At 67.4% G+C, this 54,652-nt stretch carries 59 protein-coding genes (1 of these 59 cut by a window edge); 32 read left to right on the plus strand and 27 right to left on the minus strand.

The features are described 5' to 3' along the window. Window positions 1–137 precede the first annotated feature (137 nt). The 6 genes from GBZ48_RS25330 to GBZ48_RS25355 all read left to right on the plus strand — a co-directional run bounded on the left by GBZ48_RS25330 (window position 138) and on the right by GBZ48_RS25355 (window position 6,670). Complete coding sequence (locus GBZ48_RS25330) at window positions 138–1,412, plus strand: pentapeptide repeat-containing protein (protein WP_174473552.1); 1,275 nt, start codon at window positions 138–140, stop codon at window positions 1,410–1,412. Window positions 1,413–1,680: 268 nt separating this feature from the next. Further along, window positions 1,681–1,962, plus strand: a complete 282-nt coding sequence (gene ihfB / locus GBZ48_RS25335) for an integration host factor subunit beta (protein ID WP_085090428.1) — start codon at window positions 1,681–1,683, stop codon at window positions 1,960–1,962. Between the two features lie 63 nt (window positions 1,963–2,025). Continuing rightward, on the plus strand, window positions 2,026–2,427 hold the full coding sequence (locus tag GBZ48_RS25340; RefSeq protein WP_174473553.1) for a lipopolysaccharide assembly protein LapA domain-containing protein: 402 nt from the start codon (window positions 2,026–2,028) through the stop codon (window positions 2,425–2,427). A 105-nt stretch (window positions 2,428–2,532) separates the two neighbouring features. Then, complete coding sequence (gene lhpI, locus GBZ48_RS25345; protein WP_174473554.1) at window positions 2,533–3,492, plus strand: bifunctional Delta(1)-pyrroline-2-carboxylate/Delta(1)-piperideine-2-carboxylate reductase; 960 nt, start codon at window positions 2,533–2,535, stop codon at window positions 3,490–3,492. 196 nt (window positions 3,493–3,688) lie between these two features. Then, complete coding sequence (locus GBZ48_RS25350) at window positions 3,689–5,482, plus strand: sensor histidine kinase (protein ID WP_174473555.1); 1,794 nt, start codon at window positions 3,689–3,691, stop codon at window positions 5,480–5,482. A gap of 246 nt (window positions 5,483–5,728) precedes the next feature. Next, on the plus strand, window positions 5,729–6,670 hold the full coding sequence (locus tag GBZ48_RS25355) for a DMT family transporter (protein WP_343049663.1): 942 nt from the start codon (window positions 5,729–5,731) through the stop codon (window positions 6,668–6,670). On the opposite strand, the gene GBZ48_RS25360 is transcribed toward GBZ48_RS25355, so the two are convergent. Then, entirely contained in the window at window positions 6,667–7,080 is a 414-nt protein-coding gene (locus GBZ48_RS25360) for a YkvA family protein (RefSeq protein ID WP_174473556.1), read from the minus strand. The genes GBZ48_RS25355 and GBZ48_RS25360 overlap by 4 nt on opposite strands. A gap of 190 nt (window positions 7,081–7,270) precedes the next feature. Here GBZ48_RS25360 and GBZ48_RS25365 point away from each other — a divergent pair, with 190 nt between their 5' ends. Next, entirely contained in the window at window positions 7,271–8,032 is a 762-nt protein-coding gene (locus GBZ48_RS25365; protein WP_174473557.1) for an SDR family NAD(P)-dependent oxidoreductase, read from the plus strand. A 92-nt stretch (window positions 8,033–8,124) separates the two neighbouring features. Here the strand turns inward: GBZ48_RS25365 and GBZ48_RS25370 are convergent, their stop codons facing one another. Next, entirely contained in the window at window positions 8,125–8,322 is a 198-nt protein-coding gene (locus tag GBZ48_RS25370) for a hypothetical protein (protein WP_174473558.1), read from the minus strand. Window positions 8,323–8,665: 343 nt separating this feature from the next. On the opposite strand from GBZ48_RS25370, the gene GBZ48_RS25375 reads away from it, so the two are divergent. Further along, a complete protein-coding gene (locus tag GBZ48_RS25375) occupies window positions 8,666–9,214 on the plus strand; it encodes an NADPH-dependent FMN reductase (RefSeq protein ID WP_174473559.1) in 549 nt (182 codons plus the stop codon). A 69-nt stretch (window positions 9,215–9,283) separates the two neighbouring features. Here GBZ48_RS25375 and GBZ48_RS25380 read toward each other — a convergent pair whose 3' ends face one another. After that, complete coding sequence (locus GBZ48_RS25380) at window positions 9,284–10,489, minus strand: aspartate transaminase (RefSeq protein ID WP_174473560.1); 1,206 nt, start codon at window positions 10,487–10,489, stop codon at window positions 9,284–9,286. Between the two features lie 383 nt (window positions 10,490–10,872). Between GBZ48_RS25380 and GBZ48_RS25385 the strand changes: the two genes are divergently transcribed. Further along, window positions 10,873–11,310 carry a c-type cytochrome gene (locus tag GBZ48_RS25385; protein ID WP_174473561.1) on the plus strand — a complete coding sequence of 146 codons (438 nt, stop codon included), beginning with the start codon at window positions 10,873–10,875 and terminating at the stop codon, window positions 11,308–11,310. A gap of 83 nt (window positions 11,311–11,393) precedes the next feature. Here GBZ48_RS25385 and GBZ48_RS25390 read toward each other — a convergent pair whose 3' ends face one another. Both GBZ48_RS25390 and GBZ48_RS25395 read right to left on the minus strand, forming a co-directional pair. Beyond that, a complete protein-coding gene (locus GBZ48_RS25390; RefSeq protein WP_174473562.1) occupies window positions 11,394–12,497 on the minus strand; it encodes a cytochrome-c peroxidase in 1,104 nt (367 codons plus the stop codon). A gap of 231 nt (window positions 12,498–12,728) precedes the next feature. Beyond that, window positions 12,729–13,427 carry a cytochrome b/b6 domain-containing protein gene (locus GBZ48_RS25395; protein ID WP_174473563.1) on the minus strand — a complete coding sequence of 233 codons (699 nt, stop codon included), beginning with the start codon at window positions 13,425–13,427 and terminating at the stop codon, window positions 12,729–12,731. Window positions 13,428–13,665: 238 nt separating this feature from the next. Between GBZ48_RS25395 and GBZ48_RS25400 the strand changes: the two genes are divergently transcribed. Continuing rightward, window positions 13,666–13,902 carry a DUF4170 domain-containing protein gene (locus GBZ48_RS25400; protein WP_098738845.1) on the plus strand — a complete coding sequence of 79 codons (237 nt, stop codon included), beginning with the start codon at window positions 13,666–13,668 and terminating at the stop codon, window positions 13,900–13,902. Window positions 13,903–13,979: 77 nt separating this feature from the next. After that, window positions 13,980–14,510, plus strand: a complete 531-nt coding sequence (locus GBZ48_RS25405; protein ID WP_174473564.1) for a metallophosphoesterase family protein — start codon at window positions 13,980–13,982, stop codon at window positions 14,508–14,510. Here the strand turns inward: GBZ48_RS25405 and GBZ48_RS25410 are convergent. From GBZ48_RS25410 to GBZ48_RS25435, 6 genes are all read right to left on the minus strand, one after another. Continuing rightward, a complete protein-coding gene (locus tag GBZ48_RS25410) occupies window positions 14,496–16,880 on the minus strand; it encodes a putative bifunctional diguanylate cyclase/phosphodiesterase (RefSeq protein WP_174473565.1) in 2,385 nt (794 codons plus the stop codon). The two genes, GBZ48_RS25405 and GBZ48_RS25410, sit on opposite strands and share 15 nt — an antisense overlap. A gap of 242 nt (window positions 16,881–17,122) precedes the next feature. Then, window positions 17,123–17,938 (minus strand): capsid assembly protein, encoded by an 816-nt coding sequence (locus GBZ48_RS25415; RefSeq protein WP_211105891.1) that lies wholly within the window; start codon window positions 17,936–17,938, stop codon window positions 17,123–17,125. Window positions 17,939–17,982: 44 nt separating this feature from the next. Then, a complete protein-coding gene (locus tag GBZ48_RS25420; protein WP_174473566.1) occupies window positions 17,983–18,267 on the minus strand; it encodes a Bbp19 family protein in 285 nt (94 codons plus the stop codon). Continuing rightward, on the minus strand, window positions 18,260–19,801 hold the full coding sequence (locus GBZ48_RS25425; RefSeq protein WP_174473567.1) for a portal protein: 1,542 nt from the start codon (window positions 19,799–19,801) through the stop codon (window positions 18,260–18,262). The genes GBZ48_RS25420 and GBZ48_RS25425 overlap by 8 nt, the downstream gene beginning before the upstream one ends. Next, window positions 19,780–20,178, minus strand: a complete 399-nt coding sequence (locus GBZ48_RS25430) for a hypothetical protein (RefSeq protein WP_174473568.1) — start codon at window positions 20,176–20,178, stop codon at window positions 19,780–19,782. The genes GBZ48_RS25425 and GBZ48_RS25430 overlap by 22 nt, the downstream gene beginning before the upstream one ends. Next, complete coding sequence (locus tag GBZ48_RS25435) at window positions 20,175–20,579, minus strand: hypothetical protein (protein ID WP_174473569.1); 405 nt, start codon at window positions 20,577–20,579, stop codon at window positions 20,175–20,177. The genes GBZ48_RS25430 and GBZ48_RS25435 overlap by 4 nt, the downstream gene beginning before the upstream one ends. A gap of 162 nt (window positions 20,580–20,741) precedes the next feature. Here GBZ48_RS25435 and GBZ48_RS25440 point away from each other — a divergent pair, with 162 nt between their 5' ends. Beyond that, window positions 20,742–21,374 carry a S24 family peptidase gene (locus GBZ48_RS25440; protein WP_174473570.1) on the plus strand — a complete coding sequence of 211 codons (633 nt, stop codon included), beginning with the start codon at window positions 20,742–20,744 and terminating at the stop codon, window positions 21,372–21,374. A gap of 87 nt (window positions 21,375–21,461) precedes the next feature. Then, the gene (locus GBZ48_RS25445; protein WP_174473571.1) at window positions 21,462–21,755 is read left to right on the plus strand and encodes a hypothetical protein; all 294 of its coding nucleotides are present in this window, start codon (window positions 21,462–21,464) and stop codon (window positions 21,753–21,755) included. A gap of 88 nt (window positions 21,756–21,843) precedes the next feature. Here the strand turns inward: GBZ48_RS25445 and GBZ48_RS25450 are convergent, their stop codons facing one another. Continuing rightward, window positions 21,844–22,692, minus strand: coding sequence for a branched-chain amino acid aminotransferase (locus tag GBZ48_RS25450; protein ID WP_246307448.1), 849 nt, complete (start codon window positions 22,690–22,692; stop codon window positions 21,844–21,846). Window positions 22,693–22,924: 232 nt separating this feature from the next. Between GBZ48_RS25450 and GBZ48_RS25455 the strand changes: the two genes are divergently transcribed. Next, window positions 22,925–23,122 (plus strand): hypothetical protein, encoded by a 198-nt coding sequence (locus GBZ48_RS25455; RefSeq protein WP_174473572.1) that lies wholly within the window; start codon window positions 22,925–22,927, stop codon window positions 23,120–23,122. A 66-nt stretch (window positions 23,123–23,188) separates the two neighbouring features. Here the strand turns inward: GBZ48_RS25455 and GBZ48_RS25460 are convergent, their stop codons facing one another. From GBZ48_RS25460 to GBZ48_RS25480, 5 genes are all read right to left on the minus strand, one after another. Beyond that, window positions 23,189–23,965, minus strand: coding sequence for a succinate dehydrogenase iron-sulfur subunit (locus GBZ48_RS25460; protein WP_109443469.1), 777 nt, complete (start codon window positions 23,963–23,965; stop codon window positions 23,189–23,191). 26 nt (window positions 23,966–23,991) lie between these two features. Then, window positions 23,992–25,776 carry a succinate dehydrogenase flavoprotein subunit gene (gene sdhA, locus GBZ48_RS25465; protein WP_109051846.1) on the minus strand — a complete coding sequence of 595 codons (1,785 nt, stop codon included), beginning with the start codon at window positions 25,774–25,776 and terminating at the stop codon, window positions 23,992–23,994. A 5-nt stretch (window positions 25,777–25,781) separates the two neighbouring features. Beyond that, window positions 25,782–26,177 carry a succinate dehydrogenase, hydrophobic membrane anchor protein gene (sdhD, locus tag GBZ48_RS25470; RefSeq protein WP_174473573.1) on the minus strand — a complete coding sequence of 132 codons (396 nt, stop codon included), beginning with the start codon at window positions 26,175–26,177 and terminating at the stop codon, window positions 25,782–25,784. A 12-nt stretch (window positions 26,178–26,189) separates the two neighbouring features. After that, window positions 26,190–26,579 carry a succinate dehydrogenase, cytochrome b556 subunit gene (gene sdhC / locus GBZ48_RS25475; RefSeq protein ID WP_174473574.1) on the minus strand — a complete coding sequence of 130 codons (390 nt, stop codon included), beginning with the start codon at window positions 26,577–26,579 and terminating at the stop codon, window positions 26,190–26,192. 276 nt (window positions 26,580–26,855) lie between these two features. Next, window positions 26,856–27,119, minus strand: coding sequence for a hypothetical protein (locus GBZ48_RS25480; RefSeq protein ID WP_014248979.1), 264 nt, complete (start codon window positions 27,117–27,119; stop codon window positions 26,856–26,858). Window positions 27,120–27,451: 332 nt separating this feature from the next. On the opposite strand from GBZ48_RS25480, the gene GBZ48_RS25485 reads away from it, so the two are divergent. Then, complete coding sequence (locus tag GBZ48_RS25485) at window positions 27,452–29,152, plus strand: hypothetical protein (protein ID WP_174473575.1); 1,701 nt, start codon at window positions 27,452–27,454, stop codon at window positions 29,150–29,152. Window positions 29,153–29,196: 44 nt separating this feature from the next. Here GBZ48_RS25485 and rlmN read toward each other — a convergent pair whose 3' ends face one another. Beyond that, window positions 29,197–30,366, minus strand: coding sequence for a dual-specificity RNA methyltransferase RlmN (gene rlmN / locus GBZ48_RS25490; RefSeq protein ID WP_174473576.1), 1,170 nt, complete (start codon window positions 30,364–30,366; stop codon window positions 29,197–29,199). Window positions 30,367–30,444: 78 nt separating this feature from the next. Then, window positions 30,445–31,011: an invasion associated locus B family protein gene (locus GBZ48_RS25495; RefSeq protein WP_098738831.1), complete on the minus strand. Its 567-nt coding sequence runs from the start codon at window positions 31,009–31,011 to the stop codon at window positions 30,445–30,447. Between the two features lie 232 nt (window positions 31,012–31,243). Between GBZ48_RS25495 and GBZ48_RS25500 the strand changes: the two genes are divergently transcribed. From GBZ48_RS25500 to GBZ48_RS25525, 6 genes are all read left to right on the plus strand, one after another. Next, window positions 31,244–31,618 (plus strand): response regulator, encoded by a 375-nt coding sequence (locus tag GBZ48_RS25500; RefSeq protein WP_174473577.1) that lies wholly within the window; start codon window positions 31,244–31,246, stop codon window positions 31,616–31,618. A 65-nt stretch (window positions 31,619–31,683) separates the two neighbouring features. Continuing rightward, complete coding sequence (locus GBZ48_RS25505; RefSeq protein ID WP_174473578.1) at window positions 31,684–33,345, plus strand: response regulator; 1,662 nt, start codon at window positions 31,684–31,686, stop codon at window positions 33,343–33,345. Window positions 33,346–33,480: 135 nt separating this feature from the next. Further along, complete coding sequence (locus tag GBZ48_RS25510) at window positions 33,481–33,729, plus strand: DUF1272 domain-containing protein (RefSeq protein WP_174473579.1); 249 nt, start codon at window positions 33,481–33,483, stop codon at window positions 33,727–33,729. A gap of 123 nt (window positions 33,730–33,852) precedes the next feature. Next, window positions 33,853–34,488 (plus strand): glutathione S-transferase family protein, encoded by a 636-nt coding sequence (locus GBZ48_RS25515; protein ID WP_098738827.1) that lies wholly within the window; start codon window positions 33,853–33,855, stop codon window positions 34,486–34,488. Window positions 34,489–34,569: 81 nt separating this feature from the next. Continuing rightward, on the plus strand, window positions 34,570–35,751 hold the full coding sequence (locus GBZ48_RS25520) for a M20 aminoacylase family protein (RefSeq protein WP_174473580.1): 1,182 nt from the start codon (window positions 34,570–34,572) through the stop codon (window positions 35,749–35,751). Between the two features lie 7 nt (window positions 35,752–35,758). Then, window positions 35,759–36,250: a protease complex subunit PrcB family protein gene (locus GBZ48_RS25525; protein ID WP_174473581.1), complete on the plus strand. Its 492-nt coding sequence runs from the start codon at window positions 35,759–35,761 to the stop codon at window positions 36,248–36,250. A 30-nt stretch (window positions 36,251–36,280) separates the two neighbouring features. On the opposite strand, the gene GBZ48_RS25530 is transcribed toward GBZ48_RS25525, so the two are convergent. Further along, window positions 36,281–38,026 carry a putative bifunctional diguanylate cyclase/phosphodiesterase gene (locus GBZ48_RS25530; protein WP_174473582.1) on the minus strand — a complete coding sequence of 582 codons (1,746 nt, stop codon included), beginning with the start codon at window positions 38,024–38,026 and terminating at the stop codon, window positions 36,281–36,283. Between the two features lie 522 nt (window positions 38,027–38,548). Here GBZ48_RS25530 and GBZ48_RS25535 point away from each other — a divergent pair. The 3 genes from GBZ48_RS25535 (at window position 38,549) to GBZ48_RS25545 (ending at window position 41,603) form a co-directional block, all read left to right on the plus strand. Beyond that, on the plus strand, window positions 38,549–39,388 hold the full coding sequence (locus tag GBZ48_RS25535; RefSeq protein WP_174473583.1) for a universal stress protein: 840 nt from the start codon (window positions 38,549–38,551) through the stop codon (window positions 39,386–39,388). Window positions 39,389–39,748: 360 nt separating this feature from the next. Next, complete coding sequence (locus GBZ48_RS25540) at window positions 39,749–40,669, plus strand: replication protein RepA (protein WP_174473584.1); 921 nt, start codon at window positions 39,749–39,751, stop codon at window positions 40,667–40,669. 163 nt (window positions 40,670–40,832) lie between these two features. After that, on the plus strand, window positions 40,833–41,603 hold the full coding sequence (locus GBZ48_RS25545) for a sulfite exporter TauE/SafE family protein (protein WP_174473585.1): 771 nt from the start codon (window positions 40,833–40,835) through the stop codon (window positions 41,601–41,603). A gap of 19 nt (window positions 41,604–41,622) precedes the next feature. On the opposite strand, the gene GBZ48_RS25550 is transcribed toward GBZ48_RS25545, so the two are convergent. After that, the gene (locus GBZ48_RS25550) at window positions 41,623–42,534 is read right to left on the minus strand and encodes a methyltransferase domain-containing protein (RefSeq protein ID WP_174473586.1); all 912 of its coding nucleotides are present in this window, start codon (window positions 42,532–42,534) and stop codon (window positions 41,623–41,625) included. A 111-nt stretch (window positions 42,535–42,645) separates the two neighbouring features. Between GBZ48_RS25550 and GBZ48_RS25555 the strand changes: the two genes are divergently transcribed. The 4 genes from GBZ48_RS25555 to GBZ48_RS25570 all read left to right on the plus strand — a co-directional run bounded on the left by GBZ48_RS25555 (window position 42,646) and on the right by GBZ48_RS25570 (window position 44,924). Then, a complete protein-coding gene (locus tag GBZ48_RS25555) occupies window positions 42,646–42,912 on the plus strand; it encodes a flagellar biosynthetic protein FliQ (protein WP_174473587.1) in 267 nt (88 codons plus the stop codon). Window positions 42,913–42,924: 12 nt separating this feature from the next. Beyond that, window positions 42,925–43,692 carry a ComF family protein gene (locus GBZ48_RS25560; protein ID WP_174473588.1) on the plus strand — a complete coding sequence of 256 codons (768 nt, stop codon included), beginning with the start codon at window positions 42,925–42,927 and terminating at the stop codon, window positions 43,690–43,692. A gap of 117 nt (window positions 43,693–43,809) precedes the next feature. Then, on the plus strand, window positions 43,810–44,073 hold the full coding sequence (gene grxC, locus GBZ48_RS25565; protein WP_014248998.1) for a glutaredoxin 3: 264 nt from the start codon (window positions 43,810–43,812) through the stop codon (window positions 44,071–44,073). Further along, window positions 44,070–44,924, plus strand: a complete 855-nt coding sequence (locus GBZ48_RS25570; protein WP_174473589.1) for a nitrilase-related carbon-nitrogen hydrolase — start codon at window positions 44,070–44,072, stop codon at window positions 44,922–44,924. Before grxC ends, GBZ48_RS25570 begins: the two co-directional genes overlap by 4 nt. A 15-nt stretch (window positions 44,925–44,939) precedes the next feature. Here the strand turns inward: GBZ48_RS25570 and GBZ48_RS25575 are convergent, their stop codons facing one another. From GBZ48_RS25575 to GBZ48_RS25595, 5 genes are all read right to left on the minus strand, one after another. Further along, the gene (locus GBZ48_RS25575; protein WP_174473590.1) at window positions 44,940–45,419 is read right to left on the minus strand and encodes a 3'-5' exonuclease family protein; all 480 of its coding nucleotides are present in this window, start codon (window positions 45,417–45,419) and stop codon (window positions 44,940–44,942) included. A 10-nt stretch (window positions 45,420–45,429) separates the two neighbouring features. Beyond that, complete coding sequence (locus GBZ48_RS25580) at window positions 45,430–47,298, minus strand: DUF294 nucleotidyltransferase-like domain-containing protein (RefSeq protein ID WP_343049664.1); 1,869 nt, start codon at window positions 47,296–47,298, stop codon at window positions 45,430–45,432. Between the two features lie 256 nt (window positions 47,299–47,554). Beyond that, a complete protein-coding gene (locus GBZ48_RS25585; RefSeq protein ID WP_174473591.1) occupies window positions 47,555–49,282 on the minus strand; it encodes a cation acetate symporter in 1,728 nt (575 codons plus the stop codon). Next, window positions 49,282–49,584: a DUF485 domain-containing protein gene (locus tag GBZ48_RS25590; protein WP_174473592.1), complete on the minus strand. Its 303-nt coding sequence runs from the start codon at window positions 49,582–49,584 to the stop codon at window positions 49,282–49,284. The genes GBZ48_RS25585 and GBZ48_RS25590 overlap by 1 nt, the downstream gene beginning before the upstream one ends. Before the next feature lie 366 nt (window positions 49,585–49,950). Next, window positions 49,951–50,538, minus strand: coding sequence for a DUF1178 family protein (locus GBZ48_RS25595; RefSeq protein WP_174473593.1), 588 nt, complete (start codon window positions 50,536–50,538; stop codon window positions 49,951–49,953). Between the two features lie 199 nt (window positions 50,539–50,737). Between GBZ48_RS25595 and GBZ48_RS25600 the strand changes: the two genes are divergently transcribed. Further along, window positions 50,738–51,298 carry a class I SAM-dependent methyltransferase gene (locus GBZ48_RS25600; RefSeq protein WP_174473594.1) on the plus strand — a complete coding sequence of 187 codons (561 nt, stop codon included), beginning with the start codon at window positions 50,738–50,740 and terminating at the stop codon, window positions 51,296–51,298. A gap of 23 nt (window positions 51,299–51,321) precedes the next feature. Here the strand turns inward: GBZ48_RS25600 and GBZ48_RS25605 are convergent, their stop codons facing one another. Continuing rightward, window positions 51,322–51,906, minus strand: a complete 585-nt coding sequence (locus GBZ48_RS25605) for an RNA methyltransferase (protein WP_174473595.1) — start codon at window positions 51,904–51,906, stop codon at window positions 51,322–51,324. 79 nt (window positions 51,907–51,985) lie between these two features. Between GBZ48_RS25605 and GBZ48_RS25610 the strand changes: the two genes are divergently transcribed. The 3 genes from GBZ48_RS25610 to GBZ48_RS25620 form a co-directional block, all read left to right on the plus strand. Next, window positions 51,986–53,122 (plus strand): asparaginase, encoded by a 1,137-nt coding sequence (locus GBZ48_RS25610; protein ID WP_174473596.1) that lies wholly within the window; start codon window positions 51,986–51,988, stop codon window positions 53,120–53,122. A gap of 61 nt (window positions 53,123–53,183) precedes the next feature. After that, window positions 53,184–54,101, plus strand: a complete 918-nt coding sequence (locus GBZ48_RS25615; protein ID WP_174473597.1) for an AraC family transcriptional regulator — start codon at window positions 53,184–53,186, stop codon at window positions 54,099–54,101. Window positions 54,102–54,205: 104 nt separating this feature from the next. Continuing rightward, window positions 54,206–54,652, plus strand: partial view of a class I SAM-dependent methyltransferase gene (locus tag GBZ48_RS25620; protein WP_174473598.1) — the beginning only. The gene runs 792 nt beyond the window's last position; the window shows 447 of its 1,239 coding nt (coding positions 1–447); its start codon is at window positions 54,206–54,208; its stop codon lies off the right edge, out of view.

Raw genomic sequence — 54,652 nt, forward strand, 5'->3', positions numbered from 1 at the left:
GGGACGGCCAGAGGGCGTGACGAGACAGACCCCCCCCCCCGGACGCGGAGCCGGCCCCGCCGCCCGGACCGGCAGGCGGCGACGGCGGCGGCCAGATCTCGCAGGCCGACATCGACGCCCTGTTCGCGTGACCGGCCATGGCGCAAGACGGCAAATCCCGCATCCGCCTGACCCAGGACCAGCTCGACCGGGTGTGCGAGCGTCATGTCCGATTCGCCGAAGGGCGTCCGAACGGCGCCCGCGCCAATCTACCCTTCTTCGACCTGTCCGGCCTGTCGCTGGCCGGCCGCAACCTGACGGGCGCCCATCTGGCCGGCGCCATCCTGCGCGACGCGGACCTGCGCGGCACCGTGCTGGACCATGCCGACCTGTATGGCGCCGACCTGCGCGGGGCCGACCTGTCGGAGGCGCGGCTGTTCCGCACCGACATGCGCGGCGCCAACGTGCGCGGCGCCAAGCTCGACGGCGCCACCATGGTGGAGGTCGACCTGCGCGACGGCAGCATGGTCAACCGCAACAGCGCCGGCGAACTGAAGGTGGTGGGCTTCGACCCCGGCCCCGCCGACATGGCGTCGGCCCGCCTGACCAACGCCGACATGGCGCGGGCCAAGCTGTCGGGCAGTTTCGCCCAGGCGGCGGACTTCACCAACACCCGGCTGTCCGGCGCCCGGCTGGACCGCACCGACCTGCGCGGGGCCAACTTCTCCGGTGCCGATCTGCGCGGGGCCGACCTCAACGGCTCCGACCTGCGCGGCGCCATCCTGGAGGGGGCGAGCCTGGACGCCGGCGGTCTGGAACAGGCGATCCGCACCGACGAGCAGGCCGTCGCTGCCCGGCAGGCGCCGCTCCAGGCCGCGGCGGCGGAGCCCGAACCGGAGAAAACCGTCGCCGCCGAACTGCCCGCCCTGCCGGTGGACCAGCTGGACAGCATGCTGCGCCAGCACATGATCTGGCTGGGCACCAGCGGCAAGCAGGGCTGTCAGCTCGACCTGACCGGGCTGAACCTGGAAGGGGCGGACCTGACGGGCAAGATCCTGACGCTGGCCAAGGGCAGCGGCGCCCGGCTGCGCCACGCCCGGCTGAACGGCGCCCAACTCCAGGCCGCCCAATTCGACGGCGCCGATCTGCGGTCCGCCGATCTCAGCCGCGCCGACCTGCGCGGGGTGAAGCTGGACCGCGCCATCCTGATCGACAGCCGGCTGGACGGCGCCAACCTGGGCTTGCTGCTGGTCAGCGCCGGGGCCAAGGTGATGCGCGCATCGCTGGTGCGGGCGCGGCTGGCCGGCGCCTCGCTGGCCCAGACCAACCTGAAGGGCAGCGACCTGACCCTGGCCGACCTGACCGGCTGCGACCGCTCGTCGGCGGTGCTGGAGGGCGCCATCCTGGAAGGAACGCGGCTGAGCGGAGCCTGAGCCGGTCTCGGGTTTTCTTTCGCGAAGCCGTTGATTGCTTTCAAATTTCCGTCACGATCCATGCCGGAGATTGCCGCCGGGTGCCCTGGAAGGAACAGGTTCTTTGGTGGCAAAACACCTTCCACCGTTCGGAAAAACGATTGTGTCGTAACGGCTTAGCACCGCGGGTGGGGCTTGACGCCTTATTCGCCCGGTGGCACGCTGCTGTCCAAGCGCGGCGCAACCCGACCATAATGTGCCCGCATCGAATGGGGGAACGTCAACGGTCATGACCAAGTCGGAACTGATCCAACGGCTGGCGGAGCGGAACCCGCACCTGTACCAGCGCGACATCGAAAAGATCGTCGGCACCATCTTCGACGAGATCACCGAGGCGCTGGCGCGGGGCGACCGGGTGGAGCTGCGCGGCTTCGGCGCCTTCTCCATCAAGAAGCGGGACGCGCGCACGGGTCGCAACCCCCGGACCGGGGAATCGGTTGACGTCGGCGAGAAATGCATTCCTTTCTTCAAGACCGGCAAGCAGCTTCGCGAGCGTCTGAACACGGAGTGAGCGCCGGCCCGGCCATGTCCCAGCGCCGTATTCCGGCCGTATCACTCTCAAGGAACCTTAGCCTTGCGCCATCTTTCCTGGATCGTCACCATTCCCGTGGCCCTCGTCGCGATCCTGTTCGCGATCTCCAACCGCGGTATCGTGACCCTGTCGCTGTGGCCGCTGCCCTTCACGCTCGAAACGCCAGTGTATCTGGCCACGCTGATCGCCCTGGTGGTGGGCTTCCTGGCCGGCGGCTTCATTGTCTGGAACAGCCAGCGCCGCCATCGCCGCCGCGCCCGCCGCGAGGGCAACCGCGTGCTGTATCTGGAGCGTGAACTGAAGGAGGCACAGGCCCGCGCCGCCGCAGCCGAGAAGCGTCTGGCCGAAAGCACCCGTCCGGTTTCCGGCCCGGTTTCCGGAACGTTGCCCGGTTCCACCCTGCCGGTCGCGGCCGCCCAGGGCAGCGCGCCGACCGTTCACTGAGCGTCATTGGGGCCAAGGCCATAGGTTAGCATTAGCAGTTCCGGTGTTCCGCTCTCTTCCATCGGGGCGGAACGCCATGCCGGCCGGCCGGCGGGAGGGGGTTCCATGCGCACCGTCAGCGGCGCCGAGCTTCGATCCGTTCTGCATCACCGTATGCTGGTCGAACGCCTGCGGCAGACCTTCCGCGCCGGCGTGGAATCCCCGCCGGCCCACCGCCATCGGGTCGAGACCTATGGCGCCAGCGACGCCGCACTGCTGCTCGCCCCCGCCTGGCAGGTCAATCAGGCGATCGGGCTGCGCATCGATACCGTCTTTCCAGACAATGCCGGCAGCGACCTGCCGCGGACACAGGGCGTCTACCTGCTGGTCGATGGCAAGACCGGCGTGCCCCAGGTTCTGATGGACTCCTCCGCCACGCTCGGCCGGCGCAGCGGTGCCGCATCCTCCGCGCTCGCCGCCTCCTATCTGGCACGGCCGGACGCCGACAGGATGCTGATGGTCGGCACCGGTCCGCTGGCCCTGGAACTGGTGGAGGCACACACGGCCGTGAGGCCGCTCCGCCATGTGCTGGTCTGGGGACGCGATCCCCAGAAGGCCCGCAAGCTTGCCACCCGTTTCCACCGGCCGAAATTCCGCATCGAGGCGACCGCCGACCTCGAAGGGGCGGTGCGTGGCGCCGACATCGTTGTCTGCGCCACCGCATCGCGCAGCCCGCTGATCCGCGGCGACTGGCTGCAACCGGGCCAGCATCTGGACCTGCTGGGCGGCGTGACCCCAGAGATGCGGGAGGTCGATGACGAGTGCATCCGCCGCGCGCGCGTCTTCGTCGATTGCCGCGACCGCACGCCGACCGAGGCTGGCGACATTGCGCAGCCGGTGGCCTCCGGCGTGCTGACCGCCGACGACATCGCCGGCGACCTGTTCGAACTTGGCCGCGGCGAACGTGCCGGCCGGCGTTTCTACGACCAGATCACCCTATTCAAGTCGGTGGGCACCGCCCTGGCCGACCTGTGCGCCGCCCGGCTGGCGACGGAGATGGTGCTGCACAATGATTCGATCCGTTGAAGCCGTTCGATCTTTGAATCGCTTCGGCTTTTGAATCGCTTCGGCCACCGGACCGGTCTTGTCGGAACCAAGCGTAACCTTGAGTCTACGAAAGATAAGGTTACTGGCAGATAACCCTGCGCTACTATTCCACGATTCTGCCCACCCGCCCGACAACCTATATGGCGATCCACATCGAAGGGAAAGGAACGGCCGATTGAATGGCCCCGCCCTCCCCCCGCTTTCCGACGAGTCCACCGGTTCCGAACGCATTGCTGCGGACGGCACGCTGCCTTTCCGCAAGCCGAGGCTGGAGGCCGCCATCGGCTGGCTGGCCGCCTGCGGCTTCCTGTTCCTCGCCGTGGTCACCGTGGTCGTCGGGGTGCAGTCGCGCGAGCGGGCTATCGATGGGGCGCAGGAACGCGCACGGGCGGCCGTCCGTGTCCTGGCTGAACATGCCGCCCGCCTGTTCGATGCCGCCGACCTGCTGGTGGAATACGCCGCCCAGGAAAGCGCCGGCCGGCCCTGGACCGAGGTCGCGGGGTCGCGCGTCCTGTGGGACAAGCTGAACGCCCAGCGCGCCCGGCTGCCCTTCCTGGACGCCATCTGGCTGAACGATGCGACGGGACTGCTGCGGCTGACGACGGCAGCCTTCCCGGCTCCCTATTCCGATGCGTCCGACCGCGAGATCTTCCTGTTCCATCAGCGCAACGCGCAGCAGGGCCGCCTGGTCGACCAGCCCCATGTCGGCCCCCGCATCATCGGCCGGGTGACCAACAAGGCCACCTTCCTGCTCAGCCGCCGGTTGTCCGAACCGGATGGCGGCTTCCGCGGCATCGCCTCGGTCACCATCGATCCGTCCTACCTGTCCGGTTTCTACAAGGAGTTGGACCTCCCGCACGAGCCGGTGACCATCCTGGTGCGGGCCGGCAGCCTCGATGTGCTGGTGCGCGAGCCCGACAGCTCCGCCGAGCCCGCCCCGCTGTCAGACACCGCCCGCCGGGCAATCGAGGCCGAGCCGGACGGCGGCATCGCCCGCGACTCCGCCACCATCGTCGCCCACCGCCGGGTCGACAGTTGGCCCGTCCATGTGGTCGTCCGACTGGATCTGGCACCGATTCTGGCGTCCTGGCAGCGGTTGATCGCCCCCTATGCCGGGTTGGCGGCGGCGGCGGCCATGGCGCTGGCCGCCCTGTCCGTCTTCGGCTTCCGGCAGGCCGGTGCCGCCCGGCAGGTTCGGCGCGAGCTGGAGCGGCGGGTGCGCGACCGCACCGCCTCGCTGGAGCGGACCATCGGTGAGCGCGACGCGGTGCTGGCGCAGAAGGATTTGCTGATGCGCGAGGCCAACCACCGCATCAAGAACAGCCTGCAGGTGGTATCCAGCCTGCTGAGCCTTCAGGGGCAGGCGGTCGGCGATGCGCAGTTGAGCGAGCATCTGCTGGAAGCCGGACGCCGCGTCCAGGCCATCGCCGACATCCACCGCCTGCTCTACCGCGTGGACGACGTCCATTTCATCCCCTTCCACGATTATCTGACCGAGCTGTGCCGGGAACTGGAGCGCTCCGCCCGCTCCGAAGGCGGCAACTGGCGGCTGGAACTGGTGGTGGAGCCGGTGGAGGTGCCGACCGACCATGCGGTGCAGCTGGGCCTGCTTGCCAACGAACTGGTGATGAACGCCATCAAGCATGCCTACCGGCCGCTTGCCTCCACCATGGTCGGCGTGGCAGCGGGATCGCAGGCCGGCACTCCTGACCGAGCCCCGGAAGACACGAACGTCATCGTCGTCGGGCTGCGGCGGGACGGTGAGACCTTGCAGATGATCGTCGGCGACCGCGGTGTCGGCCTCCCGCCCGATTTCGACTGGCGCCGCAGCCGCAGCCTGGGCATGCGGCTGATCCACACCCTGTCCAAACAGCTGGACGCCATCCTGTCGATTGAGAACACCGATCCCGGCGTGCGCTTCACGATCAGCCTGCCTCACCGCTTCACCGTTGGTGGCAGCCCGGACTAGGATGTCCCACCGGGGAAGAGTCCGAACTTCGCAACTTCCGAACAACCACCCGTCATACGGGAGTATGATAACGTCTCATTCTCGTATTTTGCTTGCGCTGGCGAGGTTTCCTTCGGAGGATCGTTGTCGCGGCGCTGGCCGCAGGTGGTCCTACCGCAGATGGTCCTGACGGATCCATGTTTGCGCTAACGGCCTCCTGCGAGCCGGACCGGACACTCCGCCAACGGCTTGCCAGGGACGATGACCGTGACCGTCTCCGCCTCTTCCATGGACGCCGCCCCCCGCCTGCGGGCGCCGTCCAACCGGCTTCTGCTCGGCGCCGGCTTCATGCTGCTGTCGGCACTGCTGTTCGGAATCGGCAACACGGCGGTGCGGTGGGCCTCGACGGTGATGGATCCGCTTGAGGTCGTGTTCTTCCGCAACCTGTTCAGCCTGCTGTGGATGCTGCCCTGGGCGTTGACGGCCGGCGCGCCGGCTTGCCGGGCGGTTCTGGCGGAGCGGCGGCTCGGACCTTATGTGACGCGGGCGCTGACCACGCTCTGCGCCATGAGCGCCTGGTTCTACGCCATCTCCCAAATCCCGCTGCCCACCGCGACGGCGGTCAGCTTCGCCATCCCGCTGTTCGTGGCGGCGGGAGCGGCAGTGCTCCTGGGCGAACGGGTGCGGCCACGGCGCTGGGCTGCGGTCTGCGCCGGTCTGATCGGCGTGATCATCGTGCTGAGGCCGGGAGCGGCGCCGATCGATCTGGCCTTTCTGGCCCTGTTCATCCATTGCGTCGCCGCGGCCGGCACCGTCCTGCAGATGCGGCTGCTCAGCCGGAAGGACAGCTCTCCGGTGATCGTCACCTTCCTCGGCCTGCTGGTTACCCCTATGGCCTTGGTGCCGGCGCTGTTCGTCTGGACTTGGCCGAGCTTGAGCACGCTGGGCTGGCTGGCGTTGCTGGGCGGCATCCTGACACTGGGGCAGTTGGCGATGACGAAGGCGCTGTCGCTGGCCGAATCCTCGGCGATGATGCCCTACGACTATGCCCGGCTGCCCTTCACCGCCATCGTCGCCTGGATCGTCTTCGGTCAGACCATGGACCTGTGGGGCTGGGTGGGTGCCCTGGTGATCGCCGGCTCCGCCCTTTACACCATGCACCGCGACGCGGCGGACGGCCGCAAGATGGCGCAGTCGAAGCCCGACTAACCGGCGCTTTCCGTTTCTCCGCTCTTTTCGGCGCGCAGGGCCTCCTTCGCCCGCAGCCAATGGCCCGGGGTCAGGTTGGTGCGCACGGTCTGCACGGCGGCTGCCAGCACCGCTGCGTCATCGGTGAAGCCGGCGATCAGCAGCCAGTCCGGCACCGCATCCACCGGCAGCACGAAATAGGCCAGCGCCGCCAGCAGGATCGCCTTGGCCCGGTAGGGGGTCGCCGGATCGGTCGCGCAGAAATAGGCGGCCAGCAGTTCCTCCAGAAAGGGAACGCGATGCAGGTTGGCCCGCAGCTTCTGCCAGAAGCGGCGGCGGACCAGCCGTTCGTCACGCTCGACCCGGTCAGGAGCGGAAACCGTCAGTGCGGTGCCGGTGCCAAGGGAAGAAGAGACGGACGATGCGGTCATGGACGCAAGAATCCCTTTTGGAATTGGCCCTTTTCGAGATGGCGGAGGGCATCGTCGTCGGCATGATGCCTCAGACCATACGGTGTGGTATGGTTCGGCGGCCATCTGGTAAACAACAAGTGCGATCGCATCCTGTTGGACACAAGGCCGGCGCCATGCGCGGACCGGTCGCAATTAAGGAGGAGATGCCATGAACATCCAGGGACTGTCCGCAATCGTCACCGGCGGCGCCTCGGGCATGGGAGCGGCGACGGCACGCCATCTGGCCGGGCTCGGCGCCAGGGTGACCGTTCTGGACGTCAACGAGGACGCGGTGCTGAAGACCGCGCATGAGATCGGCGGGCTGGGTCTGGTCTGCGACGTGACCGACGGCGCTTCGGCCGAGCGGGCGCTTGATCAGGCGCGCTCGGCCCATGGGCCGGCCCGCATCGCAGTGAACTGCGCCGGCATCGCGCCCGCCCAGCGCATCGTCGGCCGCGATGGTCCGATGCCGCTGGAGAATTTCCGGTCGGTGATCGAGGTCAACCTGATCGGCAGCTTCAACATCCTTCGGCTGGCCGCAGCCGACATGGCCAAGCTGGACCCGTTGGACAGCGGCGAGCGCGGCGTGATCGTCAACACCGCCTCGGTCGCCGCCTATGAGGGGCAGATCGGGCAGGCCGCCTATGCCGCGTCGAAGGGCGGCATCGTCGCCCTGACCATCTGCGCCGCCCGCGATCTCGCCCGCCACGGCATCCGCGTGATGACGGTGGCCCCCGGCCTGATCGGCACGCCGATGCTGCTGAACATGCCGCAGGAGGTTCAGGACAGCCTCACCGCCACCGTCCCCTTCCCCAAGCGCTTCGGCAAGCCAGAGGAGTATGCCCGCCTCGTGCAGCATATCCTGGAGAACGAGATGCTGAACGGCGACGTCATCCGCCTGGACGGCGCCATCCGCATGGCGCCGCAGTAAGAACATCGCATCGGTCAGGGACGGCTCCCCCCGCCGGGGTCGGGGCCGCTCCTGCAACCGTCGATATGGTGCCTTCGGATGAGGCGATGCCTTCAGACTTCCGCCATGGCGGCTTCGTCGGCGCGTTCCGCCTCGCCCAGCAGGTCGATCAGCAGGGTGGTGCATTGCTGAAGCCGCTGGTCGGCGGTGGCGGTCGCCATGTCGCGGCCGGTCATCTCCTGCCATTCCTGCAGCATCAGCGCCAGATGTTTCCGGACGTGGTCATCCCGATCCAGTCGCCGCGTCGCCATGTCGCCTCCCCTTTTTTCCAATCCGTCAGAACCGAAGCCCGAATTCGATGGCCGCGCCCGGTGGCGCGTCCTACCCTTTGTGTGGCCTCTAATTGGGTAGTCATCCAGCCAATCAACAGTCGCAGCCCAAGATGGTCACAGCCGGCATGCATTGCCCTTCCGGGCTTGCCCCGATGGCAACGAGGGAATGTCCTGTTGGAAAAAGCTGGCCCTGTTGGAAAGCTTGGCCTGCACCGACCATTTCACGGCCATTGGGTCCGTCCTGCGGCTCCATCGACTGGACCCGGACTGGCAATTGCCCGTAAGAAAGCAGTTCGACGACCACAGGAAAGGCAACCGCTTCATGACCGATGCAACGGTGCGTGCCAAACTGCTGGGCCTGCCCGGCAGCCTGCGCAGCAATTCCAACTCGCTGGCCATCCTGCGCGGACTGCAGGACGCCCTGCCGGCCGGCGTCAGCATGGACATCCGCGACCTGCGCCTGCCGCTCTACGATCAGGACATCGACACGCCCGACGCCCCGGCGGAGGTGCATTCCTTTCGTCAGGCCATTGCCGACGCCGACGGCGTCGTCATCGTCACGCCGGAATACAATTACGGCATGCCGGGCGTGCTGAAGAACGCGTTGGACTGGGCCTCGCGCCCCTACGGCAAGTCGGCATTGATCGGCAAGCCGGTGCTGGTGATTTCCAACTCTCCCGCCTTCACCGGCGGCGTGCGGGCGCACCAGCAGGTGAACGACACGCTGCTGGCGCTTCCGGCCAAGCTGCTGGCCGGTCCGCAGGTCGTCGTCGGCAGCGTCGGCGAGAAGATCAAGGACGGCAAGCTGGCCGACGAGGCGGTGCTGAAATTCGCACTGAGCGCCATCGACAGGCTGAGCGCGGCGAAGTAGCGCCCAAATGAAAAGGGCCGGCCCCTTGCGGAGCCGGCCCTTTTCATTGTTCAGGTCCTGCGGACGCTATCAGTCGCGCAGGTTGCCGCAGGCGCGCTGGATGCGCTTGCACGCCTCTTCCAGCGCTTCCGTCGAGGTCGCGTAGGAGATGCGGAAGTGCGGGGCGAGGCCGAAGGCCGAACCCTGGACGACGGCAACGCCTTCGGACTCCAGCAGGTAAGTGACGAAATCCTCGTCGGTCTCGATCACCTTGCCGTCCGGGGTCGTCTTGCCGATGGTGCCGGCGCAGGACGGATAGACGTAGAAGGCGCCTTCCGGCTTCGGGCAGCTCAGGCCGGTGGCCTGGTTCAGCATCGACACCACCAGGTCGCGGCGCTCGCGGAACACCTCCGCACGCTCCTTGATGAAGTCCTGCGGACCGTTCAGCGCCTCGACGGCGGCGGCCTGGGCGATGGAGGTCGGGTTAGAGGTCGACTGGCTCTGGATCACGCCGATGGCCTTGATCAGTTCCTTCGGGCCGCCGGCATAGCCGATGCGCCAGCCGGTCATCGCGTAGGACTTCGACACGCCGTTGACGGTCAGGGTGCGGTCGTACAGCGACGGCTCGACCTGGGCCGGAGTGACGAACTCCAGGCCGTCATACAGCAGATGCTCGTACATGTCGTCGGTCATCACCCAGACATGCGGGTGCTTGACCAGCACGTCGGTCAGCGCCTTCATCTCGGCGCGGGTGTAGGCCGCACCCGACGGGTTCGACGGAGAGTTCAGGATCAGCCACTTGGTCTTCGGCGTGATCGCCTTCTCCAGTTCGGCGGGCTGCAGCTTGAAGCCCTGCTCGGCCGGGCAGGAGACGAAGACCGGCGTGCCTTCCGCCAGTTCGACCATGTCCGGATAGCTGACCCAGTAAGGCGCCGGGATGATGACCTCGTCGCCCTGGTTCAGCGTCGCCATCAGGGCGTTGTACAGCACCTGCTTGCCGCCGACGCCGACGGTGATCTGCTCGGGCGTGTACTTCAGGCCGTTCTCGCGCTCGAACTTGGCGCAGATCGCCTTCTTCAGAGCGGGCGTGCCGTCCACCGCGGTGTATTTGGTGTCACCGGACTCGATCGCCTTGATGGCGGCGGCCTTGATGTTGTCGGGGGTATCGAAATCCGGCTCGCCGGCACCCAGGCCGATGACGTCGCGACCGGCCGCTTTCAGTTCGCGGGCTTTGTTGGTCACGGCGATGGTCGGCGACGGCTTGATGCGGGACAGGCGGGACGCGATGATCGACATGGCGATGGGCCCCCTCAGGGCTATGGAGACGGTGTGGCGGAGACGTCGTTGGGACGCCTGCCCCTCCGGGTGGAAGGCGCGAGGCCGGACCTTACTTCCGCTCTACCCCGGTTGCAAGGCCGGTCGGCCGGTGAAAGCCGTGCGGTTCGGCGGTTTTTCCGCCCTGTGGCTGTGCTGTACCGGATCGCGTCCGCGCGTATTCCCGCCCCTCCACGGGACGAACCCGCAGCAGTGGCAAATTCCACCCTCTATCCTTCGCAGCATTATTTCTTACAGCACAAATGAACGCCATGACGGCACTGGACCGTCATGCCCGCTTCACTTGACAGCTTCGGCGTTGCGGTGTGTAAGGTCTGGTGTTGGGGACAAAATTCAACGAAGGGATGAGAACCGTGTTTTCCCGTATCGTGCTTGCGGCGTCGGCCGCGCTGATGCTGACCGGCGGCGTTGCTCTGGCCCAGGACGTGATCCAGACCCGCAAGGCCGGGTTCGAGGACTACAAGAAGGCGATGGGCGAGATCAAGGATGCGGTGGGCAAGGGCGACCTCGCGGCCATCGGTCCGGTCACCGATCGCATCGACGCCTTCGCCGCCAGGATCCCCAGCCTGTTCCCGCCCGGCTCCGACAAGGGCAAGACGGCGGCCAAGGAAGTGATCTGGGCCAACTTCCCCGATTTCACCGCCAAGGCGCAGGGCCTCCAGGCCTCCGCCCAAGCCCTGAAGGTTGCCACCGCTTCCGGCGACAAGGCCGCGACGGCCAAGGCGTTCGGCGCGATGGCCGACAGCTGCAAGGCCTGCCACCAGCGCTACCGTTCCGAATAAGCGGCGCTCCCGACGGAAAAGCCCTTCCCCACCGCCGTGGGGGAGGGCTTTTTCTTTGTCTGAGGCTTCCTTCGGGATAGGCCTTACTTGAAGACGGGTTGCGGCGTGGCCGGCGTGCTGGCCGGCATCAGCGGGTAGTCGACGCGCGGCTGCTGGCCGGTCAAGGCGGTCAGGAAGGCGGTGATCTTGTCGATCTCCTGGTCGGACAGGGTGGCGCCGAGCTGACTCGACCCCATCACCGCGACCGCCTGGCGCAGGTCCCACACCTTGCCGGAATGGAAATAGGGGGCGGTCAGCGCGACGTTGCGCAGGGTGGGCGCGCGGAAGACATACTCGTCGTCGGCGGTCTTTGTGACGGCGAAGCGGCCCTTGTCGCCCGGCGGCAGGATCTCCGCCCCCGGCTTGGTCACGACACCGAAGGGGAAATAGTCGTGGCCGCCGACATTGACGCCGTTGTGGCAGCCGGAACAGCCCTTGTCGATGAACAGCTCAAGTCCGGCCTTCTGCGTGTCGGTCAGCGCGTCGGCCTTGCCCTCCAGATACTGGTCGAACGGAGCGGCGGGGGTGGTCAGCGTCGCTTCGAACGCCTCGATGGCCATGGCGACATTGTCGAAGCTGACCGGATTCTTCTCGTTCGGAAAGGCGTCGGCGAATTTGGCCTGATAGGCGGGAATGCTGTTCAGCACCGCCATCACGCGGTCGGGCGTGCTGTTCATCTCCACACCGGCCTGGATCGGCCCCTTGGCCTGGGCCTTCAGGTCTTCGGCACGGCCGTCCCAGAACTGGGCGACGTTCAGCACGGCATTCAGCACCGTCGGCGCATTGCGCGGCCCCTTCTGCCAGCCATGACCGACCGAGGTTTCCAGCCCGTCGACGCCGCCGAGCCCCAGATTGTGGCAGCTGTTGCAGGAGAAGATGCCGCTGGCCGACAGGCGCGGATCGAAGAAAAGCATCTTGCCCAGCTCGATCTTCTCACGGGTGACCGCGTTGTTGCGGACCACGGGCAGTGTGGCGGGCAGCGGCTTGAACAGCTCGCGCGCGCGGCCCATCAGGGCGTCGCCGCCCGCAGCCGGCGGATCGGCGGCCGGCGCGCTACCGGCGCTGACGGCAAGGATGCCCAAGGCGGTGGCGGCGACCAGAAGGCCTTTCAGTCCGGTGGTCGGTCGGTGTCCGGTGTGTGCGTGCATGACTGGCGGTCCCCCGGCCGGCCGACATCCCCACCGCAACCTGAAGCTTCATCCAGGCAAAGGTTGATCGATCCGGGAAATCGGGCCGGCATCATTGGTTTCGTGGCGTTTTGTGCGGATCAATCTGGAGTCATTCTAGACTGGAAGGCATCGAACCCCAGACGGCGCATTGTCGCACACAACCAACGGCATATATCGCAGCGTCCAGCCCGGTAGGACCGGTCGGCGGCTTCAGCCGGCGGCGCGCAGCATCAGGAAAACCAGTCCGGCGGACGCCGCCAGGACCGCCAGCGCCAGCGCCGCCGGGGCACGGCGTGGCTCCGTCGCCGCCAGCCGCGTCGGCAGGAGCTTGCGGCCGGTGAGCATGGGACGGATCAGATTGTCCTTCCTGACCAGCAGATAGAAGAACACCGCGGCCACATGCAGCCCGATCAGCACAAAGATCCCGTTGGCGAGCAGCCGGTGCAGCGAACTGAGAAGCGCCACCGTGGCGCCGGACACCAGCGGCACCAGCGGACCGTCGACCAGGATGTCGTCGCTGGTGAACAGACCGCTGCCCGCCTGGACCAGCAGCACCAGCAGAAGCGCCACCACCATCAGCGCGCCCAGCGGGTTGTGGCCCAGGGTGAAGGCGGCCTCTCCACCCGCGCGGGAGCGCTTCAAATAGTCGCGGATCGCACCCGGTCCCTTCACGAATTCGGCGAAGCGGGCGGTCTGGCTGCCCACCACGCCCCAGACCAGCCGAAACAGCACGAAGATCAGAACTGTTTCACCTGCCAACATATGAACGGCAAGCACACCAAGCTCGGCCGACAGAATCGCGACTGCCACCGCGGCGACAAGCGCCCAATGAAACAGGCGGGTCGGCAGGTCCCAGACCCGCAGCTCCCGCCGATGTTTCTCCCGAGTCGCGGTATGACCACTTGCCATCGCTCGATCCTCGCAGTGTTCGGCCATGTTTTCGGCCCCCGTCATCTGCGGCAAATGGACGGATTCTTTATCCTGATCCTGAAAACGCCGCGGTCCCGTGGTGGCAAAGGTCGGTGAACGTGTCAACAGGCTTGAAGCACCGCCCGGACGACGGATATGAGAATGCGACGCATCAGCCGGCCTGCCGGCGCAAAGACAGCCATAACTCCCCAATCACCCCGGTTATAAGGACCCCGCCATGCCCGACAAACAGCTCCTCCACCTCGTGTTCGGCGGCGAACTCGTGCGTCCGGACTCGGACCAGTTCGTCGATCCGTCGAAGTTGCACATCGTCGGCATCTTCCCGAGCTATGAGGACGCCTACAAGGCATGGCGCGGTGCCACCGGCCAGACCATCGACGACGCCCACACCCGCTACTACATCGTCCATCTGCACCGCTTCCTCGACCCGGCGGCGGGCGATCACAAGCACTGAGTTGGGAGCCGGCGGCGCGCCCAACGGAGGAGCCCAACTGCGGGAACCGCCGACGGCGCGCCGGCGTTGACCGGTCGATGACCGTATACTTCACCAGCGACACCCATTTCGGCCATGGCGGCGCCCGCGGCCGTTTCCGCCGCCCCTTCGAATCCACCGCGGAGATGGACGCGGCGATGGAGGCGAACTGGAACGCCACCGTCGGCCCCGGCGACGAGGTCTGGCACCTCGGCGACTTCGCCCTGCACATGAAGCCCGACGCCATGGCTGCCCTGCTCGGCCGGCTGAACGGCACCAAGCATCTGATCGCCGGCAACAACGACGGCCCGGAAACGCTGGCGCTGCCCGGCTGGGCCAGCGTCGGGCATTACGCCGAACTGACGCTGGATGGCATCGACCTGGTGATGTGCCATTATGCCTTCCGCACCTGGAACGGCATGCACCGCAAGGCGCTGAACCTGCACGGCCACAGCCATGGCCAGTTGAAGCCGCAGCCCCGGCAGATCGACGTCGGCGTCGATGTCTGGAATTTCCGCCCGGTCACCCTGTCCGAACTGACGGTCCCCCGTCTGCGACGCAAGGCGGTGCCGGTGTCAGGCAGCCCCTAACGCCGCCGTCTGCCGCAGACGCTCCGTCAGCAGACGGCAGGCGGCGTCGGCCGGCACCGGGCGGCCGGTCAGCCAGCCCTGGACCTGGGTACAGTTGTGGTGGCGCAGGAAGTTGGCCTGCTCGGTCTTCTCCACCCCTTCGGCAACCACATGCAGGCCCAGCATGTCGGCCATGGCGATGATGGTGGAGACGATGCCGGCGTCCTCGCGCTCGTTCGGCACGCCGTTGATGAAGGAGCGGTCGATCTTCAGCGTGGTGATCGGCAACCGCTTCAGATAGCTCAAGGACGAATGGCCGGTGCCGAAATCGTCCACCGCGACCCGGATCCCCATCGCCTTCAGCGCCGCCAGCACCGCCAGCGCATGATCGAGATCCTGCATCACCGCGCCTTCGGTGATTTCCAGCTCGATCAGGCCGGGAGGCAGGCCGTGGCGGTCGATGATGCGGCGGAAATCCTCGGCGCTGCGATTGCGCAGATGCTTGGGCGAGATGTTGACGGCGACCGGCACCGGCTCCATTCCGGCATCGAGCCATTCGCGCATCTGGCGGCAGGCCTCGTCCAGCACCCAGTCGCCGAGCGGAACGATGAAGCCGGTCTCCTCGGCCACCGGGATGAACTCGCCGGGCGGAATCATAGTTCCCTGAGCTTGCCCCTGCCCCGGCTTCTCCCAGCGCAGCAGCGCCTCGAACCCCTCCAGCGAGAAATCGATCAGCGAAACCTTGGGCTGGTAATTCAGGCGGAACTGCTTCAGCGCCAACGCCGCCCGCAGATCGCCGTCCAGCGCCAGCTGACGGCGCGCCTGTTCGGCGAGTTCCGGGCGGAAGAAGGCGTGGCGGCGTCCCCCCATCCGCTTGGCGGCATAGAGCGCCGTCTCGGCCGCGCGCAGAAGCGCCTGCGGGTCGTCGCCGTCCTTGTGTCCCCCGGCGGCGCCGACCCCGGCGAGATCGGTCGGGTAGACGGCGATGCCGACCGCCGGCCGGACGTAATGCTCGCAGCCCGGCAGGGTGACTGGCGCGTCGAAGGCGTCCAGGATGCGCCCGGCAATCGCCGCCGCCTCGTCGGCATCGCGGATTTCCTCAAGCAGCACGGCGAAATCGTCGGTTCCGATGCGGCCGACCAGATCGGCGGCCCGCACCGAGGCGACGATCCGTTGCGCAACCTCCTGCAACAGCGCATCGCCGGCCTGATGGCCCAGCGTGTCGGTGATCAGCTTGAAGCGGGACAGGTCCAGGCACAGCACGGCAAAGGGGCGCCGGTAACGGCGGCTGCGCTCCACCGCCGCTTCCAGCAGCGATTCGATCATCGCTCGGTTGGGCAGGCCGGTCAGCCGGTCACGGGTGGCCAGCCGCATCAGTTCGCGTTCGTGACGCACCCGCTCGGTCACGTCGGCCAGCGCGCAGACGAAGCCGCGCCGCCCCTGCACCACCAGCGGCGAGACGCTGAGCGAGGCATCGATCCGCTCGCCGCTTCCAGCACGTTCGATCCCCAGCGCCTCCTCCCGAACCGGCTCGGGCACGCCGGTGTCGGCAGCCATTCCGGCCAGCAGCGCATCGATCCGCGCCCGGTCGGAGGGGGTGAACAGCCTGGACAGCGGCCGGCCGCGCAGTTCCCCGGCAGGCACGCCGAACAGGGCAACGGCGGCAGGGTTATGTTCCTCGATGAGGCCGCGGCCATCGACCAGCAGGATCGCCTCGCCGACATTGTTCATGATGCCGGCCAGCCGCTCGTCCCGTTCGATCAGGGCGATAGCGGCGCGGCGGAAGAACTCCATGGCGCGGGCCATCGCACCGAATTCGTCGCGGCGCTCGCGGCCGGGAATGTCGATGTCGGTCCGCCCCTCCGTCAACAGGCGCATGCGGTCCGACAGCGCTTCCAGCGGCCCGACCACATGCTGCGACAAAAACAGCGATCCCGGCCAGCTCAGCACCAGCAACGCCGCCAGGAACAGCAGGAAGCCCGACGCCTCGATCAGGAAATCGCGGTCGAGGTCACCGATGTCGCCGGCGGCGGCGATGGCCCAGCCCCAGGCTTCGAAGCGCCCCTCCGCCGTCACCGCGCGGTCGATGGCCGGCCAGTTCGGCGGGACGACGCCGTCCGTGAAAAGTTTGACATGAAAGGGTTTGGCCGACAGGGCCAGCAGGGCCGTCCGCGCCCGGGCGCGCGCCTCGTCGCCGGAGATCGCACCCGATGCCGCCGACCGTTCCAGATCCTGCAGAAGCAGCCCGGCGGACCCCACCAGGGCGGCGGCAAGCTGGCCCCGCTCGGCGATCATGCCCTGCCGCAGCAGGTAGAGCGCGGGGATCGCAGCCATCAGGCAGCCGATCAGGCCGATCCAGGTCAGCCAGCGGATCTTGCGGCGCAGCGTCATCGGGCTTGGCGTCGCTCTCTGGTCCGTTCGATAAACGGACGGTTAGTCATGTGAAAGGGAAGGTGACGACTTCGTTTCAGTCGTGCAACGCAATTTTTCTTCGCACGCGCAAGATAGGTCTGTCCAACCCATACGAAGGTTGCATGCTGCGACGCTTTGTCTCTGCTCCGCCTTCCGGTCCCCCCTGCCACTCCCCCGCCGGACAGCGAGCGGCGGGGGAGAACGGCCGGCACCGCTTCACCTCACCCCTGGCCGGGATAAAGGCGCTGGAAGCCTTCGGTAACGCGGGCAATCACCGCAGGATCGCGATCCCGCCAATAGCGCGGGTCGCGCATCAGGGTGCGCAATTCCCCTTCGCCCTCGCCGCTGCCCGCGCGGTTGCCGGCCATCGAGAGCGCCGCGGGCTCGCTGCCGGTCATCATCGCATAGAGCGCCATGACACCTTCGTAGGTGGTCGCCAGCCCTTCCACCGCGGCCGGCGGCAGGGTCTTGCCGGCCCAGGCGAGCAGCTGCCGCGACACCTCGCGCCAGCGCTCCTCTCCGCCAAACCGGGAGACCAGCCGCTCGACCTCGCGCTCCGCCTGGAATTCGGCGGCCATGGTCTGGATCAGCGGCACCATCCGCTCGGCGGCGAGATCATAGAGAAGCTGGGCCTGATCCGCGGTGTAGCCGGCTTCGTGCAGGCGACCGTTGATTTCCGGGTCGGGCTGGAACAGGCCATGATCGCAGGCGATGCTGTAACCGTCCGGCGTCTCCGGCGCTCCCAGCAGTTGGCGGCGCTGTGCCGGGTCGAGCGCGGCCAAATCGAAGCTGGCCAAATCAAAGCTGGCCGGATCGAAGGGAGCGGCCTGCGGAGCCGACTCGGACCCGGTGTCCGGCGGTGCCTGCCGGGACTGGCCCTGCGACGACAGGCGGCGCTCCAGCTCCAGATAGGATTTCAGCAGGGCTTCGACCCGCAGGGCGCCAGTCTTGGGATCGCGGAATTTCTCCGGAACCGGCAGCGGCGGCATCGTGTCGGCGGGAGCGGCGGATTCGGTCAGCAGAGTGTCGGCTATCATCAACTCCTGCAAGGAAGGGGAAAAAGCTGCAGCAACACCGCCGGTCAGCCGGCCCGTCCCCGCGCGACCAGCGCGAGGATGGTGGCGACCAGTTGGCGCTGTCCTTCGAGGTGACGCAGCGCCGCCTCCGGCGCGTCGGGACCCAGCGCGCGGTCGAGCGTCATTGCCCGCAGCACCGCCAGTACCCGCCCACCGTCGCTTCCGGCGAAGCAGCGGGCGAAGCTGGGCGCCGGGTCGGCGTCCGCTGCCGCGGCAGTTTGCGGATCGGCAGGAAGCGTTGCCTCCAACCAGTCCCAGCCGGCCTGCTCGATCGTCGGGCGATCAGCCATTGGAGCCACCGGCACCCGCTCCGGCGTCCAGCCCGGCACCGGCAACCTGCGCCCGCATCAGCTTGGCCGGCACGCCGAAGGCCTCGCCCAGCCAATGGGCGGTCGCCGCCGCGTCCACCGTGGCCTCCGCCTCCGGCCCCAGCGCCTTGACGCTGTCCAGCCAGCGCAGGGTCGCCTGCACGTCGCGCTGGGCCTGGGCCTGTGCGAGCGGGGAGCGGTGCTGCAACTCCACCAGCCGGCCGTCCACCGTGATGTCGGGGATCTCGCCGCGCCGGCGCAGGATCGACACCGCCCGCAGCACCAGCGGCGTCATCAGCTCCGCCTGCAGGCGGCCATAGGTGGCGCCCAGCAGCCGCGCCATCTCGACCGAGCGTTCCAGCACCTCGGTCGCGGTCATCCGCGCCGACTCCACCGGCCCCAGCCGGTCGATCAGCAGCGCATGTCGGATGCGGCCGCGCAGATCGTCCAGCACCAGCTGCGACACGTCGAACCGGCCGGGATTGGCCAGCGGCGTCAGGCCGGCGGACCCGACCGCCTTGGGGATGATGGTGCCGGGCACCAGCCGGATGGTGGTGGGGTTCAGCACCCCGTCGTCGTCGGCCTGCCAGATGCCGGTGACGGCGATGGAGGCATTCTTCAGCACCAGCTCCACCACCTTGTTGGCGGTCTTGATGTCGGGCAGCGCCTTCATCACCGGTGACCGGCCATAGGTTTCGCCGGGCGCCTTGAGCCAGCGGAAATTGACGAAGGGCGACTGGGCGAAGCGCCCCTGCGCCAGCCAGGACGGCTCGGCCAGCCCGCTGTCCAGCACCACGCCCCAACGATAGGCCGCACCGTCGGGCAGCACCGCCTCGACCAGGGGGAAACGGCTGTCGGGATCCCCGGCCGCCTGCTTGCGCACCTCATCCGGCAGGTCGGCACCGGGGAAGCGCTGAAGGATCTGGGCCAGCGTCGCCTCGCTGCGGCGGAAGGTGGCGTCGAGCCGTCCGTCCGGCCCCTCCTCCAGAACCGCCTCGGCCAGCGGCACGGCGGTGAAGCGCAGGCTGGACGGAGCGCCGGGGGCGGCCTCCTCCATCAGGAGGCTGGCGGTGCCGACGGCAACGAGGTCGAGGAAGGACTGATGGATCTCCACCGCGAAGTTGGAGCGGTCGAAATGGGCCTGGACGATGCCGGCGGCACGGTCGAGCAGCGGAGCGACCCGGTCGCGCTCCGCCCCGGTCAGGGTGGGACCGGTCTGGAAGCCGAACCAGCGCGACCAGGGCGGCGTCAGTTCCGACAGCAGGCTGGCAGCCAGCTGCTCCACCGCATCGGGAGCGGTGCCGTCGAACAGCCGGTCGACCCGGCGTTCTCCCGGCGTGCCGCCGCCGCGGAAGGGCCGCCCGTTGGGCAGCGCATGGTCGTAGCATTCCTGCCAATGGCTTTCCCACACGCTGCGCCGTTCGCGGGCGACGCGGTAGCGATCCAGCAGGGCTTCCGGTTCCGACAGGTCACTCCTCCGCCGGGCAGGCGGTTTCACGGCTGCGGATGCGGGCATGCGCGGTCTCCTCCAGTCAGGTGGCGGTGCAGTTGCCAGGGAGTCAGCACCCGGCGGGCGCGCAGGCCGATCAGGCGCTTGACCGCCTCGACGCAGGTGAAGGGCCCCCAGGGAGCGGTGCCGGCCGGGCGGCATAGCGGGGCGGCGTCGACCGTCAGCCCCTGGGCGCGGTACCAGCCCGGCAGGTCGAAGTCGGCGGGCAGGTCCAGCACCGCAATGTCGGTGAAGCCGGCCAGCGGATCGACCGCCACCCAGCGCCGACCGTCGGTCAGCACGGCCAGGCAGTGGCGGAAGCCTGGCTTGAGCAGCCGCAGCCACCAGAGCGGCGCCTCTCCGCGATAAACGATCCAGGCGGCGGTCCAGGGGGTGGCGCTCATCGCGCGATGCCTTTGTTGCGCAGCGCCGGGGCGATCACGGTGAACGCCTCCTGCCACAGCGAATGGGCACGCTGTTCGCGGAAGCGTTCCGGTTCCGGCGCGCTCTGGCGGCGGCCGTAATGGACCAGCACATGCAGGTGGTCGCGCATCAGCTTGCGCGCCCGGTACAGGCGGTCGATCACCTGAAGAAGGTCCTGCGGCTCGCAGGGCCGTGCGACCTGCCCACAGCCGGCGATGACCCGCGCCCCTGCCGTCTTGGCATCATGCGCCTGCACCGCCCAGAACCACGCCTCCTCCGCGTCGGCAAAGGGTTCGCCCTCGACGCTGTAGGGCTCCGGCTTCAGCGGAACGGTCCGGGAAACGCTGGTTGCTGGCAAAGCGGGGGCAGCCGGACGCAGCATGCTGGTCTCCTTGCGGCTTCGGATTTTTTGAAAAGGGAGGCGCCGGACCTGCATCGCAGCCGCACCATCCGTTTGCGTTATGTTCCTCCCGCAGCCCGCGGTCAATGGTTTTATGAAAAAGTTCCTAGGGACGCTGTCGCTGCTTTATGAGATTATCGTCCCATGCTGAAACATACGGACATCTGGCGGGCCATCGACCGCCTCGCGGTACAGCACGGGCTCTCCGCCTCCGGGCTGGCGCGGCGCGCCGGACTGGACCCGACCACTTTCAACAAGAGCAAGCGCACCACCAACGACGGCAAGCTGCGCTGGCCGTCGACGGAAAGCATCTCCAAGGTGCTGGACGCCACCGGCGCTTCCTTGTCGGAATTCGTGTCGCTGGTCGGCGACGGCGCCGGCACCACCCCGCTGCAACGGGTTCCGGTGATCGGCTATGCCCAGGCCGGGGCGGCCGGCTATTTCGACGATGCCGGCTTCCCGGCCGGCAGCGGCTGGGACGAGCTGCTGTTTCCCAGCCTTGGCGACCCGCATGCCTATGCGCTGGAGATTTCCGGCGACAGCATGGAGCCGGTCTATCGCGACGGCGACACCATCATCGTCTCGCCTGCCGCGCAGATCCGCCGCAACGACCGCGTCGTCGTCCGCACCAAGGGCGGCGAGGTGATGGCCAAGCAACTGATCCGCGAGACGGCGACCAAGATCGAACTGCTGTCGATCAACCGCGCCCATCCCGACCGCAGCATACCGCTGTCGGACGTCGCCTGGATGGCACGGATCATCTGGGCAAGCCAGTGAGGGGGGGCAAACGCCTTCCCACCCGGCGCACGATCCTAGGAAAATTTACCTTTACTGCGCATCCCAACAGGCGGTAACGTCCATCCCATGGACCGTGCCGCCCGCTTGGACAGCCTTCACCGCACCCATGACGCCAAGCCGCCGAAGCAGGAGCTTCGCTCCGCTCTGCTTGGCGGCCCAAACCGCGCCAACGCGATCAAACGCGCCGCAACGCTCCGCCTGCACAGCACGCTCGCGGCGGAAGCGCGGCTTGCCACCGCCCGGCGTCGCGGCGCACTGACCGCCGCAAGCTGCCGGACCGACGCGTGGCTGGCCCGGCTGGCCGCCACGCTGGCCCATCACCGCCGGGCGGTGGTGGCGCTGCTCGATCGGACCGCGTAAAATCGGAATCGATTTGAAGCGTGAATCCGATCGCTAAACATAAAGCTATAGCGTCGTGCGTTTCACATTAAACGCACGACGCTATAGATCAGCGGAACGCATATTCCCAATAAAGCGCCCGCGCCCGCTGGAACAGCGGTCCCGCCGCGAGGCTGCGGTCCTCGACCTTGATCACCGGCACGCATTTGGCGTGGTTACCGGTGGAGAAGACCTCGTCGGCCTCCAGCACATCCTGCGGGGTCAGGGTGCATTCCTCCACCGTCACGCCGTCGTTGCGCAGCAGGGCGATGACACGCTGGCGGGTGATGCCGTTCAGGAAGCAGCCGTTCGGCACCGGCGTGCGCACCACCCCGTCCTTGGCGATAAAGATGTTGGACGTGGCGAACTCCGCCACATTGCCGATGGCGTCCAGCATGATGGCGTTTTGGAAACCACGCTTGCGCGCCTCGGTCAGCGCCAGCCCGGCGTTCGGATAAAGACAGGCGGCCTTGGCCTCGGTCGGGGCCATGGTCGGGATCGGCCGGCGGCGGGTGGAGATGCAGGCGGCGAAGCCCGTTGGCTTCGGCAGCGGGTCCTCGTAGATCGATAGGACGAAGCGCGTGCTCTCCGGTGCTGGGGCGACGAAGCCGTCGTCGGCGTAGAACATCGGACGGATATACAGTTCCGCCTCCTTGGAGAAGCGGTGGATGCCGTCCCAGCACAGCTCTTCGATCTCACCGGCGGTGACCATCGGCTCCAGCCCCATCACTTGGGCGGACCGGATGGCGCGGGCGCAGTGCAGGTCCAGGTCGGGGGCCACGCCCTGGAAGGCGCGCGCGCCGTCGAAGACCGTCGAAGAGAGCCACAGCGTGTGGGACAGCGGTCCGACGATCGGCGGATTGCCTTCCACCCACTCGCCCTGGATCCAGCTCCACGCCTGGCCTGCCATGCCGCCCATGATTTTGGTCCTTCCCTAGAAAGAAAATGTGTCCGTACGCTGGGCGCCGCCGGCCGGCACCGCCCATTCGTGGTTCGTCGTCGTTGGTGATCTCCCGAAGAGCATACCCCCTCGCCGCCATCGGTCAACCGGTGCGCACGCAATCGTCCCGTGCGATGGAGCGGATTGCGGCTTCGGCCGTTGATAGGGGAGAGCGAGCAACCGCAATCCACCGACGGAGGGAAGTTACCCCATGCCGATCACCGATCCCGGCCTCAGCGCCGCCCCACCCAACCCATTCCCGGGTCCGCACGAGGATATACCCGGCGTCGACCTGCCGGGCACCGACAACCCCGACCTGCCCGATCCCGGCGGCCCCGGCACCACCGACAGCCCGGTCCCCGGCAACGACCTTCCGCCGTCGCGCCCGACCGACCCGGATTTCGTCTAGGCACCGGAAACGAAAAAGGCGCCCCCGAGGGGGCGCCTTTTCCATGTCGCAAACGCTTACCCGCGATCAGCGGCGCGCAACCATCAGCTTCTTGATCTCGGCGATGGCCTTGGCGGGGTTCAGACCCTTCGGGCACGCCTTGGTGCAGTTCATGATGGTGTGGCAGCGATAGAGGCGGAACGGGTCCTCGAGATTGTCGAGGCGCTCGCCCGTCATTTCGTCGCGGCTGTCGGCGATCCAGCGATAGGCTTGGAGCAGGATCGACGGGCCGAGATACCGGTCGCCGTTCCACCAGTAGCTGGGGCAGGAGGTCGAGCAGCAGAAGCACAGGATGCACTCGTAGAGGCCGTCCAGCTTGGCGCGGTCCTCCGGCGACTGCAGCCGCTCGCGGCTCGGGGCCGGCGACTGCGATTGCAGCCACGGCTTGATCGAGGCGAGCTGGGCGTAAATGTGCTTCAGGTCGGGGACCAGATCCTTCACCACCGGCATGTGCGGCAGCGGGTAGATCTTGACGTCGCCCGGCACGTCCTCGATCGCCTTCAGGCAGGCCAGCGTGTTCGTGCCGTCGATGTTCATCGCGCACGACCCGCAGATGCCCTCACGGCAGGAGCGCCGGAAGGTCAGCGTGCTGTCGACCTGGTTCTTGATGTAGATGATCGCGTCGAGGATCATCGGCCCGAACTTGTCGAGGTCGACCACATAGGAGTCGACGCGCGGGTTCTGGCCGTCGTCCGGGTTCCAGCGGTAGATCTTGAAGGTCTTGGCCCGCTTGGCGCCGTTCGCGACGTTGACGGTCTTGCCGACGCCGACCTTGGAGTTGGCTGGCAGGTTGAATTCAACCATGGCTGATTTCCTTTATCCGGCGGGCCTTAGTACACACGGGCCTTGGGCGGGAAGACCTCGACCTCATCGGTCAGCGTGTACATGTGGACCGGGCGGTAATCGATCTTCGTCTCGCCATTGTCCGCGACCCAGATGACGGTGTGCTTCATCCAGCCTTCGTCGTCGCGGTTCGGATAGTCCTCACGGGCATGGGCGCCGCGGCTTTCCGGACGGTTCTGGGCGGAGTGCAGGGTGGCGACCGCCTGACCCAGCAGGTTGTCCAGTTCCAGCGCCTCGACCAGATCGGAGTTCCAGACCAGCGAACGGTCGGAGATGGCGATCTCGCCCTTCTTGGCATAGACCGCGTCGATCTTCTTGACGCCCTCGTCCAGGACCTCGCCGGTGCGGAAGACGGCGCAGTTGTTCTGCATCGTCCGCTGCATGTCCAGCCGCAGGTCGGCCGACTTGATCGAGCCCTTGGCGTTGCGGATGCGGTCGAACCGCTCCAGCGCCTTGTCGCAAGCATCCGGCTTGACCGACGGAGCCTTGCCCGGCTGGACGATCTCGGCGGCGCGGATGGCGGCCGCACGGCCGAACACCACCAGATCGAGCAGCGAGTTGGAGCCCAGGCGGTTGGCACCGTGCACCGACACGCAGGCCGCCTCGCCGATGGCCATCAGGCCCGGCACCACCTGGTCCGGGTTCGAAGCGGTCGGCGACAGAACCTCGCAGTGAACGTTGGTCGGGATGCCGCCCATGTTGTAGTGGACGGTCGGCAGAACCGGGATCGGCTCCTTCGTGACGTCCACGCCGGCGAAGATCTTGGCCGTCTCGGCGATGCCGGGCAGGCGCTGGTGGATGATCTCCGGCGGCAGATGCTCGAGGTGCAGGTGGATGTGGTCCTTGTGCTCACCCACGCCGCGGCCTTCGCGGATCTCGATGGTCATCGAGCGGGACACGACGTCGCGCGACGCCAGATCCTTGGCCGACGGGGCATAGCGCTCCATGAAGCGCTCGCCGTTGGAGTTGGTCAGGTATCCGCCCTCGCCGCGCACGCCCTCGGTGATGAGGCAGCCGGAGCCGTAGATGCCGGTCGGGTGGAACTGCACGAACTCCATGTCCTGCAGCGGCAGGCCGGCGCGCAGCACCATGCCGCCGCCGTCGCCGGTGCAGGTATGGGCCGAGGTCGCCGAGAAGTAGGCGCGGCCGTAGCCGCCGGTCGCCAGCACCACCAGCTGGCCGCGGAAGCGGTGCAGCGTGCCGTCGTCCAGGTTCCAGGCCAGCACGCCCTTGCAGACGCCGTCCTCCATGATGAGGTCGAGCGCGAAGTATTCGACGAAGAACTCCGCCTCATGCTTCAGCGACTGCTGGTAGAGGGTGTGAAGGATCGCGTGGCCGGTGCGGTCGGCGGCGGCGCAGGTGCGGTAGGCCTGGGTCTTGCCGTACTGCGCGGTCATGCCGCCGAAGGCGCGCTGGTAGATCTTGCCTTCCGGCGTGCGCGAGAAGGGCACGCCGTAGTGCTCCAGCTCGATGATCGCCGGGATGGCCTCACGGCACATGTACTCGATGGCGTCCTGGTCGCCCAGCCAGTCCGACCCCTTCACGGTGTCGTACATGTGGTAGCGCCAGTCGTCCTCGCCCATGTTGCCGAGCGCGGCCGAGATGCCGCCCTGCGCCGCCACGGTGTGGGAGCGGGTCGGGAACACCTTGGTGATGCAGGCGGTCTTCAGGCCCTTTTCGGCCATGCCGAAGGTGGCGCGCAGACCGGCGCCGCCGGCGCCGACGACGACGACGTCATAGGTGTGGTCGATGATGTTGTAGGCGGTCGCCATGGTCGTCAGGCTCCGATGAAGATCTTCACGACGGCCAGCACGCAGGCGGCCGCCAGGGCGAAGGACAGGAACTTGACGCCGATGATCAGCGCCATCTTCTGCCATTCGGCATGCACGTAGTCCTCGATGACCACCTGGAGCCCGGACTGGGCATGGTGGAAGGTGACCACGGCGGTGAGGATCATCATCACGGCCGAGAAGGGCGACTTCATCCAGGCAATGAAGGCGGCGTGATCGGCACCGAGATGACCGATGACGCCGAAAACGAACCACACGGTCAGCGGGACGAGCGCGATCGACGTCAGGCGCTGCGACCACCAGTGTTCGGTGCCGTGCTTGGCGGAACCCAGACCGCGTGCGACCTGCAACGGCGAGCGGAGGGTCTTGCTATTGGACGCCATGTCTTTTTCTCCTCACCACACGGCCAGGCCGACGATCCAGGTCAGGACGGTCAGCGCTGCCGTCGCGACGAGCACGACCTTGTTGTTGCGTTCGGCATCGGCCAGTTCGATCGCCTTGCCGGCATCCCAGACCAGATGGCGGATGCCGTTGCACAGGTGGTAGTACAGCGCCGCCGACCAGCCGAACATCAGCAGCAGGCCGAAGAAGGAGCCGATGAAGCCCTGCGCGCGCGCGAACGCCTCCGGCCCGGCGGCGGCGGCAACCAGCCACCAGACCAGCAGAAGCGTGCCCACAGTCAGCCCGACGCCCGTGATGCGGTGCGTGATGGACATGACTGCAGTCAACGGGAGTTTATAGACTTGAAGGTGCGGGGAGAGCGGCCGACCGCTGCCGTTTGCCATTGCGTCGTCCTCTGTTCGCGGCCGGACGCGGCGCAACATGACGATTGCCGCGGCGGCTGGGTGGTGCGTGCCCTTTTGGGACGGCTGTCCCGTCCTATTGGTTGGCGCAATGAATTACGCTCCCGCAGCATCTGAGTCAACGGCGGGGGGTGGCCGAAAGTGCTGGTGTGACGATTTTGGCGCAGCGCGGGAAGTGGCTGAAAAGAAACGGCCTTCGGGTCCTGTGGTATTACCAGCCAATGAGGACAGTCCGGGACCGCCGCGCTTGCGCTGGCGCTACTTGTCGAAGCGGCGCACGTTCTCGACCATCATCGAGTACATCTGTGTAATCAATTCCGCGGGACGAAGACGACCGAACGGAATGTTGTCCTTCGCCCATTCGACCAGACCCGGCGGCGGCTTCACCGGCGCCACCTCGTACCCCGCCTTCTTCAGGGCGGCGGTCACAGCCTTCGCCTGCTTGGCGTAATCCTCGTTGAAGAAGGACTTGTCGGCATCCTTGATCGCCTTGGCGATGATGTCCTCGATGGGGGCGGGCATGCCGATGCTGGAACCGGATCTGGTTTGCGAAGGTGCCGACACCCTGTCACAGCACGGGGGCCTTCGCAATTCCCCGCTGCCCGCCAGCTGCAATACCGCCCGTTCCTGCCATTGTCAGACGCGGCCGACGTTGCAGCCCGCCCAAAATCGCAAGCACGGAAGGAGATGATCACAATCACTGAAAGTAATTGATTAACGGTTTTTACCCAAAAGACCAATGCAGATCGGTCTCTGTTCGGAAGATCAGTGGACAGTCTTTGCTGAAATGGTTCAGCGTTGCCCGCATTCACTGCTTTTCAGTGCATTCCTGGCTACGAAGATAAGGAACCGGGATGGTGCATTCAAGGGACACGGCGCTCGACCTTGGCTCCGACACCTTCGGGCCGGACGCATTGGGGGAGGCACCCAGCAAATCACGCGAGACGATCCTGTTCGCGGGCGCGGTGTCGCTCTTGGTGCTGGCATTGTGGAGCATTCCGCTGCTCAGCTTCGGCGACGGCGGCGTCCATGTCGCGATGGCGCACCTGCTGACGGTGCTGGCGGCGGGCACCGCCGACCCCATCCTGTCCCAGTACTTCATGCTCAACCTCCATAGCGAGCCCAACTGGTTCATCTATCCGATCCTGGCGGCTCTGCTTCAGGTCTTCGATCCCTATACCGCTGAGAAAATTCTGCTCACCTGCTATGTGATCGGACTCCCCTATGCTTTCCGCTACGCGGTGACGGCGGTCAATCCACGCAACGCGCCCCTTTCCTGGTATGCCCTGCCCTTCGTCTTCTCCTGGCCGCTTAATCTCGGCCTGTACAACTTCATCTTCAGCCTGGTTTGGCTGTTCGTCGCGCTGGGCTATGCGCTGCGCCACTGGGAGGCGATGACGCCGCGCCGGACGCTGGCGCTGACCCTGCTGGGGCTGGTCACCTACTTCTCCCACCTCACCGCCGCCATCGTACTGTGCCTGAGCCTGGGCGGGTTCGGCATGTGGGTGCTGTGGAGCGGGCGTCGCCCGGGACCGTCGGGGTTGCGGATGTCGGGCAAGCTGGAGGCGAACCGACTGTGGGCCCCATTCGCCGCCTTCGCGGCAGCGATGCTGCCCATCGTCGCGTTGACGCTGCTGTTCGTCCTGCGCAACACCGGGCAGAAGGTGGAGTTCGGGCCGGACCTCTGGTACCGGACCAAGATGCTGGTCTATGGCAACGTCATCCTGTCGCACACACGCTGGGAAGGGGCGTTTGCCATGCCGGTGGCTCTGCTGCCCTTCGTCACGGCGGTACTTATTGTCCTCCGCCGCCGGCGGGGACGGATGGCCGTGCAAAATGGCGCCCTGAACGGAATGCTGGCCGGGGCGCTGCTGGTCCTGCTGTTCAGCTATGCCATTCCCAACAGCACCTCCGGTGGCGGGCTGGCGGTACAGCGGATCCAGATCTTCCCTTACCTGCTGCTCATGCTGTGGCTGGCGGCGGCCACCGACTGGAGAGCGCTGCGCCGGACGACGGTGGCAATCGCCGGAACGGCAACGGCCGGGCTGCTGGTCATCAACATGGTCCACAACCACCTGAACAGCCGCTATCTGGCGGAGTTCGACAGCACGGCACCGCAGCTGGAGCCGGGGCGGACCATGCTGCTGCTCGACTTCACCGGATGGAAGGCCAGCCCGGACGGGTTGCGGGACAGCTTCCGCCTGAACTTCGTCGGCCATCCGCAGTCACGCTTCGTGGCGAGCCGCCCTCTGGTCGACCTGAACATCTACCAAGCGTCGACGCCGAACTTCCCGGTGCGCTACCGGCCCGACGCCGATCCATACATCCATCTGCGCGGCAACGGCGCCAATCCGGAGACTCCGCCGACCGACGAGTTCCTGATGGCCGGCACGCGCAGTGCCATCCGCGTCGATTATGTCCTGGTCTGGGGGCTGACTCCGCAGCGCGCCGCCATGGACGGCGCCAGGCTGACACTGGACCAGTTGGATGCAGGCTATGAGCTTGCCGGTGTCTCCGAACATGGCTGGATGCGCATCTACCGGCGCAGGGATTGACGCCAGCCGGCGGCCGGCAGGGCGGGAGTCCCGCTCGTCGGCGGTCAGGACGCCAGCGCCGCGTCCTTTTCCGCGATGACGTTGGCGATGGCGGCGCGCTCAGCGGCGGTCAGGCGCAGGCTGGCGCTCTTCAGCTGGCCGCAGGCGGCCATGATGTCCTCGCCGCGCGGGGTGCGGACCGGGCTGGCATAGCCGGCATTGTTGACGATGTCGCCGAAGACCTGGATCGCCTTTGCGGTCGACCGCTCGTAAGGGGCGCCCGGCCATTCGTTGAAGGGGATCAGGTTGATCTTGGCCGGAACGCCTTCCAGCAGCTTGACCAGCGCCCGTGCATCGGCCGGCGTGTCGTTGATTCCCTTCAGCATCACATATTCGAAGGTGATGCGGCGGGCGTTCGACAGGCCCGGATAGTTCCGGCAGGCCTCCATCAGCTCGCGCAGCGGATATTTGCGGTTGATGGGCATGATGATGTCGCGCAGCTCGTCGGTCACCGCATGCAGGCTGACCGCGAGGTTCACGTTCAGCTCCTGGCCGCAGCGCTCCATCATCGGCACGACGCCGGAGGTCGACAGCGTGATGCGCCGCTTGGAGATCGAGATGCCGTCGCCGTCCATCACGATCTTCAGCGCCTTGGCGACGTTGTCGTAATTGAACAGCGGTTCGCCCATGCCCATCATGACGATGTTGGACAGCATGCGCCCGTCGGGCGGTGCCGGCCATTCGCCCAGCATGTCGCGCGCCAGCATCACCTGCGCCACGATCTCCGCCGCGTCCAGGTTGCGCACCAGACGCTGCGTTCCGGTGTGGCAGAAGCGGCAGGTCAACGTGCAGCCGACCTGGGAGGAGACGCAGAGCGTGCCGCGGTCCTCTTCGGGGATGTGGACGCTCTCCACCTCCTGCCCGTCGGGCATGCGCAACAGCCACTTGCGGGTGCCGTCCGCCGACTTCAGATCCTTCACCACCGTCGGCCGCGCCACAATGTAGGCATCGGCCAGCTTTTCCCGCACCGGCTTGGCCAGCGTGGTCATCTCGGCGAAATCGGTGGAGCCGCGGTGATAGAGCCAGTGCCAGAGCTGGCGGGCCCGGAACTTTTCCAGGCCGATCGACAGCATCTCGGCTTCCAGCTCTTCGCGGGACAGACCGACAAGGTTCTTGCGTCCGTCGGCATCGGTCGCCGGCAGAACGAAGGCGGAAGCATGATTGGAGGCGCTCATGGCCCCATTACATAGGGCCATGCGCGCGCGGAGTCAAAAGACTCGAAGGCAAAAAGACCAAGTAATCCGCTGCGGCGATCAGCGCTTCACGCCGCAGGCCTCGTTGATGGCGTCATAGGCCTGCCCGACGCCGGCCAGGCTGTAGGTGTCGGTCGTCTTGGTGCCGCGGCCGGACACGCCCTTCACCACCATCTGCTTGCCGTTGCGCAGCGCCGCGGTCACGGCGCGGTCGGCGTCGGCATCGCGGGCCCAGGCGGTCTCGCCGTCGGTGAACAGCTTGAAATCCTTGCCGTCGATGCTGACCTCGGCCTCGCTGCCCTTCTTGAACGGATAGCCGACGATGACGCTGACGACGTCAAGGGCCTTTTCCGCCGGGCGGTGGGTGACCAGCGTGTAGATGTCGCCGCGCTTCGCCTTCGGCTCCGACTTCTTGGGCTGGCTGGAGATGTAGCACACCTTCTGGCCCTTCTCCTCGAACAGGAACGCGTTCCAGTCCTTGAAGGTGCCGAGATGGCGCGGGTCGGCCGCGGCGGCCGGCGCGGCGGTCACGCCGGCGGCCAGAAAGCCGGCGGCGAGGATGGAAGAGACGACAGAACCGGCAAAGACGGCCCCGGCAAATCGGCGGACGGCGTTGGGAAGCAACATCGGTCTTGCGTCTGCTCGTTGTTGGTCCGTGGGGTGCGGGCGGACACTACCCCAAACGGACTGACCATTCCAAGACCGCCGGGCCGGTGCAGGTTCGTTTCTCACAGGCCGTCCTGCTCGCCGCGTGACATTTTGACACGCATAGGCACAATGGGGGGTCATAAACTTGCCGCTGGCGTAACCGGGGGTTCACGCTATACCTGCGCCCGGCATGAGCGCGACGGGGACTGGCATGGCCAAGCTACTGGTGGTGGACGACGATCCGGTCACGCGCAACCTGATCCGCGCGATCCTGACCCGCGAAGGCCATGACCTGACCCTGTGCGCCAGCGCCCCGGAAGCCATCGGCATCCTTTACGTCCAACAGTTCGACCTCGTCCTCACCGACATCATCATGCCCGACCATGACGGGTTCGAGGTCATCAAGGCCGCACGGACGCTGCGCCCGGAGATGCCGGTGGTCATCCTGTCGGCCATCGACGACAAGGTACCGGCCGAACTGACCTCCGCCGCCTTCGCCAAGCTGGGCGTGTCGCGGGTGATCTCCAAGCCGGTCAACCCCAGCCTGCTGGCGTCGGAGGTGTTGGCGGCACTTGTCGCCGGTTGAATGAACTATGCAATGGGATTACTTTGCCGGACGCGCACCGCACACGCGCAACCGCTGGGAATGCTATGCTCCACGACGATGCACGGCCGGAGATGGCCGATCCGGTCGCCAAACCACCGTTCAAGGTTCTGGTCGTCGATTCCGATCCGTCGCTGCTGGCCAAGGCTCGGTCGGCGGTGGAAGGGCTGTCGATCGACGGCGCAGGGGTCGACCTGACCGGCGCCACCTCAGCCGTCGAGGCGCGCGACGCCCTGCAGCGGCATCCCGACACCGCCCTGATCCTGCTGGAGACCGCGCTGGACGGTGCGAAGGCGGGGTTGGAGCTGGTGGCCTACCTGCGGCGCGAACTGGGCAACCAGCGCACCCGCATCCTGGTCTGCACCGACGAGCGGGATGCAGAAACCGGGAGTTCGGATGCCGGAAGCGAGGATGAGGCCATCGCCGCCAACGACGTCGGCGATTGGCGGGTCAAGGCGGAACTGACGCCGCGCGCATTGCGCACCGCCGTCGCCAGCCAGCTGCGCACCTTCGCCAGCCTCCAGGCACTGGCGGCGGGGCGCAAGGGGCTGGCTCGCATGCTGGTGGCAACCACCGGCCTGCTGGAAATGCGCACGCCCGACGTGCTGTTTCCCAACATCCTGCCGCGCGTCGTCGGGCTGCTCGGCATCGGCCACCATGCGCTTCTGTGCATCCAGGGCGACACGCTGCCGCGCGACCGCAAGATCCGCGTGCGCGCCTCCACCGGCCGCTTCGCCAAGTGGAAGGACGTAGAGGTCGCGGAGCTTGGCGAACCACGGGTGGAGGCGGCGCTGGAGCGGTTGTCGCCCAGCAGCGAGACGATCATCGAGCCGGATTTCTGCGCGCTGCGCCTGCGCGCCAACGGCGGCATCACCGGCATGATCTATGTCGAGGGCCGCAACGACGGCACCGCCCGCGAATGGCAGCTGATGGAGCTGTTCCGCAACAAATGCTCCATCGCTTTCGAGAACGCCCTGCTGATCGAGGAGCTGAACACCTCGCAGAAGGCGACCGTCCTGGCGATGGGTGCGCTGGCCGAATACAAGGACAACGCCGCCACCGGCCATCTTCAGCGCATCGAGAAGCTGGTGGGCTCCATCGCCCGTGAGCTGCATCAGCGCGAGAAGTTCCGGGACGAGCTTGACGCCGACTTCGTCGAGAAGGTCGGGCTGGCGGCCCTGCTGCACGATGTCGGCATGCTGAGCGTGTCGGACGAGACGCTGGGCATGCCGGGCGAGCTGACCGGCATCGACATGCAGATGATCCAGCGCCACACCGAGATCGGCCACCGCATCCTGGCCGAGGCGGCGGTGCCGCTGCGCGGCCGGTCGCTGCTGTCCATCGCGGCGGAAATCGCGCGCTACCACCATGAGCGCTATGACGGATCGGGCTATCAGGAGGGTCTGCGCGGCAGCGCCATTCCCATCGGCGCCCGCATCATGGCGGTGGCCGATGTGTTCGACGCGCTGATCACCAGCCGCCAGTACCGCAGCGCCTGGGCGGTGGAGGACGCGATGGCCTGGATCGTCGAACGGTCGGGCCGCGATTTCGACCCCGACGTCGTCGATGCCTTCGTGCATGTCATCCGCCGCTTTCAGACCGACGACCCCGGCTGGTTCCCGAAGGCGGGGGGCGGCCACGGCATGCTGGGCGGCGCCATCGGCCGCAAGCTGCGCGCCCTGTTCGGCCGCCGGGCGGAGGCGATGTAGCCTCCGCTCCCGGAGGGCACGGGAGCGCATGTCGCTTTGGCAGGATTTTGACGCCCACCGGCACTAGCGCCACTCACCCCGGCGCACGAAGCCCGCTATTCTCCCTGGCATATCCCCTGAGCCGGAGACCGTGCCATGCTGGACCTGCGACCCAACTGCGAATGCTGCGACCGGGACCTGCCGCCCGAGGCGACGGACGCCTATATCTGTTCCTTCGAATGCACCTTCTGCGCCGATTGCCGCGCCCGGCTGCCGGGGGAGCGCTGCCCGAACTGCGGGGGAGAGCTGGTGCGGCGGCCGATCCGCCCGGCAACGAAGCTGGCTGCCAACCCGCCGTCGGCCACGCGCATCGTGAAGCCGGACGGCTGCGCCCCGCTGTTCTAGCCCTGACGGATGGAAGGCCCGGATCGGCAGTGCTGTCGCTGGCGTTCGCCGCGCAAATCGGCCAGACTGGCGCCATCGCTCCCGGGGATCCGCCCCCGGACGGAGCGCAGGGACCGTCGCAGCATGCTCACGCTCTACAGCTTTCCCACGCCCAACGGACGCAAGGCCTCCATCCTGCTGGAGGAGTTGGGGCTGCCCTACACCGTCCACCGTGTCGATCTGGCCGCCGGCGAGAACAAGCGGCCGGACTTCCTGGCGGTCAGCCCGATCACCAAGATTCCGGCACTGGCGGAAGAGCTTCCGGGCGGCCGGGTGCGGCGCCTGTTCGGCTCCGGCGCCATCCTGCTGCATTTCGCCGAGCGCACCGGCCGGCTGCTGCCCGAGGATGAGGACGAGCGGGCGGAGGCGATGAGCTGGTTCATGCTGGGCATCAGCGACCTCGGCCCCACCGCCATCGACATGCAGCGCTTCGCCGCCCGCTCCCCCGACCGCATCCCCCATGCCATCGACCTGTACAAGGGCGAGCTGATGCGTTGCTATGCGGCGCTGGAGGAGCGCCTGGGTGCGGCGGAGCATCTGGCCGGCGCCTCCTACTCCATCGCCGACATCGCCTGCTTCCCCTTCATCGCCGCCGCGGCGGTGGCGGGCGGCGGATTGCTGGAGCGGTTCCCCAACCTGAAGCGCTGGCACGACACCGTCGCCGCAAGGCCGGCGGTCCAGCGCGGAATGTCAGTTCCCGACTTGGCCGCTTCCGGCTGAGCAGACGATCCTCGACCGTCAGCCTTTCTCACCCGGCTTTCCCCGAACGCCATCCGGCCGTTCCAACCAGACGTTAGAGACATGCCGATCAACAACCGCATCGCCGCCTTCCAGGACGACATGACCGCGTGGCGGCGCGACATCCACGCCCACCCGGAACTGGGGTTCGAGGAAAAGCGCACCTCCGACATCGTCGCCACGAAGCTGGCGGAGTTCGGCATCGCGGTGCATCGCGGCCTGGGCGGGACCGGCGTGGTCGGTACGCTGACGGGGCTGGGCACCGGGAGCGGCCGGACCATCGGGCTGCGCGCCGACATGGATGCGCTGCCGATGCCGGAGGCCAACGACTTCGACCATGCCTCGCGCCATGCCGGCAAGATGCACGCCTGCGGCCATGACGGGCACACCACCATGCTGCTGGGTGCCGCCCGCTATCTGGCGGAGACCCGCAACTTCGACGGCACCGTCCACTTCATCTTCCAGCCGGCCGAGGAAGGGTTGGGTGGGGCGAAGCGGATGATCGACGACGGGCTGTTCCAGCAGTTCGACTGCGAGCAGGTCTATGGCCTGCACAATTGGCCGGAGCTTCCGGCCGGCCGGATCGCCGTGCATCCCGGCCCGGTGATGGCCGCGGCCAACCAGTTCGAAATCCAGGTGACCGGCCACGGCGCCCACGCCGCCATGCCCCATCGCGGCATCGATCCGGTCCTGGTGTCGGCCCACATCGTCACCGCGGCGCAGAGCTTGGTCAGCCGCGGCACCAACCCGGCCGAGAGTGCGGTCGTGTCGATCACGGTGGTGGAGGCCGGGACCGCGGCCAACGTCATCCCCGACAGCGCGCGGATGCGCGGCACCATGCGTACCTTCTCGGAAGAGAACCACCGCCGCATCCAGGAGCAGTTCGGCCGCCTCGTCACCAGCATCGCCGAAGGTCTGGGTGCCACGGCGGAGTTGCGCTTCCGCCCCGGCTATCCCGCCACGGTCAACAGCGAGCCGGAGGCGCGCATCGCCGCCGCGGCCGCCGCCAAGGTGGTGGGCGAGGAGAATGTGGTCTGGGCGCCGGACCCGACCATGGCGGCGGAGGATTTCGGCTATATGCTGAAGGAGCGGCCGGGCGCCTATATCTGGCTCGGTCATGGCGGACATCTTGGGTCCTCCTGCCGTCTGCACAACCCGCATTACGACTTCAACGACGCGATCCTGACCACCGGCGCCAGCTATTGGGCGTCGCTGGTCGAGACGATCCTGCCGCGGAGCGCCTGACCGTCCCATGAAGCTGCCGTCCCGTCCCCGCCTGATCCCGCATCCATTCCCACATCTGATCCCGCTGCTGTTCGCCCCTGCCCTTCTGCTGGCCTCCTGCCAGGGCGGCAACGACCGCGCCGACGGCAACCTGCTGCCGGCGCAGGCGGAGGCGGGCACCGTCTGGCAGGGCGACCACAGCAGTGCCGCCGAGCGCGCCTATGTCGTCGCCCGCGACAGCGGCGAATGGTCGGCACTGTGGGCACGGGTCGGTGAGCCGGCCCCGTCCTCCCTGCCCGGCGGGCGGATGGCGGTGGCGGTGTTCCTGGGGCCGCGCGACAGCGCCGGCTACGGCGTCGCCATCGACAGCGTGCAACAGAAGGGCGCCGACCTGATCGTCGGCTATCATGAGATGGTGCCCGGCCCCGCCCAGGCGGTGGCGCAGATGCGCACCAGCCCCTACGCCATCCGCCTGCTGCCCGGCACGGCGGGGACGCCAAAATTCGTTCGGGGGAAGTAGAAGACGGAAGGTGGCGTCAGACCGCCACCCTCACCGCGGCATCTGCCACGGCAGCTCCCCACCGACCAGCTTGCCGGCATCCGCCGACGGCAGCGGGCGGGCGAAGTGGTAGCCCTGGCCATAGTCACAGGCCAGCGCCCGCAGCAGGTTGGCGTCGGCGCTGGTCTCGATGCCTTCGGCGATGACGTCGAAGCCCAGCAGGCGCGCCAGATCCATGATGATGCGGACGATGGCGCGGTTTTCCTCCGACTGGTGCATGGCGGAGACGAAGGAGCGGTCGACCTTCAGGCTGTCGATGGGCAGCTTGTGCAGGTAGGACAGCGATGAATAGCCGGTGCCGAAATCGTCGATCGACAGTTTGATGCCCAGCGCCCGCAGATCGCGCAGCAGGCGGATCGACTGTTCCGCCTTGTCCATGACAGCACTTTCCGTCAGCTCCAGCTTGATCCAGGACGGCTCCACCCCGGTTTCGCGCAGAACCTCGCGCACAACCTGGACGAAGTTGGGGTCGGACAGCTGGTGGGTGGACAGGTTGACGCTCATGAACAGCGGGGCGGAGCCCGGTTCGCGGCGGTCCTGCCACTCCGCGATCTGCAAGCAGGCCTGCCGCAGCACCCAGGTGCCGAGCGACACCACAAGGCCGGTGCTCTCTGCGATGGGGATGAAGATGCCGGGCGGGATGTTGCCGCGTTCCGGATGGTTCCAGCGCATCAGCGCCTCGAACCCCGCCAGCCCGCCGGTCACCATCTCCACGATGGGCTGGTAGGCGACCCACAGGTCGCTGCCGCTGTCCAACGCGCTGCGCAGGTCGTGCTCCAGCCGCACCTGCTCGACCACATGGGAATGCATCGCCGGGTCGAACCAGGCCTGCCGCCCGCTGCCCTGTTCACGGGCGCGGGCGGTGGCGATCTCGGCATCGCGCAGCACGTCGTCGGGACGTTCGTGGGTCGGCGACGCGACGGCGACGCCGATGCTGGCGGACAGGAACACCGTGCCGCCCGAACTGGAACGGGCGGAGCGCACCACCGACGCCAGCTCTTCGATGGCGCCTTCCAGCACCGGCCGGTCGCAGGCGCCGCCGGCCAGCATGGCGAAGGCATGGTCGCTGACGCGGGCGATCAGGTCGAAAGCGGCGGCCTGCGCCGCCATCCGCTGGGCCAGACCGTCCAACACCTCGTTGGCGAAGCCCTGGCCCATGCTGCTGCGGATTTCCGCGAAGCGGTCGATGTCCAGGATGACGAGGGTGAAGGGCTCGCCCATGTTGCGGTAGTCCGCCATGTGCTTCAGCAGCATCAGGCGGTTGGCCAGCCCGGTCACTGGGTCGTAATAGGCGAGGCGGAACAGGTCGTCCTGCACCTGCCGGCGTTCGGTCATGTCCTGCAGGATGACGAAGTAGCCGGTGACGGCGCCGTCTTCCGCCCGGTGCGGCGCATGAAGCCGCGTGACGTAACGCTGCTGGCCGTCGGCCTGGGTGATCCAGCCTTCCGTCTGCACCGTCTCGCCCGCCAGCGCGCGCTTGGCCGCCCCGACGGTGTTGCGCAGCTGGTCCTGCCCCAGCAGGTCGCCGATGGTGCTGCCGACCGCCTTCTCCAGAGTTGTCCCCATCATCTCCAGATAGGCGCGGTTGGCGTAGATGTGCCGCCGCTGCGGGTCCATCAACGCCACCTTCACCGTCATGGCGTCGAGAATCTGACGCAGGGCGTCGAGCCCCGGCGCGCCGGATGTGGCACCCGATAAAGCGTCGGCCAGCGCGGTGATTCGGGGATCAGGACTCATGGCGAGGATAGAGTGGGGTACTCATCAGGAAATCGATACCCAACACTTACGCGAAGTGTCACCCGCCCGTCAAAACCAAAGCTGCCTTAGTGCAACAGAGCTTGAACGTTTCTATAGCCCATCCATCGGAGACACGGCTGCATATCCATGGGCATATCATAGTATTCATTCAAGCGCGGGTTGCACCATCGCCAAGCGCACAATCCCGATTTTCTGTTCCTCACTGTGCGAATAGAGGAATGGATTTCGTTTTTTAGCAGAGTGTCTGCGGCCTGCGATTGCATCCCAAGTCGAATGTTCGGCGGACGATCGGTCTTGTGCGGTGCAGGAACGCGGCAAAGGCATGGCTGTGCCCTATAATGGAAGGACATCGGCGGACAGACGGGGATTTATACTGCCAAAACAAGTGGGGACAACGACGTTAGGGACGACGCCCGACCCGGCGCCTTCCCGGCCGTAAACCCACGGATGAAGCGCCCCGATGAAAGGGCAACGGTCACCATTTTGGGCAGGAACCACGCCATGGCTCTCAAGGACTTCCTGGTCGTCGTCGACGATACGCCCGCGTCCGCAGCGCGTCTCGACCTCGCAGCTCGGCTCGCGGCGCGGTGCGATGCGCACCTGACCGCGCTCTATGCCTTCACCGACATGGTGTTCCCCGGCTACATCGAAGCCGAAATCCCGCAGGAATTGCGCGAAAGCCGCCGCCAGAGCCGCAAGGACCAGACGGACCGGATGCAGGCGGCCTTCGACGACGTCATGCGCCTTCATGGCATGACCGACCGATCCGAATGGCTGGCGCAGGAAGCCGATCCGACCATCGCCGCCGCGGTGCGCGGCCGCTATGCCGATCTGGTCATGGTCGGCCAGCCCGATCCGGACCGCGACCGCGACCAGCTCGTCGCCCAGCCGGCGGACCTTCTGTTCGAATGCGGCCGGCCGCTCCTGGTCGTGCCCTATGCCGGCCGTTTCTCCAGCATCGGCGAGCGGGTTCTGGTCGGTTGGAACGGCAGCCGCGAGGCAGCGCGCGCAATCGGCGACGCCATGTCCCTGCTGACCGCCGCCAAGCGCGTCGTGGTGATGGCGGCCAATCCGAAGCCCGGCCCGAACGGCCTGGGCGACGAGCCCTGCGCCGACATCGCCCGCCATCTGTCCCGCCACGGCTGCCGCGTGGAGGCCACCCATGTCGCCACCGACGTGGTGGAGCCCGGCGACACCCTGCTGAACATGGCCGCCGACGAAAGCTGCGACCTGCTGGTGATGGGCGCCTACGGCCGTTCGCGCTTCCGCGAACTGGTGCTGGGCGGCATGACCCGCTTCATGTTGCAGCACATGACTGTTCCGGTGCTGATGAGCCATTGAGGGGGCGCAGTCAGGAGGCAGGTGGGGGCATCGCCGACGGACAGGTCCCCGCCCGCTTCCCCGTCCGTGGGGTTAAGCGACCGCCCGCCTCTCCCCGAGTCCCTCCGCAACCACTGCGAGTCGCCCCTCCCAGCCCGTGGGGAAAAGCGACCGTGCCCCTTTGTCCACCCTGCTCCCCTTGGGGAAAAGCGGCGGATTCGTGGGGACAAGCGGCGCGACTCGGGGTTTCCCCATGGGGACAAGCGGCGACTCAACTAATAAGTCTAACAACTAACCGTCGACTAGCACGGTCGCCTAACCCCACATTGACTCCATCGGCCACCGCTCACCAGGATGCCACAACATCTGGGTGAGGGCGCGATGGGCGACATACACAGGCTCGTGATCGAGCATGGCCGGGACAAGGCGCGCGCCCTGGTCCGGCCCGAAGAGCGGACGCTGGTGGACATCGCCGCCGACATCCTGGCGGACGAGAACCAGCATCTCGGCATCACCTACAGCGGTTTCTGCCTGACCAGCCTCCCGCACAAGAAGCTGGCCGACGACATGCCCTGGGAGAAGCGCGGCCATCAGGTGACGCTGCTGGTCGAGCCGGGCCGGTTGAAGGTGAACGGCAAGATGAAGCTGTTCGGCGTGCCTTATGGCGCGCGGGCGCGGATGATCCTGATCTATCTGCAGACCCAGGCGGTGCGCACCGGCCGCCGTGAAGTCGAACTCGGCCGCTCCATGCGCGACTGGCTGACCCGGATGGGCATCAGCGTCGGCGGCGAGACCTTCCGCGGCTTCCGCGAACAGTCTCTGCGCATCTCCGCCTGCTCCTTGAAATTCTTCTGGGACGGCGAGGATGCCGACGTCTTCGAAAAGGGCGGCATCGTCAAGCGCGGCCTGATCTTCCACGACGCTCTCGGCGACGACCGCCAGGGCACGCTGTGGAACGACGTGGTCCAGCTGGACGAGACCTTCTTCCAGGCCCTGCGCGACCATCCGGTTCCCCTGCTGGAGGAAGCGGTGCGGCAGTTGAAGGACCGCTCGCTGAGTCTCGACCTCTATGTCTGGCTCGCTTACCGGCTGCATTCGCTGAGCCGGCCGCAGCCGATCTTCTGGCCGTCGCTCTATGCGCAGTTCGGTGCCGGCTATGACCAGATGAAGCATTTCAAGCCGCGCTTCGTCCAGGCCCTGCAATATGCGCTGGCCGCCTATCCCGACGCGAAGGTCGAGCCGGCCGACGACGGCGTCATCCTCCATCCCAGCCGCCCGCCCATCGCCCGCCTGCTGGCGTAGAAGCGTGGGGTTAAGCGACCGGCACTGAAATTCCTGGCCGAACTCCCGCGGTCGCTTTCCCCCACACCCCGGCAAGCCCGCCCGCCATTGACCCACGTCATTGGGGGGGTCCCTCCCCTCCCCCTAAGATCGCCGCCAGTTCCCGAACCGGAGAGGCTTTGCCTTGGACGCCCTGTCGCTGCTGGATGCCGGACTGAACCAGTGCGCCGTGGTCATCGACCGCGACGGCGGGCTGTTGCTGGCCCTGCTGACCGCCGGGCTGGTGGGCGGCACCACCCATTGCGCCGGCATGTGCGGCCCCTTCGTGCTGGCCCAGGTGTCGGCGCGGCTGGAGCGGGTGCCGCTGTCGACAATGTCGGAGTTCCGGCGACTGACCGGGGCGGCGGTGCTGCCCTATCATGCCGGCCGGGCAACGACCTATGCGCTGGTCGGCGCGCTGTCGGCCTCGGTCGCCGGCCATATCGGGGCACTGCCCGGCCTGCGCTGGCTGTCGGTGGCGTTGCTGGCGCTGGCGGCGCTGTTCTTCCTCGGCTATGCCGCGCGCGGCGTCCTGTCCTGGCTGCCGAAAACTCCGTCGCTGGGGAACGACCGACTGCAGCGCTGGTGGAGCGAGCGGGTGTCCGGCCTCGCCCGGCCGCTGTTCGGCAACCCGACGGGCTGGCGCGGCTATGGGCTGGGGGTGGCGCTGGGCTTCATTCCCTGCGGGATGCTCTATGGCGCCATCGCGGTGGCGGCGGCGAGCGGCAGTGCGCTGACCGGCGCGCTCGGCATGGCAGCCTTCGCGCTCGGCACGGTGCCCAGCCTGCTGGCGGTCGGGCTGGCCGGCCATATCGCCGGCCGCACCTGGCGCACCGCGGTCGCCCGCGTCGCCCCGGCGATCATGCTGGTGAACGCCGGGGTGCTGGGTTGGATGGCCTGGAAGCTGGTTGCGTAAACCAGCCCCTCAGCCTGTTTTAGTGGATACCGCCACCCTTCAGCGCGTCGCCCAGCGGAACCTGTCCGCTGCCGGGCTTCAGCGGCTGCTGCTGGCTCTCGTGCGGCGACCAGCCGGCCAGGTAGAGCACTTCGAAGGTCACCGGGATGCGCCCGTCCGGCTCGGCATAAAGCTCGGCATAGCGCCGGGCCGCGTCGAACAGCAGGGCACGGGTCGCAGGGACCTTGCGCCGCGCCAGAACGGCATTGGTCTCGCCCATGCCGCGCAGTTCGCGCATCAGGGCGAAGGCGTCGGAATAGGTGACGGTGATCACGTCGCTGTCGACCACCGGCAGAGCGAAGCCCGCCCGTTGCAGCAACCCGCCGGCATCCTTGATCTCGGCGAAGGGAGACACGCGGGGGGAGACGCCGCCCGACACCTCCATCTCCGCCTCGTACAGGCAGCGGCGCAGTTCGGCCAGGGTCTGGCCGCCCAGCATGGAGGCGCAGAAGAAGCCGTCGGGCTTCAGTGCTTGGCGAATCTGAACCAAGGCGCCCGGCAGGTCGTTGACCCAGTGCAGGCTGAGATTGCTGACGGCCAGATCGAAGCTGCCGGGGGCGAAGGGCAGAAACTCCTCGTCGGCGGCGACGGTGGCAGCGACGGCGGGGTTGCTGGGATCAAGGGCGGCGCGGGCGAAATCCGGCGACAGGTCGCAGGCGAACAGCCGTTCGATTCCCTTGCGGCCTTTCAGGATCCGGCCCATCGCCCCGTCATGGCAGCCGACGTCCAGCGCCAGCGGAAAGGGACGGATCACATCTTCCAGCCGGTCGGCGAGGCGGTCGGCGATCTCCTCGAACAGGAAGGCGTGGTCGGTGAATTCGGCGACGGCGCGGTCGCGGCGGCGGCGGACGAGCGCACGGTCGAAGACGGTCATGCTGTCGGGGCTTGTCATGGCCGCACTATACCCCAGCCCGGCGGCGCGACAACCGTGCTACACTCGCAGCCCAGCCACCTTCTCCACAGCAGCGCTCCCGAATGGGAGGAAAACCGGACAGGCATCGGAATGGGCATCGACGAGGCTATTTCCGTCAGTCATGAAGCGCTGATGGTCATCCTGAAAATCTCGCTGCCGACGCTGGGCATCACGGCATTGCTGTCGGCCGGACTGATGCTGTTCCAGAGCGCCACCAACATCAACGAGTCGTCGTTGCAGCAGGACATGAAGTTCTTCGCGACGCTGCTGATCCTGTTCGCCACCGGCCCGGCGATCTATCTGGCGCTGCGCGACTATACGGCGGTGATCTTCGAGCGCATCGCCATGCTGCAGTGACGGATCGGGCCGATGCAGGCGCCTGTCCCTCTCGCCGGAATTGGCCGCATCGCGACCGGTGCGGCGACCCTGCTGCTGGACGCACTGCTGCCGCCGCGCTGTCTCAGCTGCGGCGAGGCGGTGGATCGGCAGGGCGGCCTGTGTGCGGCCTGCTGGGTCAAGCTGACCTTCATCGCGCCGCCGCTGTGCGCCTGCTGCGGCCTTCCCTTCGAGTATGAGGCGCAGGAGGGCGCGCTGTGCGGCGCCTGTCTGGCGGCCCCGCCGCCTTTCGCCCGCGCCCGCGCCGTGCTGGCCTATGACGACGGCAGCCGGCCGCTGGTCCTCGGCTTCAAGCATGGCGACCGCATCCATGCCGCCAAATCCTACGGCGTCTGGCTGGCGCGGGCCGGCAAGGAGCTGCTGGCGGATGCCGACCGGCTGCTGCCGGTGCCGTTGCACCGCGGCCGCCTGTTCCGCCGCCGCTACAACCAGGCGGCCCTGCTGGCGCAGGCGCTGTCGCGGCACAGCGGCGTTCCCGCCACGCCCGACCTGCTGCAACGCCACCGCTCCACCCCGACCCAGGGCGGGCTGGACCGGCAGGGGCGCCACCGCAACGTCAAGGGCGCCTTCCGCCTGCGGCAGGGACAATCGGCAAAGGAACAGGTGACGGGACAGCGGCTGGTGCTGATCGACGACGTGATGACCACCGGGGCGACGCTGGCGGAATGCACGCGGGTGCTGCTGCGCGCCGGGGCGGGGCGGGTCGACGTTCTGACCCTGGCGCGTGTGGTGCAGCGCTGACGCTTGAAAAGGTCCGCGCCCGGCGACGCTGACCGGCGTCGCACGCGGGCTGCAACGTCTGGCGCCCCTCGTGGGTTGACCTTATAGTTTCTCCACGTCCAAAAGGAGCCCAGTGGCATGGCCGACGTCGTCATCTACACCACGCCCTTCTGTCCCTACTGCATGCGGGCCAAGAGCCTGCTCGACGGCAAGGGCGTGACATACGAGGAAATCGACCTCTACGCCCAGCCGGGCCGCCGCAGCGAGATGATCGAGCGGTCGGAAGGCCGGACCACCGTCCCGCAGATTTTCATCGATGGGAAGCCGTATGGCGGCAGCGACGACATCCACGCGCTGGACCGCGCCGGTAAGCTCGACCCGCTGCTCGGCATCGCCGCGTGAGCGGGGGCGCCGCCGGCACTGGCGTGCTGAGGGCCGCCTGCGTCCAGGTGAATGCGGGCACGGAGCTTGAGCCGAACCTGCGGACGGCGGGCGATCTCGTCCGCCGTGCCCGCGATGCCGGGGCGGACTTCATCGCTCTGCCGGAGAATGTCGGCTGGATCGTCCAGGGCCGCGACAAGACCATGCAGCGCGTCCGCAGCGAGGCGGAGCATCCCGGCATTCCCTTCTTCGCCGATCTGGCGCGGGAAACAGGGGCCTGGATCCTGGGCGGCACCCTGCATGTCCTGCTGGAGGACGGACGCGCCGCCAACCGCAGCTATCTGTTCGACTCCGGGGGGCGGATCGTCGCCTCCTACGACAAGATCCACATGTTCGACGTCACGCTGAAGGACGGCGAATCCTACCGCGAGTCGGCCACCTTCCGGCCGGGCGAGCGGGCGGTTGTCGCCTCCAGCCCGTGGGGCGGCATCGGCATGAGCGTCTGCTACGATGTGCGCTTCGCCTATCTCTACCGGGCGCTGGCCAAGGCGGGGGCGTCGATCCTGACGGTGCCGGCCGCCTTCACCGTGCCGACCGGCCGCGCCCACTGGCACACACTGCTGCGCACCCGCGCCATCGAGACCGGCTGCTTCGTCATTGCCCCGGCCCAGACCGGCAGCCACGACCAGGGCCGCCAGACCTACGGCCATTCCCTGCTGATCGCGCCGTGGGGCGAGGTGCTGGCCGATGCCGGCACCGATGTCGGCTTCATCACCGCCGACCTCGACCTCGACCGCATCGCGGAAGCCCGCGGCATGGTGCCGTCGCTGACCCACGACCGCGCCTTCGAGGTGGAGCGGATCGGGTTCTGACCCGTCCGCTTCTCCTCAACGCCCGTCCTGTGTCAGCCGCAGCCACGCCATCGCTGCGGTCAGTGCGATGCCGAAAGCGCCGTCGGGTCGCACCGGCAGGTCGAGGTCATGGACCAGACTGTCCAGCCGCAGATCGACCGCCTGCTTCGACAGGCTGCGGATCTTGCGGTCGTAATAGAGGCTCGATACCTCCGTCCGCTCTTCCGGCAGCGGGCGGCCGGTCAGGCGTTCCGCCATGGCGACGGAGAAATCCAGGTAATAGCCGACCAGCGGCCGGCCGCCGATGAAGGCGTGCAGCAGGTCGCCGGCCTCGGCCATTCCGGTGTCGCTGCCGGGATAGAGCAGCAGGGCGCTGCCGGTCAGGATGCGGGGACCGCGGATGCGGATGGCGGCGAAGGTCAGCGGCCTTGCCGACTCGGGGTCGAAGCTGGTCGCCTCGCAATGGACCGCCACGTGCTCCCGGCGGTCGGCGTCGATGTGATCGGAGTGCGCCATGGTCGCCGCCTCAATGGTTCAGGCGGAAATGGTGGGCGATCAGCTCTTTGAAGCTCTTCACCAGGGCCAGACAGTCCTTGAACTGGTCGCGGTCGAGCTTGCCCAGCCGGTCCGGGTGGACAAGGTTGTCGATTGCCAGTTCCGCTCCCTCCCCCTCAGGGCCGTCATCGGGAAGATCGACGCGCGCCTTCAGACGGATGGTCGACAGGATGGTGAAGGCCTCCACCAGATCGGCGGCCATCTTGCGGTCCAGCGCCCCCAGTTCGGCCAGCACCTGGATGCGCTCCACCGTGTTGGTTTCCGCCCGGTGCTTTTCCAGCGCCAGCGCGCGCACGCCATGGACGATGGGGAAGATGCCGGCCTTCTTGATGTCCACCGCTTCCGCCCGGCGCCGCTCGAACAGGGCGGCGAACAGGCCGCTCGGCGTGTCGAAGGACAGGGCCGGGCGGGCGAACTGGGTGAAGAACATCTGGTTGTCCTGCAGGCGGCTCAGCAGATAGTCCTTCGCCTCGGCCAGCAGCGTGGCGTCGCCGGCCACCGGAGCGGCGTCGTAGAAGATGGCGAGGTTCATCTGCGCCGCCTCGTCCGGGCGATGGACCCAGTTGAACAGCGCGTCCTTGTAGCCGGCGAGCGGCCGCGTCCAGTCCGGGTTCGACACCATGATGTTGCCGGGACAGGGCGGATAGCCGAACTCCACCAGATGGCGGGTGAAGTCGGCGGCGAACCTCGGCAGAGCGGGACAGTCGAAGCCGTCGCGCAGGATCAGGCCGTTGTCCTGGTCGGTCTTCAGCAGCTGTTCGCCGCGCCCCTCGCTGCCCATGACGATCAGGCAACTGTTGGCCAGCAGGTCCGGCGGAGCCAGCAGTTCGAACAGCTTGCGGAAGATGCGGCGGTTCAGCTCGGTCACCAGATCGGCGATGAAGGAGACCTTGACCCCGGTGGCATGCAGGGTGCGGATCAGCTCGACGATGGACCGGCTGGCCCGGCGCAGGTCGGCGGGATCGGTGGCATGCTCCACCTGCAACCCGATGACCTGGGAATGGTTGGACAGCACCGCCAGCAGGTCGCTTTGCCCCAACAGCCCGACGATGGCGCCGTTCTCCGTCACCACCACCCGGCGCACCGCATGCTTGGTCATCAGCACCAGCGCGTTGAACAGCAAATCGTCGCGGTCCAGCGTCAGCAGCCCGTAGCGGGCGAGCGGCCCGACCGGCTCGCTCACCGGCCGGCTGTCCAGCACCACGAGGTCGCGCAGATCGGTGCCGGTCAGGATGCCGACCGCTCCATCGACTCCGCGCACCAGCACGCTGCTGGCACGGTTCTGCCGCATCGCCTCGGCCGCATCGCGCAGGCTGGCGGCGGCGTCGACGAACAGCGGCGGGTGGAGATAGGCCTGCCGGATGCGCGCCATGGTCAGCGCCGCCATCTCGCGGTTGGACCTCAACGCCGCCAGATCGCGCATGCGCTGGGCGAAATCGCCGATAATGGCGGCACCGAACTCGGGATTCTCCGCCGCCAGCACCTCCAGAGCGGGGCGCGGGATCAGGTGGCAGGCGCACTCCTCGGCCGCGACGAAACGCCGGGCGGTACTGCCGCCAGCGCCGGCACCCGCGGCGCCATACAGGGCCTGCAAGCCGAACCGGTCGCCGGGTCCATGGACCGCCGCCACCTCACCGCCGCGGCGTTCCTGCACGGTGCCGCGCAGCACGACGAACATCGCATCGGTCGGCTCCTCCCGCGACAGCAGGACCGCGTCGCGCGGGTAGAGCGCGATGTCCAGCGCCCCCGCCAGCGCCGTCCGCTGGCCGTCCGTCAGCAGGTCGAAGGGGGGCCGGCCGAAATCGAAGTCCGGGGAGGCGGTCGGCATCGCGTGCTGCACGGGCAGGCTCCGTCACAGGAAGGGCGGGGCATTGGGAAAGGCCAAGCATAAAAAAGCGCCTCCGGACCGGATCCGGAGGCGCTTTTCAGGATACACCCGCCGGGCCCAAGGCCGGAAGCGGGTGCGACATTTGGCGGCGTGGTTCGGTCACCGCACGGGCTTGAGGCTTCCCCGAAGGCGGGAAGGGACGCGGTGCGAGACGCGATCCCTTCCCTGCTCCTCTTTCTCCGCCCGTTTCGTTCGAACGCTTGGACGCTCAGTGGGCCGACGCCCCCTCGGCACCCAGGCCGGTCTGCGACCGGACATACTGGTCCTCGAAGTCGCGGCGCTCCTTCTCGGCCTGCGCGCTGTTGTCGGTGATCGAGAAGAACCAGATACCGGCAAAGGCGAGGACGATCGAGAACACACCCGGGTTGGCATAACCGATGATGGCGGTCGGGTGACCCAGAACGGCCTTCCACACCGTCGGGCCGAGCGCAATCATGACGCAGGCGGAGATCAGGCCGATCGCACCGCCCATGACGGCACCACGGGTCGTCATCTTGCCCCAGAACATCGACATCAGCAGGACCGGGAAGTTGGTCGAGGCGGCGATGGCGAAGGCCAACCCCACCATGAAGGCGACGTTCTGGTTCTCGAAGGCGATGCCCAGCAGGATGGAGACGATGCCGATCACGACAGTGGTGATCTTCGACACGCGGATCTCGTCGGCCTCGTTGACGCGGCCACGGGCGAAGACCGAGGCATACAGGTCATGGGAGACCGCGGAGGCGCCGGCCAGCGTCAGACCTGCGACCACCGCCAGGATGGTGGCGAAGGCAACCGCCGAGATGAAGCCGAAGAACAGGTCGCCGCCGACCGCATGGGCGGTGTGGATGGCCGCCATGTTGGTGCCGCCGATGACCGAGGCAACGGCCGCCTTGACGCCTTCCGCCGGAGCGGCGGTCAGGAACGGATAGGCACCGTTGGCGTCCTTGCCCAGGATCAGCACGATGGCGCCGAAGCCGATGATGAAGGTCAGGATGTAGAAGTAGCCGATGAAGCCGGTGGCGTAGAAGACCGACTTGCGGGCTTCCTTGGCATCGGAGACGGTGAAGAAGCGCATCAGGATGTGCGGCAGGCCGGCGGTGCCGAACATCAAGGTCAGGCCGAGCGAGATGGTGTCGACCGGATCGGAGACGAAGGCGCCCGGAGACATGATGGCGACGCCCTTCGGATGCACGTCGACGGCGGCCTTGAACATCGCCTCGGGGCTGAAGCCGAACTTGGCGAGGATCATGAAGGCCATGAAGGACGCACCGGACAGCAGCAGCACCGCCTTGATGATCTGCACCCAAGTGGTGGCCAGCATGCCGCCGAAGGTCACGTAACCGATCATCAGCACGCCGACGATGATGACTGCGACCATGTAGTCCAGGCCGAACAGCAGCTGGATCAGCTTGCCGGCGCCGACCATCTGGGCGATCAGGTAGAAGGTGACCGTCGCCAGCGAGCCGCAGGCCGACAGCGTGCGGATCGGCGTCTGCTTGAAGCGGTAGGAGGCGACGTCGGCGAAGGTGTACTTGCCGAGGTTGCGCAGCCGCTCCGCGATCAGGAACAGCACGAGCGGCCAGCCGACCAGGAAGCCGACCGAGTAGATCAGGCCATCGAAGCCGTTGGCGTACACCAGACCGGCGATGCCGAGGAAGGAGGCCGCCGACATGTAATCGCCGGCAATGGCGAGGCCGTTCTGGAAGCCGGTGATGCCGCCGCCGGCGGCGTAGAAGTCCTTGGCCGATTTGGTGCGCCGTGCCGCCCAGTAGGTGATGCCCAGCGTGAACAGCACGAAGACCAGGAACATCACGATGGCTGAGACGTTCGTCGCCTGCTTCTGCACCGCGCCGTCGACGGCGCCGGCGGCATAGACGGAGGCGGGAACCAAAGTGCCAGCTGCGGCGGCCGTCGCGGCGACCGTGCTGGCGATGCGGGTGAAGACGGCGCGCATCACTTGGTTTCCTCCAGGATCTGGCGGTTCAGCTCATCGAATTCGCCGTTCGCCCGTCGCACATAGATGCCGGTCAGGATGAAGGCGGACAGAATGGTGAAGATGCCGATGGGCATGCCCCAGGTGGTGACGCCCGAACCGATGGGGGTGCCCAGGAACTCTTTCCCGAACGCCACCAGCAGGATGAAGCCGAAATAGATAACCAGCATCGCAATCGACAAAGTCCAGGCGAAGGCGGACCGCTTCGCCACCAGTTCCTGGAACTTTGGATTGTTCACAATCCGTTGTGCGCTTTGACTCATGTGCGTCCCCTCATCGAGTGCCGGCAACCTTCTGCGATCCATCGAGACAGAGTCTTCGGGACCTGCGGGCATTTGCCGTCCGGGCGGTCGCGTCCGGGTTTCTTCCCGTAATTCGTACGCCCTTGACCTACCCAATTGTTTGATACAGATCATTGTTGGGCGCACCCCCTACCTTGGTCGATGGGGTGGGCGCCGAGGGGGCGGGCAGCCCCGAAAAAGCAAGCCTGGGCAAGGCTGTAGCGCCATACGGGAAAGGCGCCCCCGTTGCCGGGCGCGCCTTTCAAACAGTCAGCTTTTCAAACGGTTCCGTTGGGCCTCAGTGGCAGGGCCGCGCGGTGTCGCCAACCTGCCGGGACCGGCTGCGCTTCAGGAATCGGTGCGCGGAATCCAGGGGATGCGGTGAAATGTCACACCTTCCTCATGGAGTTCGGAAACTTCCTCGTCCGACGCCTCGCCATAGATGCCGCGCGGGTCGGTCTCGCCGTAATGGATGCGCCGCGCCTCCTCGGCAAAACGGTCGCCGACATAGTCGCAGTTCTTCTCCACACTGCGCCGCACCTCGGTCAGCTGCCGCATCACCTCCGCCACCGCCTCGCGCTGGGCGTCGTTCAGGCTCGGCGGCAGGGCTGCGACCACATCGGCGGCGTTCGGCAGCGGGACCGGCGCGGGAATCGGCACCGGAAGGGCTGTCGGCGACGCAGTGGCGGGAGCAGCCGGCGGCGTCATAGACGGGGCGTTCGCCGCGACGGCCTCGGCCTGTTCGCGGGCACGGTCGGCGGCCTTGGCGACGCCCTTGGCGATGCGCGGGGCCATCGGCGCCTTGCCGACCACGGTGTCGCCGCAGATCGGACAGGCGATCTGATGGCCCGCCGCCTGTTCGTCATAGGCGGCACCGTTGCGGAACCACGCTTCGAACTGGTGGTCGGCCGAGCATCTCAACGCGAAGAGGATCATATCCCCACAAGCCCCAACTGACCCGCAGCAGGAAAGACAAGTCCGGGCACGCCGGTCCGGGTTGCGGCGCGACTCGGGAATCGCCCTAATTCAGCACGGCCGGGCCGCGCCGTCAAACGCCGGACGGGCCATACGCGCGTACCTCCTGTGATATCGTTCCCGACACCATCGAAAAAAGTCCGGATAAGGGAATTTCCCCATGCCCACACCCCATCCGCTGTCACCGCCCTCCCCCTGGGTGGAGCGATTCGCCCCGCTGGTGCGGGCGGGCGGGCAGGTGCTCGACCTCGCCTGCGGCGGCGGACGGCATCTGCGCCTGTTCCACCACCTCGGCCATCCGGTGGTGGGGCTGGACCGCGATCTCGGTGGCGTCGCCGACCTGGATGGCGGCACGAACGTCACCCTCGTTCAGGCAGACCTGGAAAGCAGCGACTCGGGGATTTCCCCCGCCTCCCTCCCGCTTGACGGCACCTTCGCCGGGATCGTCGTCACCAACTACCTGCACCGCCCGCTCTTCCCCGCCATCCTGGCGGCGCTGGAACCGGGCGGCGTGCTGATCTACGAGACCTTCGCCGACGGTAATGCCCGCTTCGGCCGCCCGTCCTCTCCCGACTTCCTGCTGCGGCGGGGCGAGTTGCTGGAGGCGGTGCTCGGCAGGCTTCAGGTGGTGGCCTTCGAACAGGGCGAGCTGTCGGTGCCCAAGCCCGCGGTGGTACAGCGGATCTGCGCCGTCGCCGGGGACGATCCACTGCCGCTCTGATCCCGCATCCTTACTCGTCGCACTCACTCTTCGCTTTCGTCGGCGACCGGCTTCTGCTCTCCGCGGATGCGGCGGCGGCGGTCCTCCTTGCGCATGATCTGCTTGCCATGCTTGTGCTGCGCCGGCCCCTCCAGCGGACCGCCGGGACGCACCGGACGCTCGGCGAAGCGGCCGAGCGAGATCATGCGGTCGTACATCACCAGCGCCCCGGCGACGCCGACATTGATGCAGAAGGACATCGGGATCTTCACCACATGGTCGCAGCGCGCCAGCAGGGCGGGCGAAAGGCTGTCGCGCTCCGGCCCCAGCACATAGGCGGCGCGCGACGGGTGACGGAAGCTGGGCAGTTCCACCGCGTCGTCGGTCAATTCCACCCCGACCAGCATGCAGTCCCTGGGCAGGGTGAAGTCGGCGACCCGCTCGTGGATGTAGAGCGGCAGGTGCAGCGTGGCGCCGGAGGTATCGACCAGCTTCGTCTCGCGCAGATCCGGTTCCGGATCGATGGCGAAGAAGAAGGAGGCGCCGAAGGCATGGGCGGTGCGCATCAGGTTGCCGACATTGCCCGGCTTGCTGATCCGCTCCACCCCGATTCCGAAATAGCCACGCATGAAGAGCCCGCTGATCTGGGTAAGGATATGACCGGGCAGGAGCTTGCCGCCGCAGCCCGCCCGAGGCAAGCTTGCCGGTATGAGCCCAGACAATCCTCACGACCATTCCTCCTGCTGCGGTGGGGATCACCACCACGGCCACTCCCACCATCATGGCCACCGGCCTGGCGAGAGCGCCGAGGGCCGTGCCGACCTGTCCGGCCCGGCGGAAAGCCCGATCACCGTCGAGGTGACGCGCGGCAGCCTGGTGGAGTCGGTCCACCGCGCCCGCGCCTGCATCGTCGATGCCGGTGGCCATGTGCTGGCGCGCTGGGGCGACATCGACGCGCCGGTCTACCCGCGCTCCGCCATCAAGTCGCTGCAGGCGATCCCACTGGTGGAAAGCGGCGCGCTCGACGCCTTCGGGCTGGGTGACGAGGAGTTGGCGCTCGCCTGCTCCTCCCACAATGGCGAGGCGCGCCATACCGAACTGGTGCGGTCCTGGGCCGGGCGGGTCGGGCTGACGCTCAACGATTACGAATGCGGCGCGCAGATCCCCTACGATCCCGCCACCGCCGAGGATCTGTTCCGCCGCGGCGAGACGCCGACCGCCTTCCACAACAATTGCTCCGGCAAGCACAGCGGTTTCCTGACCACCGCCAAGCACAAGGGTGAACGGCTGAAGGGCTATGTCCGCTACGAACACCCGGTGCAGCAGCGGATCCTGGGTGTGATGGAGCAGATGACCGGCCAGGACCTGTTCGGCGCGCCCTGGGGCGTCGATGGCTGTTCCATCCCCACCATTGGCATTCCGCTGGGCGCCATCGCCTATGCCATGGCCCGCATCGCCGACCCGGTCGACCTGCCCGACGCACGGGCCGAGGCCGTCACCCGCATCGCCGCCGCCTGGGGCAAGCACCCCTTCCTGATCGGCGGCACCGGAACCTTCGATACAGCACTGATGGAGGCGTGCAACGGCGCCGTGCTGGTCAAGGGCGGGGCCGAAGGCGTCGGCTGTGCCGTCATTCCCGAGCAGGGCATAGGCATCGCGCTGAAGATCGAGGATGGCGCCGCCCGCGCCCGCGAGGTGGCGCTGGCCGCCCTGATCCGCTCAACCCAGGCGCTGACCGATGCCCAATGGGCGCGCGTGCCGCAGTTGCTGACCACCCCGCTGCTCAACCGCGCCGGCACACGGGTGGGTGAGGTGCGGCCTGCGGGCGGATGGCCGTCCACCTAACTCCGCAAGCGCGATCAAGCGGCTGCCGGATAGCATCGGCGGGACTGGAGGACGTCACGCCATGACCAACGACAGCATCTCCGCCGACGCAACGGCAGTGTGGCCCGTGCCGTGTTCCGCGGTTGCGGCCAAGCCCGGCACGCGGCTCGATTACGGCGACCGGATCGAACGGGTGGTGACATTCATCGCCGCGCATCTGGACGAACCGCTCGACCTCGACCGGCTGGCGGAGGTCGCCTGCTTCTCGCCCTACCACTTCCACCGCATCTACCGGGCGATCACCGGCGAGACGGCGGCGGAGACCCTGCGCCGGCTGCGCCTGCACCGGGCAGCGGGCGATCTGGTGCGCGACAGCATCGCCATGCCGGCCATCGCCCGGCGGGCGGGGTATGGCAGCGTCGAGGCCTTCACCCGCGCCTTCGGGCAGAGCTATGGCGTGACGCCGGCCGCCTACCGCAAGCGCGGGCGGCTCAATCCTCCAGTCCCGGCCTACCACCAGATGGAGGACAGCATGCACCACGTAGAAATCCGCGATCTTCCCGCCCACCGCATCTTCGGGCTGCCGCACACCGGCCCCTACATGACCATCGGCGTCAGCTTCGACCGGCTCTTTGCCTGGGCATCCAAGCAGGGGCTGACCGGCCCCGGCACCCGCAGCTTCGCCATCTATTACGACGATCCGGAATCGGTGAAGCCGGAGGATTTGCGCTCCTTCGCCGGGCTGATGCTGGACCTGGGCGTCGTCGAGGATGGGTTGATCCGCGTGGTCGACATCCCCGGCGGGCGTCATGCCGTGGTGCGGCACAAGGGCCCCTATGCCGAACTGGGCGCGGTCTACCGCTGGCTTTACGGCGAATGGTTGCCCAACAGCGGACACTCGCCGGGAGACGCCCCCTGCTACGAGGAATATCTCAACAACCCGCGGGCCTTGCCGCCGTCCGAATGGCTGACGGAAATCTGCGTTCCCCTGGCTGGGTGATCGTCAGCGAAGGGCGGCCACCGAAAGCACGTCATCGGGCAGGTGCGATGCGGGCGGATGCGGTGCTATGGTCGCCGCGCCTATTTTCCCGTTGAGCGGTTCCCATGAGCATCGACGACCTGCGCGCCCAGTATGAAGCCTATCCCTATCCGGCGCGCAATCCGGCCGACGAGGCCGGACGGCTGATCACCGGCTCGCCCAGCCATCTGGACGAGCTGGTGCAGCATGTCTTCGGCGGCCGGATCGACCATAGCAAGCCGCTGCGGGTTCTGGTGGCCGGCGGCGGCACGGGGGACGGCACCATCATGCTGGCGCAGCAGATGGCCGATGCCGGCAACCCCGGCCGCATCTCCTACATCGACCTGTCCGACGCCAGCCGCGCCGTCGCCGAGGCGCGGGCCAAGGCGCGCGGCCTGACCAACATCGACTTCCACCGCGGGTCGCTGCTGGAACTGGACGGGGTCACGGCACAAGCGGGGCCGTTCGACTACATCGACTGCTGCGGCGTGCTGCACCATCTGGACGACCCGTCGGCCGGCCTGCGCTCGCTG

It is taken from the genome of Azospirillum melinis, assembly GCF_013340935.1.
Taxonomy (GTDB): domain Bacteria; phylum Pseudomonadota; class Alphaproteobacteria; order Azospirillales; family Azospirillaceae; genus Azospirillum; species Azospirillum melinis.

Coding starts and splice junctions, on each gene's coding strand:
- GBZ48_RS25420 (WP_174473566.1), bottom strand. CDS start 18,267: ATGGCTGATCGCCCGACGATCGAGCAGGCCGGCTGGGACTGGTTGGAG.
- GBZ48_RS25330 (WP_174473552.1), top strand. CDS start 138: ATGGCGCAAGACGGCAAATCCCGCATCCGCCTGACCCAGGACCAGCTC.
- GBZ48_RS25430 (WP_174473568.1), bottom strand. CDS start 20,178: ATGAGCGCCACCCCCTGGACCGCCGCCTGGATCGTTTATCGCGGAGAG.
- lhpI (WP_174473554.1), top strand. CDS start 2,533: ATGCGCACCGTCAGCGGCGCCGAGCTTCGATCCGTTCTGCATCACCGT.
- GBZ48_RS25480 (WP_014248979.1), bottom strand. CDS start 27,119: ATGCCCGCCCCCATCGAGGACATCATCGCCAAGGCGATCAAGGATGCC.
- GBZ48_RS25435 (WP_174473569.1), bottom strand. CDS start 20,579: ATGCTGCGTCCGGCTGCCCCCGCTTTGCCAGCAACCAGCGTTTCCCGG.
- GBZ48_RS25460 (WP_109443469.1), bottom strand. CDS start 23,965: ATGGTTGAATTCAACCTGCCAGCCAACTCCAAGGTCGGCGTCGGCAAG.
- GBZ48_RS25585 (WP_174473591.1), bottom strand. CDS start 49,282: ATGCGCGCCGTCTTCACCCGCATCGCCAGCACGGTCGCCGCGACGGCC.
- GBZ48_RS25525 (WP_174473581.1), top strand. CDS start 35,759: ATGAAGCTGCCGTCCCGTCCCCGCCTGATCCCGCATCCATTCCCACAT.
- GBZ48_RS25390 (WP_174473562.1), bottom strand. CDS start 12,497: ATGCACGCACACACCGGACACCGACCGACCACCGGACTGAAAGGCCTT.
- GBZ48_RS25385 (WP_174473561.1), top strand. CDS start 10,873: ATGAGAACCGTGTTTTCCCGTATCGTGCTTGCGGCGTCGGCCGCGCTG.
- GBZ48_RS25595 (WP_174473593.1), bottom strand. CDS start 50,538: ATGATCCTCTTCGCGTTGAGATGCTCGGCCGACCACCAGTTCGAAGCG.
- GBZ48_RS25450 (WP_246307448.1), bottom strand. CDS start 22,692: ATGGGCGGCATGGCAGGCCAGGCGTGGAGCTGGATCCAGGGCGAGTGG.
- GBZ48_RS25515 (WP_098738827.1), top strand. CDS start 33,853: ATGCTCACGCTCTACAGCTTTCCCACGCCCAACGGACGCAAGGCCTCC.
- GBZ48_RS25375 (WP_174473559.1), top strand. CDS start 8,666: ATGACCGATGCAACGGTGCGTGCCAAACTGCTGGGCCTGCCCGGCAGC.
- GBZ48_RS25405 (WP_174473564.1), top strand. CDS start 13,980: ATGACCGTATACTTCACCAGCGACACCCATTTCGGCCATGGCGGCGCC.
- GBZ48_RS25520 (WP_174473580.1), top strand. CDS start 34,570: ATGCCGATCAACAACCGCATCGCCGCCTTCCAGGACGACATGACCGCG.
- GBZ48_RS25455 (WP_174473572.1), top strand. CDS start 22,925: ATGCCGATCACCGATCCCGGCCTCAGCGCCGCCCCACCCAACCCATTC.
- sdhD (WP_174473573.1), bottom strand. CDS start 26,177: ATGGCGTCCAATAGCAAGACCCTCCGCTCGCCGTTGCAGGTCGCACGC.
- GBZ48_RS25395 (WP_174473563.1), bottom strand. CDS start 13,427: ATGGCAAGTGGTCATACCGCGACTCGGGAGAAACATCGGCGGGAGCTG.
- GBZ48_RS25535 (WP_174473583.1), top strand. CDS start 38,549: ATGGCTCTCAAGGACTTCCTGGTCGTCGTCGACGATACGCCCGCGTCC.
- GBZ48_RS25540 (WP_174473584.1), top strand. CDS start 39,749: ATGGGCGACATACACAGGCTCGTGATCGAGCATGGCCGGGACAAGGCG.
- GBZ48_RS25505 (WP_174473578.1), top strand. CDS start 31,684: ATGCTCCACGACGATGCACGGCCGGAGATGGCCGATCCGGTCGCCAAA.
- GBZ48_RS25365 (WP_174473557.1), top strand. CDS start 7,271: ATGAACATCCAGGGACTGTCCGCAATCGTCACCGGCGGCGCCTCGGGC.
- GBZ48_RS25605 (WP_174473595.1), bottom strand. CDS start 51,906: ATGCGTGGCTATTTCGGAATCGGGGTGGAGCGGATCAGCAAGCCGGGC.
- GBZ48_RS25530 (WP_174473582.1), bottom strand. CDS start 38,026: ATGAGTCCTGATCCCCGAATCACCGCGCTGGCCGACGCTTTATCGGGT.
- GBZ48_RS25400 (WP_098738845.1), top strand. CDS start 13,666: ATGCCCGACAAACAGCTCCTCCACCTCGTGTTCGGCGGCGAACTCGTG.
- grxC (WP_014248998.1), top strand. CDS start 43,810: ATGGCCGACGTCGTCATCTACACCACGCCCTTCTGTCCCTACTGCATG.
- sdhC (WP_174473574.1), bottom strand. CDS start 26,579: ATGGCAAACGGCAGCGGTCGGCCGCTCTCCCCGCACCTTCAAGTCTAT.
- GBZ48_RS25550 (WP_174473586.1), bottom strand. CDS start 42,534: ATGACAAGCCCCGACAGCATGACCGTCTTCGACCGTGCGCTCGTCCGC.
- GBZ48_RS25575 (WP_174473590.1), bottom strand. CDS start 45,419: ATGGCGCACTCCGATCACATCGACGCCGACCGCCGGGAGCACGTGGCG.
- GBZ48_RS25600 (WP_174473594.1), top strand. CDS start 50,738: ATGCCCACACCCCATCCGCTGTCACCGCCCTCCCCCTGGGTGGAGCGA.
- GBZ48_RS25425 (WP_174473567.1), bottom strand. CDS start 19,801: ATGCCCGCATCCGCAGCCGTGAAACCGCCTGCCCGGCGGAGGAGTGAC.
- GBZ48_RS25610 (WP_174473596.1), top strand. CDS start 51,986: ATGAGCCCAGACAATCCTCACGACCATTCCTCCTGCTGCGGTGGGGAT.
- GBZ48_RS25555 (WP_174473587.1), top strand. CDS start 42,646: ATGGGCATCGACGAGGCTATTTCCGTCAGTCATGAAGCGCTGATGGTC.
- GBZ48_RS25410 (WP_174473565.1), bottom strand. CDS start 16,880: ATGACGCTGCGCCGCAAGATCCGCTGGCTGACCTGGATCGGCCTGATC.
- GBZ48_RS25615 (WP_174473597.1), top strand. CDS start 53,184: ATGACCAACGACAGCATCTCCGCCGACGCAACGGCAGTGTGGCCCGTG.
- GBZ48_RS25415 (WP_211105891.1), bottom strand. CDS start 17,938: ATGATAGCCGACACTCTGCTGACCGAATCCGCCGCTCCCGCCGACACG.
- GBZ48_RS25485 (WP_174473575.1), top strand. CDS start 27,452: ATGGTGCATTCAAGGGACACGGCGCTCGACCTTGGCTCCGACACCTTC.
- GBZ48_RS25510 (WP_174473579.1), top strand. CDS start 33,481: ATGCTGGACCTGCGACCCAACTGCGAATGCTGCGACCGGGACCTGCCG.
- GBZ48_RS25500 (WP_174473577.1), top strand. CDS start 31,244: ATGGCCAAGCTACTGGTGGTGGACGACGATCCGGTCACGCGCAACCTG.
- GBZ48_RS25560 (WP_174473588.1), top strand. CDS start 42,925: ATGCAGGCGCCTGTCCCTCTCGCCGGAATTGGCCGCATCGCGACCGGT.
- ihfB (WP_085090428.1), top strand. CDS start 1,681: ATGACCAAGTCGGAACTGATCCAACGGCTGGCGGAGCGGAACCCGCAC.
- GBZ48_RS25360 (WP_174473556.1), bottom strand. CDS start 7,080: ATGACCGCATCGTCCGTCTCTTCTTCCCTTGGCACCGGCACCGCACTG.
- GBZ48_RS25495 (WP_098738831.1), bottom strand. CDS start 31,011: ATGTTGCTTCCCAACGCCGTCCGCCGATTTGCCGGGGCCGTCTTTGCC.
- GBZ48_RS25370 (WP_174473558.1), bottom strand. CDS start 8,322: ATGGCGACGCGGCGACTGGATCGGGATGACCACGTCCGGAAACATCTG.
- GBZ48_RS25440 (WP_174473570.1), top strand. CDS start 20,742: ATGCTGAAACATACGGACATCTGGCGGGCCATCGACCGCCTCGCGGTA.
- rlmN (WP_174473576.1), bottom strand. CDS start 30,366: ATGAGCGCCTCCAATCATGCTTCCGCCTTCGTTCTGCCGGCGACCGAT.
- GBZ48_RS25445 (WP_174473571.1), top strand. CDS start 21,462: ATGGACCGTGCCGCCCGCTTGGACAGCCTTCACCGCACCCATGACGCC.
- sdhA (WP_109051846.1), bottom strand. CDS start 25,776: ATGGCGACCGCCTACAACATCATCGACCACACCTATGACGTCGTCGTC.
- GBZ48_RS25590 (WP_174473592.1), bottom strand. CDS start 49,584: ATGAGTCAAAGCGCACAACGGATTGTGAACAATCCAAAGTTCCAGGAA.
- GBZ48_RS25380 (WP_174473560.1), bottom strand. CDS start 10,489: ATGTCGATCATCGCGTCCCGCCTGTCCCGCATCAAGCCGTCGCCGACC.